Here is a 53585-nt window from a genome sequence, read left to right as displayed (position 1 = left end):
ACTGTTGGTAGCTGTAGCCGCCAAGATCGATCGGGCTGTCGGGCGCGATCAGCGAGAAATACGCGGCGAGCTTGAGGTCGACTTCCTCCTGCATCAGCGGATCGGCGGCCAGCATGTTCGCGGTCGCCACACCCTCCGGCTCATCCTCGAGCAGCCGCAAGATTTGATCGGAATGGTGGAAATCGCGGAAGTGGTGCTCCGACCCGAGCAGCTGATCATTGTGCACGGTGAAGAACTGGCGCGGGATCGAACGGTCCGCAAAGCGGATCTCGACCTTGCCGTCATCGAACGTCCAGTCCATCGATCCCGGCACATTGTAGGAATAATAGAGATACTCGCGGAGCATGTAGTAATGCTGCGTGAAGGCGAGATCGTCCATAATCTGTCGGACATCGGCTTCCTGCGAAATCTCGGCCTCATAGCCGTCCTTGCCCGCGACGAAATGGCTCGCCAGGATCGCATAACCGCGCTCGATCCACTCCGCGCCACCCGGGCCCTTTTTGAAAGCGCCGATCTCGTAAATCTCTGACGCTAGGCCGAGCGCGCTTGTGCTCGACCACCGCAGGCTCGGCAGCGCGCCTAGTGCCTTATCGAGCTGCTGCTCAAAATCCCGTAACTGTGACTTCTCGACCACCGCGACCGCCGTTCATTGTTCCCACTGCCGACGACCAATATCGGGGCGGCCTGACGTCGTCGATTATTCTCGCCCGATCGGCGCGCGGTTCAAGTTGATCTCACCGGAAACGGATGATTTATGCTGCCGCGATGACCAGCGCGCTCGAAGAACAATGGCGGCAACCACTGTTGCCCGGCTATGTCCGGAACGGGCCGGTCATGCAGAATTTGCTTGCTGCCCTCAGCAACGGCGATCGCATCATCGAGCTGGTTGGCGCCCATGGCTCGGGCAAAACGACCTTGCTGAAGTCGCTAGCGAACGAGCGACCGAACCTCTTCGACGGCACGATTGAGTATTTCGGCGGGAACGAATCTTTCCCGCTGATGGAAGCTATCGATGTCATCGCCGATAGATTTCGAGCCTCTCCCGGCCGCAACCTTCTTGTCATCGACGAAGGTGAGCGGATGGACCGTGGTGATCTCCTGGAGGGCATCAACAGGCTCGGCACCGGACCCTGGCGTTTCGCGACCATCGTAGCCACCACCAAGCCCCTCAATGTGGGCCACGCGGTCCACGTGCTGCCGCTGAATTTCACCGAGATGGGGGCCCTGCTTGAAGCGCAACTCGGGGAGCGCTTATCGTCCGATATACTCGGTAAGCTGTGGGCGGCATCGCAAGGTGTGCCGCGCTTGGCGAATATCTTGGCGCAACGCTGGCTGTCTGGCGGGGTGCGCGACTTCGATGCGCTCGCTAACCTGCTCAATCCGCTCGCCGTGCCCGGCTTGGTTGATCCTTATGGCCGTCCGCTTGCCCGCGGCGGCCACGAAGAGAAGACGATCATTTCCGACGTCCGCTTCGTCAGCGACGAACTGCTCAAAGCAGTGAAGGGCGATCCGACGCTAGCTCACGCCCTGACGCCGCGCGAATTTGAAGAGCTCTCGGCCGAGCTCTTCCATCGCCAAGGCTATAAGGTGACCATTACACCCCAGACGCGCGATGGCGGTAAGGACCTCTATCTAGCCAAAGCTGACGGCTTCGGATCTTTCCTCTACATCGTCGAATGCAAACGCTACGCGCCCGATAACCCGGTCGATGTCGGTGTCGTTCGTGCACTCTACGGGGTTGCCCAGCATGAGCGCGTGACCGCGGCGATGACCTTGACCACATCATATTTCAGCAAGGACGCGGCGGATTTTGCGGCGGAGGTGCAATATCAGCTCGCGCTTAAGGACTTCATTGACCTCAAGCTCATGCTCGAGACACCCGCCGACGGGTGACGATGCATGCCTGAGCTTAAGCGGCAATCTTCTTTGCCGGCACGCGGGGGGTCGAATCTTGCGACTTTAATATCAATGCGATGTGGTCATTCCAGACGCGCAGCGCCTCGCGCTTCTCTTCTCTCCAGTCGTGTCTCTGATAGATTCCAGCAACGCCCGATCGCGAAGCGCCGACGTGGTTGAGGACCGCCTCGGTAACTTCGAACCGAACGCCTAAACGCTGGAAACCGGTCGCAAGCGTTCGCCTCAGGTCGTGCAGTCGCCAAGGTGGGAGGGCGTCACCGCCATCCGCTGCTACCAGTTTATCTAGCTTCGTCTTGCCCTTCGAATAGGCCGTGAAGCCCGCACCACTGGAAGTCGGGAACACGCGACCCCGCCGCGGCCAACTCTCGCCTTTGGCGACCTTGTCCAGTTCGGCAATCGCCAGATCGTTCAGAGGCACGATATTCGGCTCGCCGTTCTTGGCGCGGACGCCAGGCAGGCGCCATTCGCGCTCTTCACGGTCGAGCTCTTCCCAGACCAGGCTTGTCACTTCTTCGCGGCGCTGCCCCGTCACGATCAACAGGCGCACGATCGGCCCAAAGCACCGATGCGTATGCGGGGCCTGTTTCCAAATTCGCCCGAGTTCTCCATCGCTGAGCCAACGCTCGCGCGCGGTGACCGCAGGGGGCGTTTCCATTCCCTCCATCGGACTGCGGTCAATGTCGCCACGACTTACCGCCCATTTGAACAGCCGGCGCAACACAGCAAACACGTTGCGGCGGTTTGCGACCTGATCCGCGGACATGCGATCAAGAACCGAGACGATGTCGCTGCGCACTATCTTGGGAAGCGGCTTGTCCTTCAGGACTGGCTTTGCGTGGAGACGAAGCGACCGAACAACCAGCGTGGTCCAACCCTTGCCGGTGCACGATTTCGAGAAATGGTCTGCATAGTTCGAAAAGGCGAGGTCGACCGCCTCCCGCCGCCGCTGCTGATCCGCCTCAACAGGATCGATCCCCTGGGCAACGAGGCGAAGCAACCGGCCAGCTTCCTCCCGGGCGGTCGCGGGCGTCCATGGGGAGCCATGTCCGCCGATCGTATAGCGCTTAGTTTTCGATTCCCGTCCGCCCATTCGGTACTGCAGGATGTACGAGGCGGCGCCGGTCGAGCTTGTCCGAAGCCCGAAGCCCTTCAGATCCTCATCCCACAGATAGCCGGTAACGCCGCTTCCAAGAAGCGAGTCCAGGGTTCGTTTGGTGATTTTTCCGGTCGCCATTGCAATACCTCAGGTACCACATTTGTAATCACCGTACAATCACCGCAACGGATATCACCGGATACCGCCTCGCAGAATTGGCGGTGTAACCATCAGAAAAATAATGACTTTGCTGATTCTCGCTTTGGCTTAAATCCGCCGGTATCTGAAGTACCAGACTTCGTGCCCCAGCCGGCGGGCTTTTGCCTCATAACGGGTTTCGGGCCAGCCCCCGGGGCGGTTCTGGAAGTCGCTGGGCTCGCTCGCCAGCCACTCGAAATCCGGGCGGCCGTTCATCACCATCAGCGCCCAGCGGAGATAGACCGGGTGGTCGGTGCCGAAGCGAAACTCGCCGCCGGGCTTCAGCTTGCGCGCGATCATAGCGACCGGGCCGGGGTTCATCATCCGCCGCTTGGCATGGCGCGCCTTGGGCCAGGGATCGGGGTGAAGCAAATAGACGAAACTCAGCGCCCCGTCTGGGATGCGAGAGAGCACCTGGAGCGCGTCGCCCATGTGGAGGCGGACATTGCCGAGATGCTGGTCGCGCACATGCCCCAGCGCCTGGACCACGCCGTTCAGGAACGGCTCCGCGCCGATGAAGCCATGATCGGGCAGCAGGTCGGCACGCCAGGCGAGATGCTCGCCGCCGCCGAAGCCGATCTCGAAATGGAGCGGGCGGTCATAGCCGAACAGGGCGGCGGCAGTGACCTCGCCCTCTTCCGGCACTGAAATGGCGGGCAGGAGCGTATCGACCAGTTCCTGCTGCCCCTTACGCAGCTTTGGCCCCGACTGGCGGCCGTAGAGGCGGTTCAAGGTGGTGGGATCGCCGGATTTATGCGCTGTCATGGGGCGGCGCGATAGCGGGCGGGGCGGGGGCGGGCAAGCAGGTGGAGGATGCGGCCCGCACAATCCATGGAAATGAAATGGAAAACATATAGTTGGATACGGCTTGCGCGACTGCGATCGCGGTAGGCGGACGCCGCCGATGGGGTGGATTGGAGAATGGATGATGACGGACTATGTCGGCGGGCCCGGGAATGACATTTTCAATCTCTTCGGTGCCGACGGGGATGCGAAGGTCGACGGTGGCGGCGGTTATGACATTCTCAACATCGATTTTGTCGGGATGCTGAAGCCGCCGTCGCCGGGCATATTCGGCGCGACGCTCGCCGGCAATCAATTGTTCATCACCGCCACACCGTCCGCTCGAGTCCAGTTCAACGATATCGAGCAACTCACCATCAACGCGAGGGGCGCGTATCTCCAGATATTGTCGGCTGATATAGCCGTCCGTGTCGAGGGTGGCGCAGGCAGCGCGCTCGCACTTTACCTGACCGACGAGACCGCCGGCCGTCGCTTTATCTACGACCGTGATGCGGTCAGTCATATCGGGAATGTCAGCTTCCAGGACATCGATCGCCTGACCTTGGCCACCGGGGGTGGCAATGATGTGCTGATCGGCGGGGCGGGCTATGAGATTTTCATCGGCGGCGGCGGCGACGACATATTGGACAGCGGCGTTGGCGGCGGCGGCGGGTTGGTCGGGGGCGAAGGAAACGACATCCTGTACGGCCGCAGCCCTGACGCGCTGCTGGAAGGTGGAGCGGGTGACGATGTGATCCGTTTCCTGGCCGACAAGCTCGGTTCCGCTGTGATACAAGGCGGGGAGGGGAATGACATCTTCTATCTCGAGCAGCCCATACCGATTCTTGAAGACGCGGCATCCAGCGGCGGCGTGGATGAGGTTCGCTCCGGGATGGCGGACTATGTGCTGCCGGCAGGGGTGGAGAATTTCCGGGGGTTATCAGCCCAGGGGCAACAGGCGCGCGGCAACGACCTGCCCAACCGAATGGTAGGCAATGCCGGCAACGACGTGATCGAAGGCGGGGCTGGCGACGACCGGCTGTTGGGCGGGGGTGGCGTTGACAGCGTCAGCTACGAACATGCGGCCGCCGCGGTCATCGTGTCGCTCGCGGCTGGGATGGCGCGGGGAGGCGCGGGGAATGACCGGCTCGCGGGGTTCGAGAATATCCGGGGGTCGGCATATGACGACCGGCTGGTTGGTGACGATGGCGGCAACATCCTTTCGGGGTTGGATGGCGCGGACAGGATGATCGGCCTGGGCGGCGACGATGATTATTGGGTGGACAATCCCGGCGACAGGGTGGTGGAAGCGGCCGGTGGCGGGCAAGACCGGGTGTTCGCCGCCATAGACTATCGGCTGCCTTACGAAGTCGAGACGCTGTTTCTGCTGGGACGGGCCAGTATTGACGGCCGTGGCAACGACCTCGCCAATTTTCTGGTCGGCAACAGCGGCTATAATCGGCTGGCGGGCGGCGGCGGCGGCGACGTGCTGACCGGCGGGGCAGGGCGTGACAGCTTCGTGTTCGACACACGGCTGGGACCGGACAATGTCGATCGGATTACCGACTTCGTGGTGGGCGAGGATCATATTCAGCTCGCCCGGACGGTGTTCGGCGGCGTGAAGGGCGCGCTGCCGGCCGACGCCTTCGTCATCGGCGGCGCGGCGGTCGATGCCAGCGACCGCATCCTCTATGACAGCGCGAGCGGGGCGCTGTTCTTCGACGCGGATGGGTCGGGCGGCGGGGCGGCGGTGCAGTTCGCCAGGTTGACGCCGGGGCTGGCGCTGAGCGCTGCCGACTTGCTGGTGGTGTGAAGTGCGGCGGTGAACTGATCGCTCGCCATGCGCCGAATTATCATGTAAAAGCCGCAGGATAGTAGCAGGTCGCGTTGTGTTTGATGTCCGATCGCCTCACCGGCGATGCGGGCGCCATGTGGAGAATGGATGATGACGGACTATGTCGGCGGGCCTGAGGATAATGTGTTCAATCTGACGGAAGCAGGCGGAACGTCGTCAGTCGACGGTGGCGACGGCTATGATGTTCTGAACCTGGATCTGCGGGCACGGCCGTTCCGGCGGACGGTCATCGATTCGGGTCAGATCGCGCATTTGCCCGATTCGGGTGATTCCTATGAAGCCAGAATAATCGATTTTCAAAATATCGAGCAGACGAACATCAACCTGCTGGGAGGATCGGTTCTGATCCGCTCAATTGAGCCGACCATATCGATTGCCGATGGCGCGACAATCATTTTCGACCTGTCGCAGGAGACGATCGGGCGCACGATCGCCTTCGATCGTAACGGCATCACCATCGGCAACATTTCCTATAGTGGCTTTGCTCGCGCGGAATATTATGGCGGATCGGGCAATGATGTTCTGACAGGCGATGGTAGCACCGAAATCCACGGCGGCGATGGCGACGACATACTGAATACGGGGTCGCAATTCCCAGGAGCTTATCTGTACGGTGATGCGGGGAACGACATTCTGATCGCCGATGGGGGCATTTCCAGAGGAGATTTGCGGGGAGGGACGGGCGACGACATCTACATAATTAATTCACCTTACCTGCAAGGCTACATCATCGAGAATGCCGGGGAAGGGGTGGATGAGGTTCGGACCGAGCAAAGTTCGTACACCCTGGACCGCAATGTCGAAAATCTGACCGCCCTCGATAGCGACTTCCATCAATTCGACGGTAATGAGTTGGACAACCGCATTACTGGAAATTCTGGTAATGACTATCTTTACGGGCTTGCTGGCAACGACGTGATCGAAGGCGGGCTGGGCAATGATGACCGGCTGTTTGGCGGCGACGGGATCGATAGCGTCAGTTACGAACATGCCGCTGCCGCCGTCGTGGTGTCATTGGCCGCCGGGACAGCGAGCGGCGGAGCGGGGAACGACCTGCTTTCGGAGTTCGAGAATATCCGGGGATCGGCCTTCGACGACAGGCTCACGGGCGATGATCGCGGCAACATCCTGTCCGGGCGCGACGGCGCGGATATCATGATTGGGTTGGGCGGCGACGACGATTATTGGGTCGACAATGCAGGCGACCAAGTGGTCGAGGCGGCAGGCGGTGGCAATTCCGACCGCGTTTTCAGCGCCATCGACTATAGCCTGCCCGATCATGTCGAAGCGATTTACCTGATCGGCCGGGCCAATATTGACGCCTATGGCAATGATCTCGACAATCTGCTGGTGGGAAACAGCGGGAATAACCGACTTGTCGGGCAAGGTGGCGAAGACCGGATGATAGGCGGCACCGGAGACGACATCTACCATGTTAACAGTGCGGGCGACACGGTGGTCGAGACGCCGGGCGACGGCACCGATCTGATCGTCGCCAGCATCGCGATCGATCTGACCGACTTGCTGGGGATCGAGAATGTACGGCTGGTGGGTGGCCGCGCTCTGTCGCTGACGGGCAATGACCTGGACAATGTCTTGACAGGGAATGCGGGCGACAATCTCATTTCCGGCCGGGACGGCAACGACTTGCTGACCGGAAAGGCGGGACGCGACAGCTTCCTGTTCGACACAGCTTTGGCGCCGGACAATGTGGACCGGATTACCGACTTTGTCGTCGGGGATGATCTCATCTTGCTTGCCCGCACTGTGTTTCGTGGGACAAAGGGCGCACTACCGGCCGACGCCTTCGTCGTCGGCGGCGCGGCGGCGGATACCAGCGACCGCATCATCTATGACAGCACGAGCGGCGCGCTGATCTTCGACGAGGATGGATCGGCCGGCGGGGCGGCGGTGCAGTTCGCCACGTTGACGCCGGGGCTGGCGCTGAGCGCTGCCGATTTTCTGATCGTTTGACACGAAAACGGGCGCCGGATGAAGCCGGCGCCCGTTTTGCTCCCTAAGGCTTGGCGCTGCTTACAGCGCGGCCTTGAGGTCGTCGATCAGGTCGAGGCGTTCCCACGGGAAATAGTCGCCTTCCGGCGTGCGGCCGAAATGGCCGTAGGCGGCGGTCTTGCGGTAGATCGGCTTGTTGAGGCCCAGATGCGTGCGGATACCGCGCGGGGTCATGCCGCCCAGCTTTTCGATCTTGCCGATCGCCTGTTCGATCTGGTCGTCACCGACCGTTCCGGTGCCGTGCGTGTCGACATAGAGCGAGAGCGGCTTGGCGACGCCGATGGCGTAGGCGAGCTGGATCGTGCAGCGCTGGGCGAGGCCGGCGGCGACGATGTTCTTGGCGAGGTAGCGGGTGATATAGGCGGCCGAGCGATCGACCTTGGTCGGGTCTTTGCCCGAGAAGGCGCCGCCGCCATGGGGCGACGCGCCGCCATAGGTGTCAACGATGATCTTGCGACCGGTAAGGCCGGCGTCGCCGTCCGGCCCGCCAATCTCGAAGCTGCCGGTCGGGTTGATGTGATAGACGGTCTCGTCGCTGAGCAGCGCGGCGGGGATGACCTTTGCCACCACCGACTTCACATAGGCGTGAAGCTCGGCTTCCTTGTCGCCCTGGTCATAGCCGGGCGCATGCTGGGTCGAGACCACGATGGCGGTGCAGGCGACCGGCTTGCTGCCTTCGTAGCGGAGCGTCACCTGGCTCTTGGCGTCGGGCTCCAGGAAGGGGGCAGCGCCCGAATGGCGGTCGGCCGCCATCGTTTCGAGGATCTTGTGGCTGTAATAGAGGGTGGCCGGCATCAGGTCGGGCGTGTCGTCGGCGGCGTAGCCGAACATGATGCCCTGGTCGCCAGCGCCTTCATCCTTGTTGCCGCTGGCGTCGACGCCCTGGGCGATATGGGCGGACTGGCCGTGGAGATTGTTTTCGAAGCGGAAAGTCTTCCAGTGGAAGCCGTCCTGCTCGTAACCGATTTCGCGGACGGTGTTGCGGACGGTCGCTTCGATCTCTTCCTTCGCGCCGGGCGCCCACTCGCCATTCTCATAGACGCCCTTGCAGCGGATCTCGCCGGCGAGGACGACGAGCTGGGTCGTGGTCAGCGTTTCGCAGGCGATGCGGGCTTCGGGGTCTTTGGAGAGGAACAGGTCGACGATGGCGTCGCTGATCTGGTCGGCGACCTTGTCGGGATGGCCTTCGGAAACGGACTCGGACGTGAAAAGGTAGGTCGAACGCATGGTTGCTCCAGTCTGATGCTGTGTCTGCGTATAAAGAAATCTTTATGTGCAGCGGACGCCTTAGCGGCTGCCGCGGCGGCTGGCAATGGCGGCGCCCAAGAGCAGAACAGCGAAGAGGAAGGGCAGGATGTTGCCGAAACGGGCGAAGAGGGTCGGCGGGAGCGCGGGCGGAAGGCCGGATTCGAGATAGCCGGCGCGGTTGAGGCCGAGCGAGCGGAGCACATGGCCGCGCGCGTCGATCACGGCGGAGACGCCGGTCGGGGTGGAGCGGAGGATGGGGATGCCCTCCTCCAGCGCGCGCAGGCGGGCCTGCGCGAGGTGCTGGACCGGACCCCAGCTGCCGAACCAGGCGTCGTTGGAGGGGTTGAAGAGGAAATCGGGGCGGTTGGCGCGGTCGATGACCTGGCCTGAAAAGATGATCTCGTAGCAGATCTGGACGCCCATTTTGAGTGGCGGGCGGCCGGTGGCGGGGGGGAGGGTGAGGCTCTGCGGGCCGGGGCCGGGCCAGAAGTCGGCGTCGCCGGGGACGAGGCGGGAGAGGCCGAGAGGGGTCAGTATCTCCCGCATCGGCAGATATTCGCCATAGGGCACCAGATGCGCCTTGGAATAGCGGCCGGCGATGGTCGCCTGCGGCGTCACGATCCAGAGGCTGTTATTTGCGCCGGCGAGCTTTTGCGTGGTGACGCCATGTTCGGTGACCGGTCGGAAATAGACCTTGTCCGCGCCGGTCATGAGCAGGTCGCCGGGGCCGAGCAAGGCGGCGAGGCGGGCGCGCCAGTCGGGCTCCAGGTCGAGATAGGCGGGGATCGCGGCTTCGGGCCAGAAGATGAGGCGCGGGGCGGGGCGAGGCTGGCCGGACAGGGCGGCGAGGGTTCGGAAATGGCGGACTTCGGCCTCGGCGGAGTATTTTTCGCCCTGGCCGATATTGGGCTGGACGATGCGGATGCGGGGGGCTCCGGGCGGGGCAGGCGGGGCGGGGGCGAGCAGGCCCCAGAGAGCGAGCAGGGCGAGGGGGGCTGCGATGACAGCGGCGGGGCGGAACTGGCGGCGAAGCGCGAGCAAGATGGCGCTGGCGGCAAGGATGGTGAGCGCGCCAAGGCCATAGGTGCCGATGAGGGTCGCGGCGATGGGAATCCCGGTGGGCAGCAGCGTAACGCCGAGCGGATTCCAGGCGAAGCCGGTGAAGAGGGTGGCGCGGAGATATTCGGTGATGAGCCAGGTGGCGGCGAGGAAGAGGGGGAGGGGCGACCATCCTCCCCTGTAAGGGGAGGTGGCAGGGCGAAGCCCTGACGGAGGGGTGTCGCCCTCTCGATAGGGGGACACCCCTCCACCACTTCGTGGTCCCCCTCCCCTTACAGGGGAGGATTGGTTGAGCCACCACGCGCCAAGCGTCGCCAGGCCCGGATAGACCGCCAGATAGAGCGACAGCACGATCACCGCGCCATAGCCGAACCAGTGGGGCATCGCGTCCTGGAAGGTGAAGGCGTGGGCGATCCAGTTGAGGCCGAGGGTGAAGTGGCCGACCCCGAACAGCCAGCCGCGCAGGAAAGCGGTGCGGCGGTCGGGGGCGCGATCGATCAGGACTATCAGCAGCGCGAGGCAGGCGAGGGTGACGGGCCAGAGCGTGAGCGGCTCGAACCCGGTCGCCGACAGGACGCCGGCCAGCAGCGCAGCGCGTTTCGGTCGGGACAGGATCGCCTGCATCGCGGCGGTCAGCGGCCGATCGTGGCCATGGTGGCGTAGCTGCACCGGTCGTTCCTGCCGCCGCCGCCGCTCAGCATCGAGGCGGCGACGAACCCGCCGACGATGAGGACGAGGAACAGGGCGGAGAGGAGCGCCAGATATTTCTCGATGAACGCCTTGATCGGGCGGCCAAATTTCCAAAAGAGGAAGCCGACCAGCATGAACTGGAAGGCGCGGCTGAGGATGCTGGCCCAGAGGAAGGTGAAGAGCGAGAGGCCGATGAAGCCCGCGGTGATGGTGATGAGCTTGAAGGGGATGGGCGTCGCGCCCTTGATCAGGATGATTTCCGCCCCGTAATCGCGCAGATAGCAGGCCGCGATCGGGAATTTGGCGGTGAGCCCCAGCGCGGCGATGATCTGCTGCCCCACCGCCTCATAAAGGAAATGGCCGATGGCGTAGCCCAGCAGGCCGCCCAGCACCGAGGCGAGGGTACAGATGACGCCGAAGCGCAGCGCCCGTTCCGGCCGCGCGAGGCACATGAGGCCGAGCAGCGGATGCGGCGGGATCGGGAAGAAACTCGATTCCAGGAAGCTGATGGCGAAGAGCCAGCGTTCGGCGTGGCGGTGCGCGGCCTTCGCCAGCGTCCATTGGTAGAGCTTCGTAAGCATCGCGGCCTGCCCGTAAAGCAACTGGCGCCGGGTCGCCAGCGCTTTTGCGGGGGCTGGATGGCGTTGACCTTCCTGTGCCGTCTGGGCATGACGCCATGCCAGAAGCTTAAGCCCGGTCGCCCATTTGAACAGCCTTTCCATCCCCTGGGACAAAGTGCGGCAGCGCGCGGGCGGGGTGGCGTTTGCGCTGGTGCTGAACCTGCTGATGCTGCTGGCGCTCTTCACCCTGTCGCCGCGCTTCGAGCCGGAGCGGCGGGAGGATCGGCTGCCGGTCACGTTCGACGTCGAGACCGGGCAGAAGACCGATGACAGCCAGGCCAAGGCCGAGCGGACGCGGCGGCGCGAGCAGGACGAGGCGCGCCCGGAAAAGGCCGCCGCGCCGGTGATCCGGCCGCCGGTGCCTGTCGAAAAGCCGGCCGAGCAGCCGCCATCGCCCTTCCCCTTCCTGACGCTGAGCCGCGAGCAGATGGCGGCGGCCGACATCGGCAACCTGCCCAAGGGGGCGGTGGGCGCCGGCGCGGGCAAGGGGGACAGCGCGGCGGTGGTGGGGCCGGGCGAGGGGCCGGGCGGGGTGCAGCTGTTCGAGGCGGAATGGTACAGGCGGCCGAGCCATGCCGAACTGTCGCCCTATATCCCGGGCAACGCGCCGCCCAATGGCTGGGGGCTGGTCGCATGCAAGACGGTCGACCATTATCATGTCGAAAATTGCCAGACGCTGGGGGAATCGCCGCTGGGGTCCGGTTTCGCCAAGGCGGTGCGGCTGGCCGCCTGGCAATTCCTGGTGCTGCCGCCGCGCGTCAACGGCAAGGTGATGGTGGGCAGCTGGGTGCGGATACGGATCGATTATACGCGGACCATGGTGCCCGACGGGGCGGGCGAATAGGGCCGGCGGGGGTTGATTTGGACAGCGAGTTGGACAGTTGTTTGCGCTATCCGCGCGGATATCATTACGGAGTCGAAATGATATCCGCGTGGCGGAAAATAGTTGCAATATGATACCGATATGCCATTCTGCCGGTCCGACCACGAAACAGGAGGATGCTGATGATTATCCATGGCGCGCGGCCATCGCCATTCGTTCGCAAGGTGATCGTGTTCGCAGCGGAAAAGGGCATCGCGGCGGAGGTGCAGCCGGCGGGGTTCGGCCGGGGCGGCGAGGGCTATCTGAAAGGGTCGCCCTTCGGCAAGATACCGGCGCTGGAGGATGGCGATTTCCTGCTGTGCGATTCGACGGCGATCATAACCTATATGGATGCCCTGAAGCCCGGCGAGGAGATGATCCCGGCAGCGCCCAAGGCGCGGGCGCGCACCATATGGTATGAGGAGTTCGGCGATACGATCGTGCAGGCGGCGGGCGCGAAGATCTTCTTCAACCGGGTGGTCGCGCGGTTCGTGAAGATGGAGCCTGATCTGGCGGCGGCGGACAAGGCTGAGGCGGAGGATATGCCGAAGCTGTACGATTATCTGGAGGGCGTCCTGCCCGAGAGCGGCTGGCTGATCGAGGATCGCTTTACCCTGGCCGACCTGGCGGTGGCTTGCCCGATGATAAATGTCGCCTATGCATCACAGGGGCTGGAGCAGGGCGGTTGGCCCAAGGTTTCGGCGTGGCTGGCGGCGGTGAAGGCGCGGCCGAGCGTGGCGGCGGCGCTGGAGGCGGAATGGCCGGCGGTTGAGGGGATGCTGACAAAATAACCCATTTGGCACATTTATCTTGACATCGTCACGCTGTTCTGGCAGAGATGTGGATATTGGGAAAATGTGAGTCGCCGACGCGGCGGGGTGAAGGGCTGGTCCTGGCGGGGCCGGCCCTTTTCGCGTCGGCGCGGCCGGGGTCGGGGAGAGGCGCATGGCGGAGACGGAGGAGCGGGTGAAGCGGCGGCAGGCGAGGGGCAAGGGCGCGGAGCCGAAGCCGCAGATGGGCGACCGGCGCAAGGATGGCTGGTCGGCGGCGGACGAAGCCGCTTTCCTGATCGCGCTCGCCGAAAGCTGCAACGTCAGCGAGGCGGCGCGGGACATCGGCCGTAGCCGCACCGGCGCCTATCATCGTAAGAAGACCGACCCCGGCTTTGCCCGCGCCTGGGAAGAGGCGCTGGAAATGGGCTATGCGGAAATCGAGCTGATGCTGATGCGCGCCGTGCTGTTCGGCAGCGAGACCGAAGAGGTCGTGACCGATGGCGAGGGCGCGGTGAAGACGCGCAAGGTGAAGCGCCAGGCCAATCCGGCGGTGGCGCTGCGGCTGCTGACCTTTCACCGCGACCGGATGGAGCGGCGGCGCGCCGAGCGGGCGGCGCAGGCCGGGCCGGGCGGGCCGGCGGCGATCGCGCAGGTCGATGCGCTGCTCGACCGGATCAGCCGCGAGCGCGCGGCGGAAGGGAGTTGATCGCGGCGGCGCGAGCGGGCAGTCAAGGGGCTGGAATGAATGCGGAAGGACGGGCGATGCGGTGGGTGATGCTGGGTTTGGCGATGACGCTGGCGGCGTGCGGCGAGGGCGAGCAGCCGGCGGCGAACGTGAATATGGCCGCGCCCGAGACCGGCGCGGCGGCGCAGGTGGCAAAGCTGGACGAGGCGACCCGCAACACCGTGTTCGAGAAGGCGATCCGCGCGAGCGGCGCGGCATGTCCGGTGGTGAGCGGATCGGAAAGGGCGACACTCACCCATGGCGTAAAGGGGTGGAAGGCGCAGTGCGACAACGGCACCGCGCATCTGATCGAGATTTTGCCCGACGGGACGGCGAAGGTGACGAGCCGGAGGGATTGAGGGGGGGCGGGTAGCGTGACGGAGATGGGGTGGGGAGCGGACGGGCTACTTTCCGTTTGCGCCATGGCTAAAGCTGACATCGCCGGCCATCATGGCTCAAATCCCGATATGCTCGGTGAAAGTGCCCGCTATCCCAGCGAAGCACGATGCAACTAAGGTGAACCCAGCCATCGAAGCTATCGACAGATCAGCGCCAAAAATCGCGTTGATGACTGCTGTGATTGGGAAAATGACAAACCCGGCAAGGAAGCAAAATGCGCCGCGTCGAGGGTTGAAATCAAAGGCTTTCGCCTTCGGATCAGGCGGATCACGGAGCACCCACAGCGATCCTAATCCAATCACCAGCAGCGGAAGCCAAACCCACATCGGCCAATGTTGCCCTTCATTAAAGACCCACGCTTGCACGAGGCCAGCGAGGCAGAGGGGGGCGATGCCAAGATATGCCAACGACTTCCTATTGAACATACGATCACGCGACCCCTTCGCCATAAATATGATCGTGCCATCAACCAAGCACGTCAGCAATGGCGACCAACGAACGCTACTCTGAACGGCGAAAACTGGTCGTTTGCAGTCGATCCTGACCACGGACGGGGCTGGTTAGGCGTGTGCACGGAGAGAAAGGGATCTTCAAGTTGCCTCGCTAGACAGCGCGCGAGCCTTGCGGCGGCGCACCTCATCCGACTTCGCCTGGCTGGTGCGCGGCAAGGCTTCGTATCCTTATCCCCAAATGGGAAGAAGGGCGTTGGATCAGGTGTCCGTGAGATGGTGAAATTTGTTCGTGCAGAGGCGCAGAGGGCGCTGAGGATTTTGGATCGCGCGGAGACGCGGGGGCGCGGAGACGATGGGGGCCGCCTTTCGCGGCGTGAACTCTGCGGACTTTGCGGGCTCTGCGCGAACTTTTTGGGCCTTGGGACCATCTCCGCGTCTCCGCGTCTCCGCGTGCACGATTTCGGCGAGTAGCGTTGCGAGGGTGTGCTTCCCCCTCATCCAACTTCGCGTGGCCGCTGCGCGGCAAGGCTTCGTATCCGTCTCCCTCAATGGGGAGAAGGAGGGGGAGGTTTACTTTGGTGGGGTGGGCGGTCAGGTTGAGGGGATGAAGACGCTCCCGATGTCCGCCGCCGCGCTTTGTGCGCTGTCTTTCCCGATGCCTGCCCTGGCGCAGGCGCGCGCGCCGGAGGCGGGGCGGCTCAAGGCAAATGTCGAGGCGCTGGTAGGGTTCGGGACGCGGCATACGCTGTCGTCGGCGACCGACCCCAAGCGCGGAATCGGGGCGGCGCGGCGGTGGGGTGCTGCCGAGTTCGAGAAGATTTCCAAGGGCTGCGGCGGATGCCTGACGGTCGAGACGGTGGCGCAGCGGTTCAGCGGGCCGCGCGCGCCCGACGGGGTCGAGGTAGTCGATGTGCTCGCGATCCAGAAGGGGACGGGCGATCCGAACCAAGTGGTGATCGTCGCGGGGCATATCGACAGCCGCGTGACCGATGTCATGAACGCGACCAGCGATGCGCCGGGGGCGAACGACAATGCGTCGGGCAGCGCGCTGGTGATGGAGGCGGCGCGGGTGCTGGCGGGCGAAAAGTTCGACGGGACGATCGTCTATGCGCTGCTGTCGGGCGAGGAGCAGGGGCTGTGGGGCGGCAAGCTGCTTGCCGATACCGCGAAGGCGCGCGGCTGGCAGGTGCGGGCGATGCTGAACAACGATATCGTCGGCAACACGATCGGCCAGAACGGCCATCGCGTGGCCGACCGCGTGCGGGTGTTTTCCGAAGGGATACGGTCGTCCGAGGATGCGAAGGCCGGGCTGACGCGGCGTGGGATCGGCGGAGAGGATGATGGACCGTCGCGGGCGCTTGCCAAGAAGATCGACGGGATCGCGAAGGCCGATCCTGGCATCGGGCTGGACGTGTTCGCGGTGCGGCGGCCGGATCGGTTCGGGCGCGGCGGGGATCATAGCCCGTCGCTGGAACTGGGATATCCGGCTGTGCGCTTTTCGGTGGGGATCGAGAATTACGACCGGCAGCATCAGGATCTGCGGACCGAGAATGGGCGCGTCTATGGCGACACGGTCGAGGGGATGGATTTTGCCTATCTGGCGAAAGTGACGGCGCTCAACGTCGCGACGCTGCGGGTGCTGGCGAGCGCGCCGGCCGCGCCGGCGATCGTGTCGCTGGACGGGGCGTTGTCGATGGATACGCGGGTCATTTGGGACGCTGTGCCGGGGGCCGTAGCGTACAAGGTCTATTGGCGGCGCGCGGACGCGCAGGACTGGACCGATGCGCGCACCGTGGCCGGGGCGACCGAGACGCTGCTGAAGGATGTGGTGGTGGACGACCATTTCATCGGCGTCGCTGCGGTGGCGAAGGATGGGGCGGAGAGCCTGGTGACCTTCGGCGGCATGGCGCCGCGGCAATAGGCGCGCGGAGGGCCGCGCGCCTGCTCCTGGTCAGCGCGTGGCGGGCTTGTCGGCGGCGAGCGCCATTGCCTGCGCCGTGCCGGTAGCGGGCTTCACGACCGCCGGGCGATCGGTGAGCAGGCCGGCGGCGAGCGCGCCGCCGCCGATCACCAGCGCCGCGCCGATGATGGTGAAGAGGTTGCGGGTACGGAAATGACGGTCGTCCTGCATGGCTGTCCTTCTGCATGGTTGGTGTGCGGTTGCGAAAATGGCGCGGAGCGGGCGGGCGTTCCACCAACGATCGGTTAAATAATGTTGCTGCGCGGATGACGGGCTTTGCGCCTGGACGCTCTGGACCCCCGCTTTCGCCGGGGAACAGGTGGCACGCGGCGTCATGAACCATATGGGTGCAATCGTCCTTGGATGGCATATTGGGGGAGGGCGATGCGGGTTTCGGATCGGGAGTGGCTTGCGCGGCTGGAGGCGGCCGAGCGGGCGGCGTTGCTGGGTCGGCTGGACGAGGATGGCGCGGCGCGGCTGGGCTGGGACTGGCGGTTCCAGGCGCGGCCCGCGCAGCTGCCGCCGCCGGGCGACTGGCGCGTGTGGCTGATGATGGCGGGGCGCGGTTTCGGCAAGACGCGCGCCGGGGCGGAATGGGTGCGCGGCATTGCCGAGCGCGATCCGGCCGCGCGGATCGCCTTGGTGGGCGCGACGCTGGGCGAGGCGCGCAGCGTGATGGTCGAGGGTGTGTCGGGCGTGCTGAGCGTTGCGCCCTGGTGGGCGCGGCCCGATTATGCGCCGGCGCTGCGGCGGCTGACCTGGCCCAATGGCGCGCAGGCGATGCTGTTTGGCGCGGCCGAGCCGGAAGCCTTGCGCGGGCCGCAGTTCAGCCATGGCTGGGCCGACGAGATCGCCAAATGGGCAAGCGGGCCGGCGGCGTGGGACAATCTGATGATGGGGTTGCGGATCGGGGATGATCCGCGCGTGCTGGCGACGACGACGCCGCGCCCCGTGCCGCTGGTGCGGCGGCTGGTGGCGGAGGATGGCGTGGTGGTGACGGGCGGGCGGACGGCGGAGAATAGGGCGAACCTCGCCCCCGGCTTCGTCGCGGCGATGCAGGCGGGCTATGGCGGGACAAGGCTGGGGCGGCAGGAGCTGAACGGCGAGCTGATCGAGGAGGTGGACGGGGCGCTCTGGACCCGCGACCTCATCGAGCGGTGCCGGGTCACGCATGTGCCGGGCATTTTGCGGCGCGTCGTGGTGGCGGTCGATCCGCCCGCTTCGGCCGAGGGCGACGCCTGCGGCATCGTGGTGGCGGGGCTGGGGGGCGACGGGCGCGCCTATGTGATCGCCGACGCCAGCGTCGAGCGGCAGCGACCCGAGGGCTGGGCGCGCGCTGTCGCGGCGGCGGCGATGGTGCATGGCGCGGACCGGGTGGTGGCCGAGGCGAACAATGGCGGCGCGATGGTCGCGAGCGTGCTGCGCGCGGCGGAGGAGACGATGCCGGTGGCCTTGGTCCATGCGAGCCGGGGGAAAGCGGCGCGGGCGGAGCCGGTGGCGGCTTTATATGAGGCCGGGCGGGTCGCGCATCGCGGGGCCTTCCCGGCGCTGGAGGACCAGATGTGCGGGCTGCTGGCAGGCGGCGGCTATGTGGGGCCGGGGCGGTCGCCGGATCGGGCCGATGCTTTGGTGTGGGCTATGAGCGATTTGATGCTGGGGAAGAAGGGCGAGGCGCGGGTGCGGGGGATGTGAGGGGGGAAGGGTTTCGGCTTTCGACTGTGGGTCATCCCCGCAATCCGAGGGGCTACCGAAGGTCAACGCGGGGATTCATCTCCTTGGGGCTGCGCTTGGGGCGACGTCAGGAGATGGGTTCCCGCCTTCGCGGGAATGACGAAAAGGGGGGGATAGCGGAATGGCGGCTTTCGGGGCATAAAGGGCGAACCGGAAAGAGGCACAGTCGCGGATGTTTTGGGGATCAAGTCCATGGGGGGCTGGTTTTTTGCGATGTCGTTCTATGAAGAACGGGTATCGCGAACGCGCAAGCTGGCCACTTACTTGGCGGCGTGCGGGCTTAACCGACTGGCCCGCGATATCCGCACTCGGATACGACCACGATTGGGCGCGAAAGACGGGAACGGGGTTCGTTGCCGAGTTTGGCAACGAAACCTTGTTTTTGATTGATCGGGATTGGTTTGGCTGGCCTGATCCACCGCAATGGGGACTGGCATCGTTTGATGCAGCTAAGGGTGAGTGGAACTTGTGGGGTGATTTTTCAGATTTGCCCTCTGCGCGGACTGTTCCCGACCCCCTGTATGGGCCGGAATGAAACCCAGTTAAGTCCGGTCATCGAGCAGATTTATTAATCATTGAGTGACTGACTTTGGTCGGCTTGAGCCATCTCCCCCAATGGCTCGTTGGCAAAGCGGACGGTGAGGGGCGGCTTCATGAGAGGGGGGAGCCCCCTCTGTCAGGGCTTCGCCCTGAAACCGCGCCGCCGGGGGAGGATGAGGGTTTTGCTAATTGCTTGCGGGATGATCAGACCTCGCGCCGGTTCCCCTCATCCAACTTCGCCTAGCCGCTGCGCGGCAAGGCTTCGTATCCTTCTCCCCGTGGGGAGAAGGGGTGTTTTGTCGAGAGTGGGGTTCTGCGCGGGGCGATCGGGATATGGGTTCGCGCGGAGGCGCAGAGGCGCGGAGGGGATGAGGAGAGGCCGTCTTCGGCGGTTGGCTCTCTGCGGTCTTTGCGGGCTCTGCGCGAATATTGTTGGAGAAGTGCGGACATCTCCGCGTCTTCGCGGCTCCGCGTGCACAATATTGGTGGGGCGGCTTTGCAGGGGCGGGTGAGGGTGCGCCCGTCCCCCTCATCCAGCTTCGCCTGGCTGCTGCGCGGCAGGGCTTCGCGTCTTGCTTCCCGCGGGGGGAAGGGGGCGGAACCGGGGTTTGGGGTTGTCGTTCTTGATCCAGGTGATGTTCGATGGAGCAAGTGCGATGCGGATGGTTTCCATGATGGCGGCGGTCGTCGGTCTTTCGGTGCTGGCGGGGCCGGCGATGGCGCAGAGTTTGAGCGGCAAGGAGCGGGCTCGGGTGGCGCGGGCGGCTCCGGGCGAGCGGGACGATGTGCGTTATTGCCTGATCAAGGGCAAGAAAGGGCGCGACAAGGGCACGGTGATCGGCGCGGCCGGTGGCGCTGGCGTCGGACTGCTGGCGGGCGGCAGCCTGGGCGAGACGTTGCTGGGCGCTGGCGCGGGTGCGCTCGCCGGGCGGGTCATCGGGAAGAGCGAGGGGACCAATTCGGTTTGCGATCGGGTGTTGGCGCGGAATCCGTGAGGGCGCGGCTAGCCCACCCCGCTTCGGCTTGGGCGCTGCGCGCCTGAGCCTCGCTGCCCCTCCCGCGTGCGGGAGGGGTTTTTGTTTGGATGGCGTTCGGGGGGATTTTCCATGAAATGGTTCACGAAGGCGGCCGCCAGCGATGCGCGGCCGGTGTTGGCGCGTGCCTGGGGGTCGGGGGCGGTAGCGCTCGGCGAGTGGCCGGCCTCCTATGAGGCGCAGTTGCGGGCCGGGGTGATGGGCAATGCGGTGGCGCAGCGGGCGATGCGGCTGGTGTCCGAAGGGGCGGGGGCCTGCGCGCTCAAGGTGCGGGGGACCGACGAGGATGCGCGGGTGCTGGCGCTGGTGCGGCGGGCTTCGGCGGGGCAGGGCCTCATTGAAACGCTGGCCTGTCACCTGCTGCTGCACGGCAATGGCTATGTCCAGGTGATCGCCGGGGCGGAGGGCAAGCCTGCCGAGCTGTTTGCGCTACGGCCTGAGCGGGTGTCGGTGGAAGCCGACGCGCGGGGGTGGCCGGCGGCCTATCTCTACCGCGTGGGGGAGAGCGTGACCCGGCTGCACCCCGAGGACGGCGCGGGGCGGACGAGCGTGCTGCATTTGAAATCGCTGCATCCGCTCGACGATCATTATGGCCTGGGCTGCGCCAGCGCGGCGGCGGGGGCGGTGGCGATCCACAATGCGGCGAGCGTCTGGAACAAGGCGCTGCTCGACAATGCGGCGCGGCCGTCGGGGGCGATGGTCTATGATCCGGGCGATGGGTCGGTGCTGTCGCCGGAGCAGTTCGAGCGGGTGAAGCGCGAGATGGAGGCGGCGTTTCAGGGCGCGGCCAATGCGGGACGGCCGATGCTGCTGGAAGGAGGGCTGAGCTGGAAGGCGATGAGCCTGACGCCGGCTGAGATGGATTTTGTGGGGTTGAAGAGCGCGGCGGCGCGGGAGATCGCGCTCGCTTTCGGGGTGCCGCCGATGCTGATGGGCCTGCCGGGCGACAATGCCTACGCCAATTATCGGGAGGCGAACAAGGCATTGTGGCGGCAGGCGATATTGCCGTTGGTGACAAAGATTTGCGCGGGGCTTTCGCAGGGATTGAGCGGGTGGTGGCCGGGGGTGGTCGTCGAGCCGGACCTGGACGCGGTGCCGGCGCTGTCGGACGAGCGGGCGGCGCTGTGGGACCGGGTGGCGGCGGCGGATTTCCTTTCGCCCGAGGAGAAGAAGGCGATGCTGGGGGTGTGAATTGTGTTCGCGCAGAGGCGCAGAGGGCGCGGAGATTTGGTTCACGCGGAGGCGCGGGGACGCGGAGAAGAAAAGGGGAAGGCGGCCGTTGGCCGCTTTTTTGATCTCTGCGGGCTCTGCGCGAAATTTCTGGTCTGCGAGGCGGCTTGCGGGGCGGGGGCGAGAGGAGGGGCGCATGAAAGACGAGATGCTGGCGCGGCTGGTCGCGCAGGCGCAGGGGCAGGTGGCCGACATGGTCACGGTCCGCGCGCTGATCGAGGAGGCGAGCGAGCTGGGCGCCGGGCGGGCGCTGGAGCGGCTGGGGCTGGCGGACCGGCGCGCCGAGGGCGATGTGCGGGAGTTGCGCGAACTGCTGTCCGCCTGGCGCGACGCGAAGAAGGCGGCGCGGGGCGCGGTGATCGGCTGGGCGGTGCGGATCGGGCTGGCGCTGGTGCTGCTGGGGGTGGCGGTGAAGGTTGGGCTGGTCGGATTGGTTCGCGCCTGAAGCCTAAGCGATCATGATGTTCACGCGGAGGCGCGAAGGCGCGGAGAAGAGAGAGGATTATGCCGCCTTTGGCGGTTTTCTCTCTCCGTGCCTCCGCGGCTCCGCGCGAACAATGTCTATTGGAGGGCATATGGACGGCGACCTGCGTTTTGCGGGCTATGCGGCGATCTTCGACCGGGTGGACCGGGGCGGGGACGTGGTGGGGGCCGGCGCTTTCGGCCCGGACACCGGCGGGAGACTGGACGTGGCCGGCATTCCGTTGCTGTGGCAGCATGGGCCGGGCAGCGTGATCGGCACGGTCGAAAGCGCGCGCGAGGACAAGCGCGGGTTGCGGGTGATCGCGCGGGTGTCGCGGCGGACAGCGGCCGGGCGCGCGGCGGCGCAGGCGCTTGAAGGCGGTGCGGTCGACGGGCTGAGCTTCGGATATCGGGTGAAGGCGGCGCGGGGCGCTGGGCCGCGCGAGCTGCTGGCGCTGGAGCTGGTGGAGGTGAGTCTGGTCACGCACCCGATGCAGGATGGGGCGCGGGTGGTGGGGGTGGAGGCGCCCCCCTCATCCAACTTCGCCTAAGCCCTTCGGGCTAAGGCTTCGTATCCTTCTCCCCCGTGGGGAGAAGGGGTTAGTGGACGCCCAGCCATTCTAGGACGGCCGGCAGAGTGTCGGCGCTGTAATCGAGTTGCAGGACGCGGCGGCGGCGCGGGTTGGTCGCGGCGTCCGAGGCGTGGAGGATCGGCGTGGCATAGAGCCAGATGTCGCCGCTTTCGGCGAGACAGGCACGGGTGCCGCATCGGGCAACCATTGCGGCGACGGCGCTTTCGGCGATGCGGCCGTGGCGGTGGGAGCCGGGCGCGATCAGCAAGGGCGCGTTGCCGGGATCGACCGGATCGAGATGGACGCGCAGGGTCAGCATCCTGTCGAGCAAAGATTGCGGCGGGGCGACATGGCAGATGCCGGATTTGATCGTCCACGGGCCGAAGCCGGGGGTTTCAATGCGGGCCCTGACCGCGATTGTGCGGTCCTGGTGCCAGCCGAGCGCCCAGTTGGTGGCAGCGTTTTTGTCGAAGAGGATGGCGCGGACGGCTTTTGCCTGCGGGCCGAGATGGGCGGCGGCGTGGCGGCCGATCGCGCCGCTAGCGCTCAGCATGGCGGCGAGCGCGGGGAGGCTGGCAAGGCGGAGGCCGGGCTGGTCGGCAGGGAGCGGGGCGAGGGCAGTTTCGATGACGGCGAGGTTGGGGCGGTCTAGAGCGGCAGGAATATGCTGTGCGCCATGAGGAACGAGTTTGAGGAGCATCTGGTCTGTATCCGGTGAGAGTGCATCTAGCGCAAGCACCCCCTCATCCAACTTCGCCTTCGGGCTAAGGCTTCGTATCCTTCTCCCCCGTGGGGAGAAGGGGTGTTTGGGCGGTCCCATGCTGGGCCGCCTTTTTTGGTTTTCAAGCGGGAGATGGGCATGACGGATATGTTGGAAGCGAGCCTGGACATGGTGGCGCAGGGGGAGCGGATCGAGGGGTTGGAGAGTGAGGTGGCGGCGCTGAAGGGCGCGTTGCTGAATGCGCAGCGGCCGGCGCTGGATGGCGTCAAGGGCGGGGCGCATGGGAACTTTGGCGATCCGGCGCGGGCGCACTTTGTCGAGCGCTATCTGCGGCAGGGGCTGGACGCGGGCGTGGAGCTGAAGAGCGTGTCGGGCGCAAGCGGCGGGGCGGGCGGCTGTGCGGTGCCGCGCGAGATCGACCAGCTCATTGGCACGACGCTGAAGGCGATTTCGCCCATCCGTGGCATCGCCAACGTCGTGCGGACCGGGACGGCGGGTTATCGCAAGCTGGTGACGGCAGGCGGGATCGTGTCCGGCTGGGCGAGCGAGACCGGCGCGCGGGCTGAGACGGGGACGCCGACCTTCAACGAGATCGTGCCGCCGGCGGGCGAGCTGTTCGCCAATCCGGCCGCTTCCCAGGCGATGCTGGACGATGCGCAGTTCGATGTCGAGGGCTGGCTGGCGAACGAGATCGCCCGCGAGTTCGCGGTGGCGGAGGGCGCGGCCTTCGTGAACGGCAATGGCACGAACAAGCCCAAAGGCTTTCTGACCTATACCACCACCAACGAGGCGGACAGCGTGCGCGCCTTCGGTTCGCTGCAATATGTGGCGTCGGGGGCGGCGGGCGCGTTCGTGGGGAGCAATCCGCAGGACAAGATCATCGACCTGATCCAGAGCCTGCGCGCGCCATACCGGCAGGGCGCGAGCTTCGTGATGAACAGCGCGACGCTGGCGGTCATACGCAAGATGAAGACGACCGACGGCGCCTTCATCTGGCAGCCTGGCCTGAGCGCCGCGCAGCCCGCCACGTTGCTGGGCTATCCGGTGGTCGAGGCGGAGGACATGCCCGACATCGCGGCGAACAGTCTGTCGATCGCCTTCGGCAATTTCCAGATGGGCTATGTCATCGCCGAACGCAGCGAAACGAGCATCCTGCGCGATCCGTTCAGCAACAAGCCGTTCGTTCATTTCTACGCGGTCAAGCGGATCGGCGGCGGCGTGGCGAACAGCGAGGCCATCAAGTTGATGAAGTTTGCGGCTTCGTGAGGTGAGCCATGGGGGAGGCTTTGCGCCTTCCCCCTCATCCAACTGCGCCTAGGCGGCTTCGCCGCCAAGGCTTCGTATCCTTCTCCCCCGTGGGGGAGAAGGTTTTTTTGTGGGGAGCGGGGCGTGGGGATTACGGGGCTGGAGATGGCGGACCTGGTGCGGGAGGTCTGTTATGATGGGGGGACCGGGCCGCTGACGCCTGGCGGGGCGATGGCGGGGTTTCGCGCCTTTGCCGATGCGGTCGGCGAAGGCGAGGCGTTTCCCTATGTCATCGTCGGGGTGACGCATCCCGAGCAATGGGAGACGGGCAGCGGGTCGCTGGACGGGCTGGGGCGGATCGTGCGGATGCCAGCCGCTTCGTCGGCCGGCGGCGCGGCGGTCGATTTCCTGAGCGGGGAGAAGAGGATCGCGCTGACGCTGCACGCCGGCTGGGCGCAGGCGGTCGAGGCGCATGGGCATGGCATCGGCGATGTCGCCGGTCTGGCGAGTGCGCTGGCGGGGGTCCAGCCGCGCGACGGGCGGCTCGATGCGCTGGCGGGGGTGAGCGCGGCGGCCGATAGCCTGGCCTACTGGACCGGGACGGCGAGCGCGGATGTGACGCCGATCACCGCATTCGGCCGCAGCCTGCTGGGGCAGGTGGATGCGGCGGCGGCGCGTGGCGTGATCGGGCTGGGCAGCATCGCCACACAGGGAGCGGGCAGCGTCGCGATCAGCGGCGGAACGATCAGCGGGCTTGCCTCGCTCGCATCCACCGGCACAGTGACGCGGCAGGGAAGCGGGGTCGTGTCCTTCATCGCCGACCGGACGAGCAGCAATCTCAATTCCGCGATGGAGTTCAAGACGACGGCGGGATCGGTCTTTGTTGGCAACAAGGATGGCGCGTCTTTCGGAATCAGCGGCAGTTCCAACCTTTCGACCGGCAACTGGCTGACGGTGACGTCGACCGGCGTCAGCGCGCCGGGGGTGACGACCGCGAACGCGCAGCTGACCGGCGGGAGCGCCACGGGGCTGAGCGCGCTGGGGGTGACGCAGGGCGCGGCTGCGGCGAGCGTGACGATCGACAGCAATGCCGGGCAATTTGCGGGCGTGAGCCTGCGGAGCGGCACGTCGCTGCGCTGGACCCTGCGGAAATCCAACGGCGCGGAGAGCGGATCGGCGGCCGGGTCCGACTTCGTGCTGCACCGGCATGACGACAGCGGGGTGGCGTTGGGCGCGGCGTTCCAGATCAGCCGGGCGAGCGGCATGAGCCAGTTCGACGGGGTGGTCGCGCCGCTGACCGACAATGCGCGCACGCTCGGCACGGCAGGGCAGCGATGGTCGGTGGTCTATGCCGCGACCGGCACGGTCAACACGTCCGACGCGCGGGCGAAGCGGGACGTCGGCGCGGTGGACGCGGCTTTGCTCGACGCCTGGGGCGATGTCGGGTGGCGGGTTTTTCGCTTCGTCGACGCGTGGGCGGCGAAGGGCGAGGCGGCGCGGTGGCATGTGGGCCTGATCGCGCAGGAGGTGCGCGACGCCATCGATGCGCGGCTGGGGACAGGCGCTGCGGTGCGGCTGGGGCTGCTGTGCCACGACGAATGGGACTCGCAGAACGATGAGGATGGGGCCGAGGTGCGGCCTGCCGCGGACCGATGGGGGCTGCGTTACGAGGAGATATTCGCGCTGGAGGCGGCATGGCAGCGGCGGCGGATCGATCGCATCGAAGCGCTGCTGGAGGCGGGCGATGCAGGGTGATCCGGTCGGCGCGGCGGCGCTGGGCGAGCAGCGTGTCGGCATGACGGGCTGGGAGGGGCCGTGGGGACCGGGGGTGCGGCCGGGCGCGGCGATGCGGCCGCGCGCCGAGGTGCGGACCGAGCGGCCGGCTGAAGACAGGGGGGACAGGGTGCGATGAGCCTGCATATCAAGGATCCGGGGGCGCGGATCGACCATGCGATCGACTGGTCCGCCTATCTGGCGGGGCAGAGCCTGATCGCCAGCCTGTGGGAGGTTGCGCCGGTCGAGGCGGGCGGGCTGGCGGTCGACGCCAGCGCCTATGAGGCGCAGCGCAGCAGCGCGCGGCTGTCGGGTGGGGTCGTGGGGCATGTCTATCGGCTGACCAACCGGGTGACGCTGTCCGATGGTCAGCTGGACGAACGATCGGTGACGATCCGGGTGGAGGAGCGCTGATGCTGGAGGAACAGGAGAGCGGGGCGCTGGCGGCGCCAATGGCGGAGCTGAAAGCCTATCTGCGGATCGAGAGCGGCGGGGAAGATGCGGTGCTTGCCGGCCTGCTGCGGAGCGCGGTGGCGCTGTGCGAGCAGTTTGTCGGGCAATGGCTGATCTCGCGGACGGCGCGGGAGACGGTGGCGGCTGACGGTGGCTGGCAAAGGCTGGCGGCGCGGCCGGTGCTGAGCATCGAGACGGTCGAGGCGGTGGATGATGCGGGGGGGCGCGAGACGTTGCCTGTCGGTGCCTATGCGATCGACATCGATGCGGCGGGTGACGGGTGGGTGCGATCGACCCGTGCGGGCGAGACGCGGCGGCTGGCGGTCACCTACCGCGCCGGGATGGCGGGCGAGCTGAACGGCGTGCCCGAAGCGTTGCGGCAGGGGATCGTGCGGCTGGCGGCGGAGCATTTCCTGGCGCGGGGCAGCGAGAGCGCAGCCCCGCCCGCCGTGGTGAGCGCGCTGTGGCGGCCGTTCCGGCGGATGCGGCTGGCATGAGGGCGGCGCTGGCGCGGATGGCGGAGGCGCGGGCGGCGCGGTGGCGCGACCGGATCGTCGCGGCGCTGGCGGATGCGGGCGTCGAGGCGGGAATCGAGGGTGAGGCGGTGCGGGCGTCGGGGCGCGGGCTGCTGGCGCGCCGGGCGCGCGACCTGGCGCTGCGCGAGGCAGGGAGAGGGCTATGAGCGCGGAAGTGGCGGTGCGGGCGGCGGTGATCGCGGCGTTGCGGGGCGACCCGACGCTGATGGACCAGATGAACGGCCTGTATGACGGCGAGCCGGCACGGGCGGCGGCGCCCTATGGTGCGGTGGGCGAATGCCTGGGCGCGGATTGGGGCGGCAAGGACATTGAGGGGCGCGAGCTGCGGCTGACTGTGGCGCTGGTGGTGACGGACGAGACGCCGGCGCGGCTGGGCGGGATGATCGCGCGGGTCGAGCCTGCGATCGGTGCGGCGGGACTGGTGGACGGCTGGCGGATCGTCAGCGCGCGGCTGCTGCGGTCGCGGGTGGCGCGCAGCGGTGCGGGGGGATGGCGCGCGAGCGTGGACTATCGGTTGCGGGTGGTGCGGGAGTAATTCGAGGCCCTCTATGCGCCGGGGAACCAAAACATGATCGGTCCAGAGAGGTGTGGGAGGGGAGGCGTGGCGTCGCCCTCACCTTCCCACTCGGCTGCGCCGAGCGGGCCCCTTCCTCTCCCGATGGGAGAGGAGATTGGTTGCGATCAGCTGGGGCGGCTGCTTTCTTCGTAGTTTTCGGTGATGTTGGTCACATAGTCGGCGATCTGTTCGTCGGCATCGGCACTGGCGGCCGCGTCCGACATTTTGTCCGCCTTGTCCTGTGCAATGATGGCGGTGCGGAAGGCCGCTTCCTTGTCGGCGCAGGCTTTCTTCATTGCGGCCTGGAAGTCGCCGAGGCTGAGCTTGGCATCGAGCGCGGGCTGGATCTGCGCGCCGAGGCACTTGGAAAATTCCTTGCGGCCATTGCCGACGGCGTCGGCGAGATTGGGCGTGGATGCCGCGCCGAACATCAGCGCGAGCGAAGCGGCAATGATCATCTGAACCTCTCCATATCCGGCATTTGGCACGGTTTATCTGAAGAAAGGATGCGCCATGGGCGTCGAAAAGGGAAGTGCATTTTTGCTGAAAGTCGGGGATGGCAACATTCCCGCAACATATTCCACCGTCGCCGGGATGCGGACGACGCAGCTGTCGGTGAATGGCGAGGCGGTCAACATCACCAGCAAGGATTCGGGCGGCTGGCGCGAATTGCTGTCGGGCGCGGGGGTGCGATCGGTCAGCGTGTCGGCGGCGGGGCTGTTCACGGGTTCGGCGGCCGAGGTTCGCATCCGCAACCATGCGCTGACGGGCACGATCGACCAGTATGAGCTGAGTTTTGAGAGCGGCGAGCGGATGCGCGGGCGCTTCCTGGTGACGCGGCTCGACTACGCCGGCGACTATAATGGCGAGCGCAATTATGCGTTGAGCCTGGAAAGCTCCGGCCCGGTGGTGAGCGAATGAGCGGCGTTGTGGCGAACCCGGTGCGGGGAGAGGCGGCGCTGGAGCTGGGGGGCGAGACGCTGCGGCTGCGGCCGAGCTTTGCCGCGCTGGTGGCGGCGGAACAGGAGCTGGGGCCGCTGTTCGACCTGGTCGAGCGGGCGACGGACGGGAAGCTGTCGCTGGGCGATCTGGTGGCGTTGTTCTGGCACTGCCTGGTCGACCGCGAGGCGATGACGCGCGAGGCGCTGGGCGAGGCGGTGGTCGCGGTGGGACTCGCCAAGGTAACGCCGGCGCTCAAGGCCATGTTGCAGCAGATATTGGCGGGGAAGTGACGGGCTTTGCAGAGGCGGCAAGCCGGCTGGCGGGGGTTGCCGGGTGGCTGCTCGGCTGGCGGCCGGAGGAGTTTTGGCGCGCGACGCCGGCGGAGCTGGCGGCGGTTTTGCGGGCGGCTGGTGGTGAGGACGAGGCCGGGGCTGGGGTCGACGGCGCGGAGTTGCGGCGGTTGATGGGGGTGATGCCGGACTGAGGGCTGAGGTCTGCTCTTGGGGCACGCCCCCACCCCAACCCCTCCCCTGAAGGGGAGGGGCTTTAGAAGGTCAGGAGGGCTTCATGGACGAAGAGATCGAGACGCTGGTGGTGCGGGTGCGGGCGGATACCGCCGGGCTGGGCCGTGATGTCGAGGCGATGCGCGCGGGGCTGGAGGGGACTCTGGGCGATGGCGCCGAGCGAGCCGGGCGGCGGATCGAGCAGGGGCTGTTGCGCGCGGTGCGGACCGGCAAGTTCGGGTTCGAGGATCTGAAGCGGATTGCGGTGAGCGTGCTGGACGAGATCGCCGCCGGTGCATTGCGGGGGGCGATGGGGAGCGGCGGTGGTGGCGGGGGTGGGCTGGCGAGCCTGGGGGCGTCGCTGCTGACATCGGTGCTGGGGCTGCCGGGGCGGGCCACAGGCGGGCCGGTGGCGCCGGGGCGTGGCTATATCGTCGGTGAGCGCGGGCCGGAATTGTTCGTGCCGACGAGCAGCGGGCAGGTGGTGACAGGCGGCGTGGGCGCACGCGACGTGCGGGTGAGCATCGCCGTGCGCGGGCAGGGCGGCGAGAGCGAGCCGCGACTGCTGGCGCGCAGCGCGCGGCAGGTGGCGCGGGCGGTCAGGGGAGCACTGATGTGAAAGGGACTTGGCGATGAGCAGGGGATATTGGCTGGCCGACGCGCGCGGCGGGCAGGAGGCGCGCTTCATCAAGCGCTTCGCAGCGAGCCACTGGACCGTGAACTTCCCCCGGCCGATGATGGCGAGCGTGGTGACGAGCGCACCGGATGCCGTGCGGGTCGATGCGGTCTTTTACGGGTCGGGCGATCTGGCGGGGCTGATCTGGGAGGCGGAGGATCGGTGGAGCCATCCTCTGCTCGCCTATGAGACGAGCCGGGACTTTCGCGCCTGTACCTTGTCCTTTCGCTGGCGGAGCGGCGGGCTGCGCCGGCTGGACGAGACGCATGGGCCGACGCTGACGATCGAGGGGCGGGACGCCGAGGGCAATCCGAAGGCGTGGTATGTGCGGCTGTGGAACTATGCCAGCGGCACGCCGGAAGATGCGGAGATCATGCTGGATTTTTCAGCGCTGGAAGGCGGCTTCCTGCTCCCCGACGAGGCCGATCCGGTGTGGGCGGGCGATGTCGACCGCATGTTCATATCGCTGGTGCCGCCCGATTATGACACGGGATCGACCGCCTTCGCCACGGCGCAGCAGGGGTGGGCGGAGCTGAGCGGCATCGCGTGCGACGGGTCGGGATCGGTGCTGGAGATGGGCGACGTGATGCTGCCCGAACATGGCTTTAGCATGGCGACGGGCTATGACGATTGCTTCAACCAGACGCCGGCGCGGGTGGTCGACGCGATCCTGGCGCTCGGCTATCGCGGGGCGATCAACCATTATGTGGGGATGAGCCATTATTTCCGGCTCGAACGGGTCGGGGAGGGGCTGTACGTCAGCCTGACGGGCGGGGTGCTGAATGCGCCGTGCGTGGCGTGGCACCGGGATTTCGCGGCGCGCGCCAAGGCGATGGGCTTCGATGTCATCTGGTCGCTGTCCTATGAATTGTTCGACGCGCATTGCTGGAACGACTGGAAGCAGCGGGCGGAAAATGGCGATCCGGCGCTGACCGGATGGGTGCCGCCCTCCACCTTGCTGTCGCCCGCGCATGAAGGCGCGATGGGCTATCTGCATCAGGTGGCGGGGGCATTTGTTTCCATCGGGTTGGACGCGGACATGCCGATCCTGTTTCAGGTCGGTGAGCCATGGTAGTGGGTGATGCCGGCAGACGGGCGGATATGCCTGTATGACGATGCGGCGCGGGCGGCGCTGGGTGGGAGCCCGGTGTCGATCCCGAGTGTGTGGGGGAGCCTGGACGCCGGGCAGAAGGCGCTGCTCGACGCGGCGGGGGCTTTGCTGGCGGCGTCGACGGCTTCGCTGTGCGCGCACGTGAAGGATGTCGCGCCCGGCGCGGTGACGCATCTGCTCGCCTATCTGCCGACGATCCTCGACCCGCGCGCGCCGGAGGCCAAGCGCGCCAACATGCCGATCGGCTGGGCATCGCCCGCCTTCGACGTGCTGCAACTGGAGGATTATGACTGGGTGACGGAGGGGCGGCCCAACCTGACCGCGCGCGGCATTGACCTTGCGACCGAGCGGTTGGGCTATCCGGTGGGGGAACAGCATTATTTTGCCGGTTTCGTGCTGCTGCCCGGATAGGCCGGGCAGTGGCGCGAGATCATGGCGGCGGCGGAGCAATCGGTCGCGCGGGGGACGGCGGCGACCTTCCTCTGGGCGCTGCCCCAGGTGTGCCGCGATGGCTTCACCTGTTTCTCAATCCAAGGGGAGGATGATGTGCAAGCCTTTGACGATGTGCTGTTTCCGCTTGCCATCGGGCGCGAGGCGAGCGTCAGCCCGGCCTTTTCGACGCAGATCATCGAGAGCGTGAGCGGGCATGAGCGGCGGAGCAGCGACTGGGCCGACGCGCGGTTGAGCTATGACGCCGGGCCGGGGGTGCGGTCCGAGGCGGATATGGCGCGGCTGGTGGCGTTTTTCCGGGCGCGCAGAGGAGCGGCGCGCGGGTTCCGCTTCACCGATCCCTATGACGATCGCAGCGGCGCGCCGGGCGTGGCGCCCTCGCCGATCGACCAGCTTCTGGGAACGGGCGATGGAGTGCGGGCGAATTTCCAGCTGATGCGCCATTATGGCGAGGGCGAGGAGGCGCAGGCGCGGATCATCACCCGGCCGGTGGCGGGGAGCATCCGGGTGGCGGCCGATGGCATCGAACTGACGAGCGGATGGAACCATGCGGGGCTGGGCGTGATCGCGTTCGATGTCGCGCCGGTGAGCGGCGTGATGCTGACCGCGGGCTATCGCTTCGACGTGCCGGTGCGCTTTGCCGAGGACCGGCTGGAAATCAACCGCGCGACCTTTGCCGCCGGGGAAGCGCCGTCGGTGCCGCTGGTGGAGATACGCGAATGAGCGACGCGGAGATATTGGGCAAGCCGCTCTGCACGCTCGCTTTCTGCTGGCGGCTGGCGCGGCGCGACGGGGTGACGATTGGCCTCACCAGCCATGATCGCGACCTGGAGATTGGCGGACTGCTCTATCGCGCGACGCCGGGGATGACGCCATCGGCGGTGCGGCGCGGAATCGGGCTGGAGGGCGAGGACAGCGATGTCGCGGGCGCGCTGTCGAGCGCGGCGATCAGCGAGGCTGACCTGATGGCGGGGCGCTGGGACGGGGCGGCGCTGGAGCTGCGGCTGACCGAATGGGAGGAGCCCGGCGCATTGTGGCTGCTGCTGGCGGCGGGTGAGATCGGCGCGGTGGCGCGCAAGGGGGCGGCTTTTACCGCCGAGCTGATCGGGGCGGCGGCGGTGCTGGGCGCGCCGGTTGCGCCGTCGACCTCGCCCGATTGCCGCGCGCGGCTGGGCGACCGGGATTGCAGGGTCGATATGGCGATGCGGCGGCGGGTGGTGGCTGTGGGTTCCGTGGCGGACAATGTGGTGGCGGCGAGCGGTCTGGCGGCCGGCGATTACGCGTTCGGGACTTTGCGCTGGCTGGGCGGGGCGAATGCCGGGCTGACGCAAGCCGTGGTGGATAATGGCGCGGGCAGCGTGGCGCTGGCCGATGCGCCGGCCTTTGCGGTGGCGGCAGGGACGCTGGCGCTGCTGACGCAAGGGTGCGACCGGCAGATCGGGACGTGCGCCGGGCGCTTCGGCAATGCGGTCAACTTTCGCGGCGAGCCTTATCTGCCGGGGATGGACCTGCTGACCCGATACCCCGGCGCATGAGCGCGGTGGTGGCGCGGGCGCGCGCTTTGCTTGGTGCGCCCTTCCGCTTGCATGGGCGCAGCGCGGCGGGGGTGGATTGCGTGGGCCTCGCGGTGTTGGCGTTCGGGCGGGATGCGCCCTGCCCCTGTGGCTTGCGGAGCGGGGACAAGGATTGGGCGGCGCGCTGGCTGGCGGCGGCGGGGATGCGACGGGTGCCGGATGGCGGTGCGGGCGATCTGGCGCTGGTGCGACCGGCGCCGTTGCAGTTGCATCTGATGATCGCGAGCGGAACGGGCTTCATCCACGCCCATGCGGGGCTGGGCCGGGTGGTGGAAATGCCGGGCGCGTCGCCCTGGCCGGTGATCGGCTGGTGGCGCGCCTGAAAACAGGGGGACGATGATGGCGACGGTGGTGCTGACGGCGGTGGGGAGCGTGCTGGGCGGGCCGATCGGCGCGGCGATCGGGGCGGTGATCGGCAATGTCATCGACCATGAGGTGCTGTTCAAGCCCAAGGGGCGGGAAGGGCCGCGCCTGTCCGACTTGCAGGTGCAGACATCGACCTATGGGGCGCAGGTGCCGAAGTTGTTCGGCACCATGCGGGTTGCAGGGACGGTGATCTGGGCGAGCGACCTTAAGGAAACCAAGAGCAGGAGCGGTGGCGGCAAGGGGCGGCCGAGCGTCACCAGCTACAGCTACTCGGCGAGTTTCGCCGTCGCGCTGTCGGCGCGGGCGATCGGGCAGGTGCGGCGCATCTGGGCGGACGGCAACCTGTTGCGCGGGGCGGCGGTGGATTTCAAGACGGAGGTCGGCGCATTTCGCGTGCACAGGGGCGGCGGCGACCAGCCGGTCGATCCGCTGATCGCGTCGGCGCAGGGGATAAGCGCGACGCCGGCGCATCGCGACATGGCCTATGTGGTGTTCGAAGATCTGGCGCTGGCGGACTATGGCAACCGCATTCCTTCGCTCACTTTCGAGGTGGAGGCGGACGCCGGGTCGGTGCCGATCGGGGCGATCGGGGCGGCGTTGAGCGGCGGGCGGCTGGGCGGCGAGGCGCTGGGCAGCGTGGACGGCTTCGCGGCGAGCGGGGCGGATGTGCGCGAGGCGATGACGCCGCTGGTCGATGCCTATGGACTGGCGCTCGACGGACTGCGGTTGGTCGCGGCGGGTGGCGAGGCGGCTGGGGCAGTCGGCGATCGGGTGGCGCGGGTCAACGGGCGGGCTGTCGATCCGGTCGAGCGGTCGGGCGGAGCGGCGGACACGGTGCCGGTCGCGCTCAGCCTGCGTCACCATGATGCCGCGCGCGACTATCAGGCGGGGGTGCAAAAGGTGATGCGGCCCGGTGCCGGACGGCAGGAGCGGGGCATCGAACTGCCCGCCGTGCTCGATCCCGATGCGGCGCGACGGCTGGCGGCGGAGCGGCTGGGCGCCGCCTGGACCGGGCGCGAAACGATGACGCTGCGCTGTGGCTGGGACATGCTGACGATCGCGCCGGGGATGATCGTGACGGTCGGCGGTGTGGGCGGGCTGTGGCGGGTGGAGGAGCGCGAGTGGGAGGCGATGGCGGTGCGACTGTCGCTGCGGCGGGTTCCGGGCGCGGGCGGCACCTTGCCGGCAGGCGCGTCCTCGGGCGTGATCGTGCGACAGCCGGATGCGCCGCACGGGGCGACCTACCTCATTCTGGCCGATTTGCCGCCGCTGCGCGAAGGGGTGGCGAACGCGCCGCTGCTGGTGGCTGCTGCGAGCGGCGGCGCTGGCTGGCGGAGCGCGGCGCTGTTCGTGATGCGCGAGGGCGGCGAGGCGGTGCCGGCGGGGCGCAGCGCCGGGCGGACGGTGATGGGGACGGTCGAGGGGGTGCTGCCGCCGGGAAGCTGGGCGCTGGAGGATCGGGACCATGCGCTGACGGTCACCTTGCTGGCGCCGGACATGGTGGTGGGCGGCGCGGACGAGGTGGCGCTGGGGCAGGGGGCGAATCTGTGCCTGGTCGGGCGGGAACTGATCCAGTTTGCCGTCGCCGAGCCGCTTGGGGGGGCGGCCTGGCGGCTTCGGGGATTGCGACGCGGGCTGCGCGGGACGGAGTGGGCGATGGCGGCGCATGAGGACGGCGAGCCTTTCTTGCTGATCGAGGAAGAGAGGCTGGTCGAGCCGCTCGCCGCGCTGGGGGTGGCGGGCGAGGTCGGCGGGACGCTGCGCGTGGCGGCGCTGGGGCTGGGCGATGCCGACGCGGTGGAGGCGACGACCCCGATCAGCGGCGAGGCGCTGATCCCGCCCGCGCCGGTGCACCTGACCGCGCGCGCGCAGGAAGGCGACGTCACGCTGCGCTGGGTACGGCGCAGCCGGGCTGGATGGCGATGGAGCAATGGCGCGGATGTGCCGCTGGCCGAGGAGAGCGAGCGCTATGCCGTGCGGTTGCTGAATGGCGAGACGGTGCTGCGGAGCGCCGAAACGGCAGTGCCCGAATGGACTTACACGGCGGGCATGATCGCGGCGGATGGCGCGTCGGGGCTGACGCTGACGGCCGAGGTGGCGCAGATCGGTACGCTGGCGACGGGACGGGCCGCGCGCCGGACGATCACGATCTGACGATCAGGGAAAGGACGAAATATGGATACGACCCCGCGCTGGGCGCTGCCGATGCTGTTTGCCGGTCAGGCGCAGAAGGAGATTTTTCACAATGAGGCATTGGTGCTGATCGATGCGCTGCTGCACGGGCGAGTGGAAAGCGCGGACGTGACGACGCCGCCCGGCGAGCCGGCCACCGGGCAATGCTGGATCGTTGCGGCAGGTGCGAGCGGGGCGTGGGCCGGGCAGGTGGACGCGATCGCCTGCTGGAGCGGCGGAGGATGGCGGTTTCTGCCGCCGAGAGCCGGGTTGCAGGTGGATGTGACGGACCGTGGCCACGCGCTTTTTCATGATGGCGCGCAATGGCGCGATGCAGCATTGCGCGAAGACGGTCTATATCTGGATGATGAACGGATCGTCACGATGCGCCAAGGCGCAATTGCCGAGGCTTCGGGGGGCGACGTGATTGACGTGGAAGCCCGCTCAACCATAGCCGCCATTCTGGACGCTTTGCGGCAACATGGCTTAATTGAGATATGATATTGCAGTATTTCGAATTTTTTACACTTGTTCGCTGACGCTATTTACCGAAGCCCCGAATTTAGCCTGGATGCCCCGATTTAGATGCTTGAGTGCGCTATTTTTGCAACGGTTTCACTAAATGTGGACTTGCCATGAAACCTTCTTCCCGATACAGGGTTTCAGCAGTCCTTCGTGACACTTTTGAAAGGGGAATCCAAATGCGGAAGCTTGCCCTCGCGGCTGCGCTTGCGACGAGTGCCCTGGCCGGTCCGGCCTTGGCGCGTGACAACAGCTGGTATATCGGCGCCGACGCCGGCGTGCTGTTGGTCGAAGACCAGGACCTCGACTTTTCCGGTCCGGGTCTGACCCGCGACTTCAACGACGTCGATTATCATAAGGGTTATGATTTCGACGGCAATATCGGTTATGATTTCGGTGGTTTCCGTCTGGAGGCCGAAGCGGCCTACAAGCGCGCTGAGGTCGATCTCGACAAGAGCGGCTTCGGCGGCGCTGCCTCGGCTCTTTCGTTCATGCTGAACGGCCTGCTCGACTTCGGTCCCGATGACGGCCTGCAGGGCTTCGTCGGCGGCGGCGTCGGCGTGTCGCGTGCCAAGATCGCCAACGATGCTGTCAACGACAGCGACACCGGCTTCGCCTGGCAGGCGATTGCGGGCGTCCGCTACCCGCTGACCAGCAATGTCGACGTTTCGCTGAAATATCGCTTCTTCAACCAGGACGATATCAAGCTCGTCTCGGCCTTCACCGGCGCTGGCGGCCCTGCCGGTTCGACCGTCGACACCAAGCTGCGTACGCACAGCCTGCTGCTCGGCCTGACCTACAACTTCGGCGCTCCGGCTGAAGCGGCTCCGCCGCCGCCGCCTCCCCCGCCGCCTCCGCCGCCTCCCCCGCCGCCGCCTCCGCCGCCTCCGGCTGAAGCGTGCAACCCCGGGCCGTACATCGTCTTCTTTGAATGGGACAAGTCGGACATCACGCCTGACGCGGCCACCATTCTCGACAACGCGGTTTCGGCCTACAGCAGCTGCGGCAGCGCCCAGGTCATGCTGGCGGGTCACGCGGACCGTTCGGGTTCGGCCTCGTACAACGTCGGTCTGTCGCAGCGTCGCGCCGACTCGGTCAAGGCATACCTCACCTCCAAGGGTATTCCTGACGGCGTCATCACGACCCAGGCCTTCGGTGAATCGAAGCCCCGCGTCGAGACCGCCGACGGCGTTCGCGAAGTGCAGAACCGTCGCGTGGAAATCAGCTACGGCCCCGGCGCGGGCATGTAAGCTGGCTTCCGACCTGCGGGACGGAAACAGAAGAGGGGCTGGTCGCAGGACCGGCCCCTTTTTCGTAGGCGCGGCAGGATGACAAATCGGTGCGAATGAGCAACAAAATGGCGGGCGCGGCGTTCGTTGCCTGATCCCTCGTTTCTGCAGGAGCATGCCATGAAAATACTGCCGCTCGCCGTCCTTCCACTAGCGATCGGCATGGCCGGATGCGCCACCGCTGGGTCTGCTCCCGCCGCCCCAACCGCTACGGCCGCTCTAGCGGCGGCGGACGGATCATCACGCGGCACTGCGACCGTGACGCAGGCGGTTGACGGCTTGCATGTCGTCGTGAAGGCGCAGGGGGTGAGCCCCGGCGTTCATGCGGTGCATATCCACACTACGGGGCAGTGCATCGGTCCTGACTTCACCAGCGCGGGCGGCCACTGGAACCCGATGAGCCGCAAGCATGGCAAGGACAACCCGGCCGGCATGCATATGGGCGACATGCCCAACATGACTGTCGGGTCTGACGGGATGGGCGCGATCGAATATCATCTGCCCGATGGCACGATCAGCGGCGGCGCGACGCCGCTGCTCGATGCGGACGGCGCGGCGATCGTGATCCACGCGCAGGCGGACGACAATGTCACCGACCCGACCGGCAATGCCGGCGGCCGGGTGGCGTGCGGTGTGCTGACGGCGGGGTAAGACTGTCGAACTGCGATCAGCGCGTCGCGCCGTCAGCTGGGTAGTCATCCACGGAATGATAGGTCGCGCCGGCGTGGCCGGTGCGGCTTTCAAACAGGATGAAGCGATCGACCAGGAAAGGCGTGCCGACCAGTCCGGCGTGGCGCGCGAGAAAGGGATCTACCGCGCCGCCGAGCCGGCCGAAACGGGCCAGGGTGACGTGCGGCAGATAGGCGCGGCCTTCCGGCGGCAGGCCGACCGTTACGCAGGCGCGGTCGATCTTTTTATGAAGCGCCTCCAGCGCCTCGCGCGGCCGGACGCCGGCCCAGAGCGTATCGACAACATGTCTTCGCTCGAAATGGCCGACACCGCACATGTGGATGGCGAAAGGCGCGAAGCGGATCGTCGCCAGCGCGTCGGCCAGATCCTCGGCGCGGCGGCGGTCGACCTCTCCCACGAAACGCAGCGTCAGATGCAATTGCGCGTCATCCTGCCAGCGGGCGTGTTCGACCCCGCCCATCAGCGCGAGGAGGAAGGCGCGCTGGTCGGCGGGCGGGCGGATGGCGACGAACAGGCGGTGCATGAGCGTCCATATAGGATGGGGACGCCGCCGCGCCATGCGGGTTTGGCTTGAACTTGATCGCGCGAGGGCCGATAATGGGAGCGCCGGCACGGATGGCCGGCGAAGGAGATGATTTCATGGCCAACTGGTCCGACCCCCGTTCCGACATTGCGGGCTTTGGCGGCGCCACCGCTGCGCGCGGCGAGGCGTTCGACGCCGGGCTGCGCCGTTATATGCTGTCGGTCTATAATTATATGGCGAGCGGCGTCCTGCTGACGGGCATCGTCGCGCTGCTGTTTGCCAACAGCGGTATGGCGGAGGCCGTATTCTACGGCCCGGGCATCCTGAAATATGTCGTGATGTTCGCGCCACTGATTTTCGTCATGGTATTGAGCTTTGGCATCAATCGCCTGTCCACCGTGGCGGCGCAGGGCTTGTTCTGGGCCTATGCGGCGGTTATGGGCGTGTCGCTGTCCTACATCTTCCTCGCCTATACCGGCACGTCGATCGCGCAGACCTTCTTTGCGACGGCAGCGGCCTTTGCGGGGCTGAGCCTCTGGGGCTATACGACCAAGAAGGATTTGTCGGGCTTCGGCACCTTCCTGATCATGGGTGTGGTGGGCCTGCTGGTGGCGAGCCTCATCAACCTGTTCCTGCGGTCGAACGCGATGAGCTTGGTCATCAGCGGCGTTGGCGTCCTGCTGTTCGCGGGTCTGACGGCCTATGACACGCAGAAGATCAAGAGCATCTACGCGCACGTCGCGGGCACCGATATGATGGGGAAATCGGTGGTGATGGGGGCGCTGAACCTCTATCTCGACTTCATCAACATGTTCCTGTTCCTGCTGCGGCTGTTCGGCGATCGTCGCTGAGGCGCGGAAAAGGATGAAAATGGGAAGGCCCGGCGGAGCGATCCGCCGGGCCTTTATCGTGCGCTTGCCCGTCAGTCCTGCTTTTGCATCTTGGCGATCAACGCGGTGTCTATCTCCTTCTGCCGTTGATAGGCCGGGCGCTCGCGCAGGCGGGCGGCATAATCCTCGAAGGCGGGGCGGCTGGGGATGGAGTTGAAGCTGAGACCCCAGTCGATCTGCGCGCCGACATAGACGTCGGCAGCAGTAAATTGGTCGCCGCAAATCCAGGCGCAGCCGGTCACCGCGCGTTCGAGCGCGTCGATCGCTTCGTCAAAGCTGCCATAGCCGGCCATGCGCTCGCGCCCTTCCGGCACGACGAAGCCGAGTGCGCGGTTGGTGACGGCGGCCTCGACCGGGCCGGCGGCGAAGAAGAGCCAGCGATAATAGTCGTGGCGCTCGGTCAGCGGCGGCGCGAGGCCGGCATCGGGAAATGCGTCGGCCAGGTAGGCGCATATGGCGGCGCATTCGGTCACGACTTTGCCGTTGTGCACGATGCTCGGCACCTTGCCCATCGGGTTGATGGCGCGATAGGCGGCATCCTTCATCGTCGTGCCATAATCGAGGATGACGGCCTCATAGGGCGCGCCGACCTCCTCCAGCATCCAGCGGGCGATCTGCCCGCGCGACATGGGATTGGTGTAGAGGGTGAGTTCATGGGTCATGGCGCTCTCCTGAAACATTGGGCCTGACAGTGGCGCAACGGCTGGCGCGGCGCCACCTCCTTGTGATCTCAGCAACCCACGCCCATTGCGCCGCCCAACATCCCGCCAAGACCGCCGCAGCGCTTCTTCCTGGGCCTGGGCTGTTCGGCCGGTTCGTCGGCCTCGTCCACTGCGCCGGCATCGCTCATCATGGCGCTCATGTCCGGTCCGTTGAGCATCCACATGCTGTTGGAACGATAACGGACGCGGGCGATCCATTCGGGCTTCCAGGCGATCTTGGGATCGGCGGGGCGGGGCGGATAGGCGAAACTGGCTTCCGGGCCATAGGCGTACAGGCTGCCCATCAGCATCTCGCCGGCCGCCTGGCCGACGGCGGCCGGGAGGGTGCAACTGGTCTGGCTGGGCGGCAGGACGATCTTCTGCGCGATCAGCTTCTGCACGGACGCGGGGGAGATCCATTCCCAGACCGGGCCGCCAAAAGCCTGGCTGGCTGAGGAGGCCCACCAGACCATGTCGCCATTCTCTTTTGCGCCGAACGCCCAGGCATAATAGCCGGTCGCCTGGGGCAGCGCGTTCCAGCTGATCTCGGTCGCACCGCCGGGCAACGGCTTCGACCGGCCGGCGATGGCGGGCATGAAATCCTGCTTCAGGTTGAAGGCGATGTCGGGGCTGTAATTGCCGGCGATGCGATGGTCGCCGATCAGCGAGGCGTTGGCGGGCACCATCTTGCGCGTCTGGCCGTTAGGCCATTCGCCATAGGTGCGGCTGTTTGACGCGCGGACCTGCCATTCCTGGGGGATGGCGGAGCCGGTCATGTAGAGGCCGGGCGGGATCTGGCCCTTGGCGATCTTGGCGAAATCGACGATGACGGGCTGGCCAGCACCGGGCGTCGCGCCGCAGCCCCAATAGATGAGGAGGCGGCCCTTGGGACGCTCGCCGGGAATGGCCTGATCCTCGCTGGGGGCGACGCGCGGGGTCACGAGCGGGACCGACGCGCCGAGGCCCACGCCGGCAGGGAGGAAATGGTCGGCGGCGGGCGCGCCGCTCGCGGGCGCGCGGATGGAACCGAGGCGCAGCACCAGTTCGTGCATCGCCTGGGGACGGCCGCCCATCATCATGCCCATGGCCGCGCCCATGCCGCCTCCACCCCCGGCCATGGCGGCCATGCCGGACATGGTGCCGGCGTCGATCGTGTAACGGGCCACGGGGCCGGATGCCTGCTGGCTGGAGCCGGGGGCCGTGAGGAGCGCCAGGGCGGAAAGGGAGAGAGCGGCGCGGGTGACGCGCGAGGGAAATCTGTGCTGCACGACATCTGTTCCTTGATCGTTGCGGAAGAGATGCGACCTTTTTTATGCGAAGACGGCGTATAGCAGAGAATGCCGTCGCGGGGGAGGGGGAAGGTCAGATGCGGCGGACGCCGCTGCCGAGCCGTCCCACGCTCTCCAAGGCTGTCGTCCGTGAACGGCTACTTTGCGATCACGACCGATCCGGCGAAGTCGGGCAGGGGAACAAAGCAGGCCCCGGACGCCTGCACGAATTCATCCACCGCCTTGCGGACGCCCATATAGCGGCGATTGTTGTAGTCGTGCACGAAAATATAGCCGCCGGGGCTGAGACGCTCATAAAACCAGTCCAAGCCGGCACGGGTCGGGTCGTAGAGATCGACGTCGAGGCTGACGAAGGCGAAGGTTTCCTCGATCCCCTCAGCGGTTTCGGGGAAAAAGCCGGGAAAGAACCTGGCTTGATCGCGATACGGCAGCTTGCTTTCCACCAATTCGATGCTGGTATCGACAAAATCCCCGACGATCGCGGAAGAGAAATTGCCCTCGCTTTCCGCACCGAGATCCCGATCGGAAAAGCCGGAAAATGTATCGAATAGATAGAGCGGGCGGTCGGCGAAAAGCCGGTTGATGAGCCGCGCCTGGTCTCCCTTATACACGCCGAGTTCGGCGACAGCGCCGGGAACGCCGCGATCCCGGATTTGGCGCGCCGCGAGGTGGAACGCGATGTTGCGCACCTGATCGCCCGGACCGTCGTCGACCTGCTCCTCCGGCTGCGTCTTGTCCAGATACATGGTTGCCAGGCCAAGCGGTGGCAGACCTATACCGAGCGCATCGTTCAGAATGCGGATGTCGTGATTTGCCTGTTCATGAAGCTGCTGGCTGTAGCTGGGATAATAAGCGACAATCTTTTCCGGGGCGACGCCTTTTTCGATCAGTCCGGCGCGGATCGGGTCGACAGCGCGGGCGGTGATGACGATGTAGTCAAATTCGATGTTGCTCAGACTGGCAGGATCGATGACCCTGAAGCCATCGACCAGCATGTCATGCTTCGAGGCGTCGTTGTCGCTCAACGCCAGCACGGTTGTCTCTTTGGGCACCATGCTCAGGAAATCCTTCGCTGCGCTGCCCGACCCAAAGACGATAATGTTCATGATACACTCCCCAGACTCGCCATGGGTGTAGTCAGCGGAATGTGGAGAAACAAGGCGTTAGATAAGGCGGCCAGGCGACCAGGCATCTGAACTTTCGTGAGCGATATTGGGCGGGAAGACAGGATGCCTGCGAAAAGGGCGGCCCTTGCGAGCCGCCCTTTTGCGTTTTGCCACCCGAACGGCGCCTTATTTCGTGCTTTCGCTCGCCTTGGCCTTGCCGCCCTTCTTGCCCTTTTTGGGCGCGGCGGGGGTGATCTCGAAGGCCAGGGCATCGTCCTTCATATGGACATGGACCTCGCCGCCATGGACCAGCTTGCCGAAGAGCAGTTCCTCGGCCAGCGGCTGCTTGATCTTCTCCTGCATCAGACGGCCCATCGGGCGGGCGCCGTAGAGCTTGTCATAGCCCTTGGCGGTCAGCCATTCCTTGGCCGCCTCGTCCAGCGTGATGTGGACGTCGCGGTCGGCCAGTTGCAGCTCCAGTTGTAGCACGAACTTGTCGATCACGCGCGCGACGATTTCCGGCGGCAGGTATCCGAACGGCACGATCGCATCGAGACGGTTGCGGAATTCCGGGGTGAAGAGCTTCTTCACCGCATCTTCCTGCACATCCTCGCGCGACAATTCGCCAAAACCGATGCTTTCCTTCGCCATGTCCGACGCGCCGGCGTTGGTGGTCATGATAAGGATGGTGTTGCGGAAATCCACCGTCTTGCCGTGGTGATCGGTCAGGCGGCCATTGTCCATCACCTGCAACAGGATGTTAAATAGGTCCGGATGCGCTTTCTCTATCTCGTCCAGCAGCAGGACGCTGTGCGGATTCTGATCGACCGCGTCGGTCAACAGGCCGCCCTGGTCGTAGCCGACATAGCCCGGGGGCGCGCCGATCAGGCGGCTGACCGAGTGGCGCTCCATATATTCCGACATGTCGAACCGCTGGAGCGGGATGCCGAGCAGGCTGGCGAGTTGGCGCGCGACCTCCGTCTTGCCGACGCCGGTGGGGCCGGAGAAAAGATAGTTGCCGATCGGCTTGTCGGGATCGCGCAGGCCCGCGCGCGACAGCTTGATCGCGGACGACAGCACCTCGATCGCCTTGTCCTGGCCGAAGACGACGCGCTTCAAGTCGGTGGTCAGCGATTCCAGCACCGTCTTGTCGTCCGACGACACGGTCTTGGGCGGGATGCGCGCCATGGTCGCGATGACCGCCTCGATCTCCTTTGGGGTAATCGTCTTCTTGCGCTTCGACGGGATCACCAGCATCTGCATCGCGCCGACCTCATCGATCACGTCGATGGCCTTGTCGGGCAGCTTTCGGTCGTTAATGTAGCGCGCGCTGAGTTCCACCGCCGCCTTGATCGCGTCGGGCGTATATTTGACGTGATGATGCTCCTCGAAAGCGCTCCGCAGCCCGGCGAGAATCTTGATCGTGTCCTCAATCGTCGGTTCGTTCACGTCGATCTTCTGGAAGCGGCGCAGCAGCGCCCGGTCCTTCTCGAAATGGTTGCGGAATTCCTTGTAGGTGGTCGAGCCAATGCACCGGATCGTGCCGCCTGACAGGGCCGGCTTCAACAGGTTCGAGGCATCCATCGCCCCGCCGCTGGTCGCGCCGGCGCCGATGACCGTGTGGATCTCGTCAATGAAGAGCACCGCGTGCGGCATCTTTTCCAGTTCGGTGACGACCGCCTTCAGCCGCTCCTCAAAATCGCCGCGATAGCGGGTGCCGGCCAGCAGCGCGCCCATGTCGAGCGAATAGATGACCGCCTCCTTGAGCACGTCGGGCACCTCGCCCTCGACGATCTTGCGCGCAAGGCCCTCCGCGATCGCGGTCTTGCCCACGCCCGGATCACCGACATAGAGGGGGTTGTTCTTGGACCGGCGGCAGAGAATCTGGATGGTGCGATCCACCTCCGCGCTGCGGCCGATCAGCGGATCGACCTTCCCGCGCCCCGCCTTTTCATTGAGGTTGACGGTGAACTGCTCCAGCGCGCTGTCCTTCTTGCCCTTGCCGTCCTGCACCTTCTTTTCCTCCTCGGCGGCGCCCTTGGTCTCCTGACGCTCGGGCTGGGGCGTGCCCTTGCCGACGCCGTGGCTGATGTAGCTGACGGCGTCGAGACGGCTCATATCCTGCTGTTGCAGGAAATAGACGGCGTAGGATTCGCGTTCGGAGAACAGCGCGACGAGCACGTTGGCGCCGGTTACCTCATCCTTGCCGGAGGATTGGACATGCAGGATCGCACGCTGCACCACGCGCTGAAAGCCGCTGGTGGGGGAGGGGTCGGACGCACCCTCGACCTTCAGGCTGTCCAGCTCGGTGTCGAGATAATGGGTGACGGCGTCGCCCAGCTCGCCCAGTTCCACACCGCACGCCTGCATCACCTTCGACGCATGATCGTCATCGATCAGCGCGAGTAGCAGATGCTCCAGCGTCGCATATTCGTGGCGGCGCTCCGACGCGTGGGTCAGCGCATTGTGCAGCGTGGTTTCGAGAGCGGATGCGAAAGAAGGCATTGTCGTTCTACTCCTGGCCCCAAAGAGGGGCGGTACAGAACCTCATGTCGGCATTGCTCGACGCCGGATCAAGGCCGATGCCCTGACCGCCGGAATTGCCAGACTGCCCTAGCCCGAAGCAGCCCTGATGGGCGACGAGGGCGGGGCCTTGGTTCATCGCTTGAATAGCGCCTCGGCACTTGCCTTATGGTTAACGGCGCTTTGCATCTTATGTCGGGTCCGCGCGATTTCCGCCTCCAGGGCAGCGACGCGGGCTTCCAGTTCACCAACGGACAATGGCCCCAGATCCTGTTTGAGCAGGCGGGCCAGCGGATCATCTCCCTTGCGCGGCAGATCGTCATCCAAGTCCATGACAGCCAATGTTGACCCTGCGTCGCACTGTGTCAATAAGGGCGCGCGACCTGCCGCGGATTTCCGGGCAGAACGCGGGGGCAGCGAGGGGGCGGCTGGATCATGGCGGACGGATTTGCGGTGCCTGCGGAGATGATGGCGATCGGCATTGCCACGCCGGGCGGGCCGGAGGCGCTGGTTCCGCAGCGGCGGCCCGTGCCGGTTCCGGGCGAGGGCGAGGTTCTCATCAAGGTCGCAGCAGCCGGGGTCAACAGGCCCGACGTGCTGCAACGGCAGGGCAAATATCCCCCTCCGCCGGGTGCGTCCGACATTCCGGGGCTGGAGGTGGCGGGCACCATCGTCGCCGTCGGCGGCGGCGCGGACAGGCTGGTGGGGCAGAGCGTGTGCGCTCTGATTGCAGGCGGGGGTTATGCCGAATATGCGGTTGCGCCCGCCGGCCAGTGTCTGCCCGTGCCCGAAGGCTATGATCTGGCGGAGGCGGCGGCATTGCCGGAGACGTTGTTTACCGTGTGGACCAACCTGTTCGAACGCGCCTATGTAGTGGCGGGCGACACGGTGCTCGTGCATGGCGGGACCAGCGGCATCGGGACGATGGCGATCCGCCTTTGCAACCTATTTGGCGTCACCGTGATCGTGACTTGCGGATCGGACGAAAAATGCGCGCAGGCGCTGGAGTGGGGGGCGAACCATGCCATCAACTACCGTGCCCAGGATTATGTCGAGGACGTAAAGCGCATCACCGGCGGGCAGGGATGCCAGGCGGTGCTGGATATGGTCGGTGGCGACTATCTGCCGCGCAACATCGCCTGTCTGGCGGAAGATGGCCGCCATGTCTCCATCGCCACGCTCGGTGGGCCAAAAGCGGAGGTCTTCATCCCCGCCATCATGCAGCGGCGGTTGACGCTTACCGGATCAACGCTGCGAGCGCGGTCGGTGGGCTTCAAGAGCCTGGTCGCCGACGAGTTGATGCGGACCGTCTGGAGCTTCGTGGGAGAGGGCAAGCTGCGGCCGGCCATGGACCAGCGGTTTGCGCTGGCGGACGCAGCCAAGGCCCATGCGCGAATGGACGCGGGCGAACATTTCGGAAAGATCGTGCTGACGGTCTGAAGCCGTCCTATTGAGGCCAGCTTTCCAGCAGCGGCACGAGTTCATCGAAATGGTGGATCACAGCATCCGCCTCCAGATTGTCCACCGGGCCATCGAGGAAGCCGAAGCCGACCGCAACATTGGCAATGCCGGCGTTCTTTGCGCCGGCAATGTCGTTGATCGTGTCGCCGATGAATATGGTGCGGCCGCCGCCGGCACGCTCCATCATGGCGCGGATCGGCGCGGGATCGGGCTTGGCGACGCCGACGGTGTCGCCGCCGACGATCGCGGCGAAGCGGTCCGACAGACCAAGCTGGTGCATCAACGGCATGGTGAAGCGCTCCGCCTTATTGGTGCAGATGGCGAGGCGGACGCCGCGCGCGGTGAGTGCGTCCATCGCAGCGATCAGGCCGGGATAGGGGGTGGAGTGGATCGCGAGATTCTGCTCATAATAGTCGAGCAGGATCGGCAGCAGCGTTGCCAGTAGTTCCTCGTCATAGCCGCCCGACGCGTCGAGCGCGCGCTGGAGCATGACCTTCGCCCCTTTGCCGACGAAGGGGTGAATCGCGGCGACCGGGAAGGGCGGGCGATCGATGGTGCCGATCGCGTAATTCACGGCGGCGGCAAGATCGCCGCTGGTGTCGATCAGCGTGCCGTCCAGGTCGAATCCGACGATGTCGAAAGGAATGTCCGTCATGCCGCGCGCCATGCCGCGAGCGCGGTGGCAAAGGCAAGGCAAACATGGCAGAGAGCCACGCGAACGTCGATCTGACCGGGATATGCTATCGTGACCCTTGCCCGCCCCCTTGCCGTCGTCATCCTAGCCGCGGGGCAGGGAACCCGCATGAAATCGTCGCTGCACAAGGTGCTGCACCCGGTCGCTGGGCGGCCGATGCTGCTGCACCTGCTGGCCAGCGTGGCGCAACTGGCGCCCGAGCGGCAGGTCGTGGTGGTAGGCGCCGGGCGCGAGCAGGTCGAGAAGGCGGTGGCCGGCACCGGCGCGGTGATCGCGGTGCAGGAGACGCAGCTTGGCACCGGCCACGCAGTCGCGCAGGCGCATGACGCGCTGGCGGGCTTTGCGGGCGATGTGCTGATCCTTTATGGCGACGTGCCGCTGGTGCGGGCGGAGACGATGCGGGCGATGCTCGATCGCCTCAATCGCGGCGACGAGCCGCGCGCGGTGGTGCTGGGCTTCCGCCCGGAGGACGCCGCCGCCTATGGCCGGATCATCGCCGACGGGCAGGGCATCATCGAGAAGATGGTCGAGTATAAGGATGCGAGCGAGGCCGAGCGCGCCGTGACGCTCTGCAACAGCGGACTGATGGCGGTGCGATCGACCGACCTGTTCGTGCTGCTGGACCAGGTCGGCAACGACAATGCAGCCGGCGAATATTATCTGCCCGACATCGTCATGCTGCCTGGCGCGCAGAGCGCGGTGATCGAGACCGAGGCGTGGGAAGTCGCCGGCGTCAACAGCCGGATCGAACTGGCTGGGGTGGAGGCGATGTGGCAGACGCGTCGCCGGGCCGAGGCGATGCGCGAGGGCGTGACGCTGGTTGCGCCGGAGACGGTTTTCTTTGCCCATGACACTCTGCTGGGCCGCGACGTAGTCGTAGGGCCGCATGTCGTGTTCGGGCCGGGCGTCACCGTGGCCGAGAGGGTGAATATCCACAGTTTCTCCCATCTGGAGGGCGCGAATATCGAGAGCGGGGCGGAGATCGGCCCCTATGCGCGGCTGCGGCCGGGCGCGCAGATCGGGCGAAAGGCCAAGGTCGGCAATTTCGTCGAAATCAAGAAATCGACGCTGGGCGAGGGGGCCAAAGCCAATCACCTGTCCTATATCGGCGACGCGAACGTTGGGGCTGGCGCGAACATCGGCGCGGGCACCATCACCTGCAACTATGATGGCTACCTCAAATATCGGACGGAGATCGGCGCGGGGGCGTTCATCGGCTCCAACAGCGCGCTGGTCGCGCCTGTGACGATCGGCGCGGGCGCGATCGTCGGGGCGGGCAGTGTGGTGACCAAGCCGGTTGAGGCGGATTCGCTCTGTTTGGTGCGGCCGGAGCAGGTGAGCAAGCCGGGCAGGGCTACGCGGTTCCGGGAGCGGATGCTGGCGAAGAAGAATGCCAAAGCTTAAGCTTTCGCGCGCTTTCGCCCTCACCCTTGTCGGCGCATTCGCGCCTCTTTCCCTCTCCCGTCGGGAGAGGGAAGGGGCCCACCGCCGCAGGCGGTGGGAAGGGTGAGGGCTTTGCGATCGCAGCGCTGGCTCGTCGCGCTGGTCTCGATTGGCATTATTCTGCTGATAGCTCTCGGCTTCACGATCTGGCTCATCCGCAATGCCAGCGCCATGCCGGTGGTGCGGCGGACGGAGGTGGTGTTGCCATTCCCCGCCGACACGCCGCGCAGGCCCGTGACGGTCGCGCTGTTGACCGACACGCACCTGTCCGGGCCGGACAACAGCCCATCGCGGATGGCGCGGATCGTGGCGCAGATCAATGCGCTGAAACCCGACCTCATCCTGTTGGGCGGCGACTATATCGGCGATAACAAGGGGCTGGGCACCTATGACGGTCGGGCGAGCATCGCCGCCTTCGCGGGCTTGCGCGCGCCGCTGGGCGTGGTCGCGGTGCTGGGCAATCATGACAGCCGCAGCCGCCACAACCAGGTGGCGCTGAGCGCGCGGGACTGGCAGATCGCCTTCGCGCGCATGGGCATAACCCTGCTCCAGAATGGCGCGGTGAGGCGCGGGCCGATTGCGGTGGGCGGGATCAAGGATATCTACACGCGCCCCGTCGATTTGCCCGGCACGCTCGCGGCCATGCGCTGGGTCGGCGGCGCGCCGGTCTTGCTGTCGCACGGGCCGGACGTGTTCCCGCTCCTGCCCGATGCGCCGACTTTGGTGCTGGTCGGCCACACCCATTGCGGGCAGATGGCGCTGCCCTTTGTCGGCGTGACCTATGTCCCGTCGAAATATGGCACGCGCTATGCCTGCGGTCTCTATCGCGACGGCGCCAAGACGATGATCGTCGCTGGCGGAGTAGGCACGAGCGGGATGCCGTTCCGCATGCTGGCGCCGCCCGACATCTGGCTGATCACGATCCGGCCGGAGTGAAATTTCTGTTTGCGCCCATGGCGCTCCCGCCGCCGCTTCATTAAGGGCATGGCTACGAACGCAGCCTATATGGCGCGTCATCGCGTTCAAGTTCGACGGGGCTTCCTGCATGTGCGGCATCATCGGTATCATCGGCAAGGACGACGTGGCGGAGCGGCTGGTCGACGGCCTCAAGCGCCTCGAATATCGTGGCTATGATAGCGCGGGCGTGGCGACCATCCATGACGGAACGATCGACCGGCGGCGGGCAGAGGGGAAGCTGAGCAATCTGGTCCGCGAACTGGCGGAAGCGCCCCTGCCCGGCGCGACCGGCATCGCGCATACGCGCTGGGCGACGCATGGCGCGCCGACCACTAGCAACGCGCACCCGCATGCGACCAGCGAAGTGGCGCTGGTCCACAATGGCATCATCGAGAATTTCAAGACTCTTCGGTCCGAACTTCAAAGCCGGGGCCGCGTGTTCGACAGCCAGACCGACACGGAAGTGGTCGCGCATCTGGTGAGCGAGCGGGTCGAGCAGGGTGCGTCGCCGTTGGAAGCGGTGCGCGACGTGCTGCCGCGCCTGCATGGCGCCTTCGCGCTCGCCATCGCCTTCCGCAGCCATCCCGACCTGTTGATCGGCGCGCGGCTGGGGTCGCCCTTGGTGGTGGGCTATGGCGACGGGGAAACCTTCCTCGGCTCCGACGCGCTGGCGCTCGCCCCGCTGACCCAGCGCATCGCCTATCTGGAAGAGGGCGACTGGGTGGTCATCACCCGCGAGGGTGCCGAGATTTTCGACAAGGATAATGTCCCCGTCGAACGGCCGGTGACGATTTCCGGCGTGTCGGGCGCGATGATCGACAAGGGCAATCATCGCCACTTCATGCAGAAGGAGATTTACGAGCAGCCGGTGGTCGTCGCCCAGACGCTCCGCTCCTATCTGCGTCGCATGGACAATGAGATCGCCATGCCGAACATGGATTTCGATCTCGGGACAGTGAAGCGCATCACCATCGTCGCCTGCGGCACGAGCTATTATGCCGGGCTGGTGGCGAAATATTGGTTCGAGAAATTCGCGCGCGTGCCCGTCGACATCGATGTGGCGAGCGAGTTTCGATACCGTGAGCCGGTGCTTGAAGCCGGTGGGCTTGCCCTCTTCATCAGCCAGTCGGGCGAGACCGCCGACACGCTCGCCGCGCTGCGCCATGCCAAGGCGGAGGGGCAGATCATCGCGGTGGTGGTGAATGTGCCGACCAGTTCGATGGCGCGCGAGGCGGACCTGCTGCTCCCCACCCATGCGGGACCGGAGATCGGCGTCGCATCGACCAAGGCGTTTACCTGCCAGTTGGCGGTGCTGGCGGCGCTCGCGGCGAACCTCGCGCGGGCCAAGGGTAAGCTGACCGCGCAGGAAGAGTCGGAGATCGTCTGGCACCTGTCCGAAGCGCCCGCTGCGCTCAATGAAGCACTGAATCGCGACGCGCAGATCGAGGCGATGGCGCATCTGATCGCGCCGGCGCGCGACGTGCTGTATCTCGGGCGAGGGCCGGACTATCCAATGGCGCTGGAAGGGGCGCTCAAGCTCAAGGAAATCAGCTATATCCATGCCGAGGGCTATGCGGCGGGCGAGATGAAGCATGGCCCCATCGCGCTGATCGACGACGCCGTGCCGGTGATCGTGATCGCGCCGAGCGGGCCGCTGTTCGAAAAGACCGTCAGCAACATGCAGGAAGTGCAGGCGCGCGGCGGCAGGGTGGTGCTGATTTCCGACGCGGAAGGGATCGCGCTAGCCGGCGAAGGCTGCATGGCGACGATCGAGATGCCGGAAGTGCATCCGCTGATCGCGCCGCTGGTTTACGCCGTGCCGGTGCAGCTGCTCGCCTACCATGTCGCGGTGGCGAAGGGGACCGATGTGGACCAGCCGCGCAACCTGGCGAAGTCGGTAACGGTGGAGTGAACGCGCGCCAAGAGAAGCAGGGATTTTCAGGAAAATCGAAAAGACCGCGTTCTACAGCGTCGCCTCTATCTCCCGCGCCGCAAGGTCAGGGTTATCCGCCAGGCTGATTGGCCGCCCGACCACCAGGATCGACGCGCCCCGGTCCAGCGCCTCGCGCGGCGTGACGGCGCGCTTCTGATCGCCCATTGCGCCGCCCGCTGGCCGCACGCCCGGCACGACGAAGAAACCGTCGCTCCACCCCTTCTTCGCCATCGCCACTTCCTCGCCGGAACAGACGATGCCGTCCAGGCCCGCGCTCTGCGCCAGATCGGCGAGGCGGCGCACCTGATCCTCCGCCTTGCCGCCGACGCCGATGTCGAGCAAGTCTGCGTCGTCCAGGCTGGTGAGCACGGTCACGGCGACGACCTTGGTATTCACGCCCGCTGCCGCCTTTGCATCCTCCAGCATGGCGCGCCCGCCGGCGGCATGGACGGTCAGGATCGCCGGCTCCAGCAGGTGCAGCGCCTGGATCGCCTTGGCCACGGTGTTGGGAATGTCGTGGAGCTTGAGGTCCAGGAAGATCGGCAGGCCGAACTTCATCATTTCATGCACGCCATGATGGCCGTTGGCGCAGAAGAATTCGAGGCCGAGCTTCAGGCCCCCGACGTGCCGCCGCACCTGTTCCGCCAGGCGCTGTGCCTTGGCGAGGTCGGGCGTGTCGATGGCGACGTAGAGCGGACTGGTCATGGCGATCCTGTCGGGGTGGTCAGGGTGGGGGTGGCCGGAACGGGGCCGGGGTCTATGACGGGCAGGGCCGGCGGATCGGCGGGCGAGGGCGGCGGCGCGGCGGCGGCGGTCGCGGCGGCCAGTGCCCGTTCCGCGCTGGTCAGGCGGCGGCGCATCCGCCAGCGCGTCGCCCGCGCCATGATCCAGAAGGGCAGAGCGCCCAGCAGAAACGCGCCGATCAGCAGCACCGGCAGCTTGGTTTCCATGACCAGATCGCCCCAGAGGGTGACCTCCACATCCTTGTAGTTCGCCATGCAGAAGAAGGCGAGCGCCACGGCGATCACGACCCAGAAGGCGGTCCGCAAAAATTGCATAGGCTGGTCCCTCGCTGCTTTCTGGAAGCGAGCTTAGGCGATCGGAGCGGATTTCGGAAGCGCCGGATCGATTTTGCCGATTGAGAGGGTCATGGCGAGAGTCGCGATCCCTCCGGGCGGTAACATGTCCATCCCGTTCCGGTTGATCGCGTCGGGGCTGTGGCTCACCGGCTCCAGGCAGAAAAAGGCTTCGCCGGGAGGTCGATAGAGGTGGAGCCAGGGCGCGCCCGCCGCCCGCATCGTGATCGCTAAGCCGTCCCCGCGCAGGATTGTGGCGACCCCGCTCCAGCCGCCATAGGCATTGTCGATCAGGCTGTCGCCCGCGACCGTGCCGGGCTGTGACCAGTCGCCCAGCGTGTCGGCCGCGACTTCCTGTTCGGGCAGCATGTCGGGAGTGGAGAGCAGGAGGCTCTGCGCGTCGAACTGGAGCCGGGTGGCGGCGTCCGCGACGAAATAGGGGTGGAAGCCAAGCCCTGCGGGCATCGCGCCATCGCCCTTGTTGCTCACGAACAGCGTAAGCGAGAGCTGCGACGGCGTCAGCGCGACATGCTGTTCCGCCTCGTAGGGCCAGGGCCAGCCGGCATCGCCCGCATGGGCGTGGACCAGCCGGGCCTCCGTCTCGGTCGCCTCGCTGACCGCCCACGCCGCCTGCCAGCCAAAGCCATGGATGCTGTGCGGATGGTCGCCGAAATTGAGCGGCAGCTGGTGGCTCTGCCCCGCCACCGCATAGCGCCCATGCGCGATGCGGTTGGCATAGGGCACCAACGGGAAGCTCGCCATGGCGAGCGGGTCGGTCGCTCCTGCCGGAGTCGGCCGCAGCAGGTCCGCCCCATCCAGCGAGAGGCGCAGCAGCGACCCTCCGGTGGCGGGTGAGAGCGCCGCTTCCAGCGCCCCCGCCCGCAGGTTGATCGTTCCCTCGCTCAGCCGACCATGTCCTCAAGCTCGCGCCCCTTGGTCTCGTTCACCATGGCGCGCACGAAGAAGAAGGAAATCAGCGCGAAGATCGCATAGCCGACATAGGCGGTGGCAAGCCCCGGCGACACGACCAGCGACGGGAAGCTGACCGACACGATCGCGTTGGCGATCCACTGGGCGAAGCCCGCGACGGCGAGGCCCGATCCGCGAATCTGGTTCGGGAACATCTCGCCCAGCATGACCCACATGATCGGACCCCAGCTGAGGTTGAAGAAGATCACATAGAGGTTCGCCG

The 53585-nt window shown here is 66.3% G+C and carries 57 protein-coding genes and 1 pseudogene (2 of these 58 only partly in view); 37 read left to right on the top strand and 21 right to left on the bottom strand.

The annotated features are described in order from the left end of the window. Positions 1-634, bottom strand: the beginning of a protein-coding gene (locus ACETPF_RS03185; protein WP_373932811.1) for a hypothetical protein. 1127 nt of this gene lie to the left of the window's left edge; the window shows 634 of its 1761 coding nt (coding positions 1-634); it begins with the start codon at positions 632-634; its stop codon lies beyond the left edge, outside the window. Positions 635-765: 131 nt separating this feature from the next. Here ACETPF_RS03185 and ACETPF_RS03180 point away from each other — a divergent pair, with 131 nt between their 5' ends. Next, positions 766-1893, top strand: coding sequence for a restriction endonuclease (locus tag ACETPF_RS03180; RefSeq protein ID WP_373932810.1), 1128 nt, complete (start codon positions 766-768; stop codon positions 1891-1893). A gap of 16 nt (positions 1894-1909) precedes the next feature. Here ACETPF_RS03180 and ACETPF_RS03175 read toward each other — a convergent pair whose 3' ends face one another. Further along, positions 1910-3151, bottom strand: a complete 1242-nt coding sequence (locus tag ACETPF_RS03175; protein WP_373932809.1) for a tyrosine-type recombinase/integrase — start codon at positions 3149-3151, stop codon at positions 1910-1912. 129 nt (positions 3152-3280) lie between these two features. Continuing rightward, complete coding sequence (gene trmB, locus ACETPF_RS03170; RefSeq protein ID WP_373932808.1) at positions 3281-3976, bottom strand: tRNA (guanine(46)-N(7))-methyltransferase TrmB; 696 nt, start codon at positions 3974-3976, stop codon at positions 3281-3283. Between the two features lie 160 nt (positions 3977-4136). Here trmB and ACETPF_RS03165 point away from each other — a divergent pair, with 160 nt between their 5' ends. Further along, complete coding sequence (locus ACETPF_RS03165) at positions 4137-5807, top strand: calcium-binding protein (RefSeq protein WP_373932807.1); 1671 nt, start codon at positions 4137-4139, stop codon at positions 5805-5807. 129 nt (positions 5808-5936) lie between these two features. Then, positions 5937-7823 carry a calcium-binding protein gene (locus ACETPF_RS03160; protein WP_373932806.1) on the top strand — a complete coding sequence of 629 codons (1887 nt, stop codon included), beginning with the start codon at positions 5937-5939 and terminating at the stop codon, positions 7821-7823. Positions 7824-7883: 60 nt separating this feature from the next. Here the strand turns inward: ACETPF_RS03160 and metK are convergent, their stop codons facing one another. The 3 genes from metK to ACETPF_RS03145 are packed head-to-tail and all read right to left on the bottom strand — an operon-like array spanning position 7884 to position 11440. Beyond that, positions 7884-9089, bottom strand: a complete 1206-nt coding sequence (gene metK / locus ACETPF_RS03155) for a methionine adenosyltransferase (RefSeq protein WP_373932805.1) — start codon at positions 9087-9089, stop codon at positions 7884-7886. Between the two features lie 60 nt (positions 9090-9149). Further along, on the bottom strand, positions 9150-10793 hold the full coding sequence (gene lnt, locus ACETPF_RS03150; RefSeq protein WP_373933059.1) for an apolipoprotein N-acyltransferase: 1644 nt from the start codon (positions 10791-10793) through the stop codon (positions 9150-9152). An 8-nt stretch (positions 10794-10801) separates the two neighbouring features. Further along, on the bottom strand, positions 10802-11440 hold the full coding sequence (locus tag ACETPF_RS03145; RefSeq protein WP_373933058.1) for a YqaA family protein: 639 nt from the start codon (positions 11438-11440) through the stop codon (positions 10802-10804). 175 nt (positions 11441-11615) lie between these two features. Between ACETPF_RS03145 and ACETPF_RS03140 the strand changes: the two genes are divergently transcribed. From ACETPF_RS03140 to ACETPF_RS03125, 4 genes are all read left to right on the top strand, one after another. Beyond that, positions 11616-12323, top strand: coding sequence for a hypothetical protein (locus ACETPF_RS03140; RefSeq protein WP_373933057.1), 708 nt, complete (start codon positions 11616-11618; stop codon positions 12321-12323). Positions 12324-12484: 161 nt separating this feature from the next. Beyond that, positions 12485-13132, top strand: coding sequence for a glutathione S-transferase family protein (locus ACETPF_RS03135; protein WP_373933056.1), 648 nt, complete (start codon positions 12485-12487; stop codon positions 13130-13132). A gap of 154 nt (positions 13133-13286) precedes the next feature. Continuing rightward, positions 13287-13820 carry a hypothetical protein gene (locus ACETPF_RS03130; protein ID WP_373932804.1) on the top strand — a complete coding sequence of 178 codons (534 nt, stop codon included), beginning with the start codon at positions 13287-13289 and terminating at the stop codon, positions 13818-13820. A 35-nt stretch (positions 13821-13855) separates the two neighbouring features. After that, entirely contained in the window at positions 13856-14197 is a 342-nt protein-coding gene (locus ACETPF_RS03125; RefSeq protein ID WP_373932802.1) for a hypothetical protein, read from the top strand. Positions 14198-14293: 96 nt separating this feature from the next. Here the strand turns inward: ACETPF_RS03125 and ACETPF_RS03120 are convergent, their stop codons facing one another. Further along, positions 14294-14785, bottom strand: coding sequence for a hypothetical protein (locus ACETPF_RS03120; protein ID WP_373932801.1), 492 nt, complete (start codon positions 14783-14785; stop codon positions 14294-14296). A 508-nt stretch (positions 14786-15293) separates the two neighbouring features. Between ACETPF_RS03120 and ACETPF_RS03115 the strand changes: the two genes are divergently transcribed. Further along, positions 15294-16610 (top strand): M28 family peptidase, encoded by a 1317-nt coding sequence (locus ACETPF_RS03115; protein WP_373932800.1) that lies wholly within the window; start codon positions 15294-15296, stop codon positions 16608-16610. Positions 16611-16640: 30 nt separating this feature from the next. On the opposite strand, the gene ACETPF_RS03110 is transcribed toward ACETPF_RS03115, so the two are convergent. Next, on the bottom strand, positions 16641-16820 hold the full coding sequence (locus ACETPF_RS03110) for a hypothetical protein (protein ID WP_373932799.1): 180 nt from the start codon (positions 16818-16820) through the stop codon (positions 16641-16643). Positions 16821-17033: 213 nt separating this feature from the next. On the opposite strand from ACETPF_RS03110, the gene ACETPF_RS03105 reads away from it, so the two are divergent. The 6 genes from ACETPF_RS03105 (at position 17034) to ACETPF_RS03080 (ending at position 22197) form a co-directional block, all read left to right on the top strand. Next, complete coding sequence (locus ACETPF_RS03105) at positions 17034-18341, top strand: DNA-packaging protein (protein WP_373932798.1); 1308 nt, start codon at positions 17034-17036, stop codon at positions 18339-18341. Positions 18342-18603: 262 nt separating this feature from the next. Further along, positions 18604-18915 carry a hypothetical protein gene (locus ACETPF_RS03100; protein WP_373932797.1) on the top strand — a complete coding sequence of 104 codons (312 nt, stop codon included), beginning with the start codon at positions 18604-18606 and terminating at the stop codon, positions 18913-18915. 661 nt (positions 18916-19576) lie between these two features. Then, a complete protein-coding gene (locus ACETPF_RS03095) occupies positions 19577-19915 on the top strand; it encodes a hypothetical protein (RefSeq protein WP_373932796.1) in 339 nt (112 codons plus the stop codon). Positions 19916-20026: 111 nt separating this feature from the next. Then, positions 20027-21145, top strand: a complete 1119-nt coding sequence (locus tag ACETPF_RS03090; RefSeq protein ID WP_373932795.1) for a phage portal protein — start codon at positions 20027-20029, stop codon at positions 21143-21145. A gap of 175 nt (positions 21146-21320) precedes the next feature. Next, positions 21321-21629 carry a DUF6127 family protein gene (locus ACETPF_RS03085; protein WP_373932794.1) on the top strand — a complete coding sequence of 103 codons (309 nt, stop codon included), beginning with the start codon at positions 21321-21323 and terminating at the stop codon, positions 21627-21629. Positions 21630-21759: 130 nt separating this feature from the next. After that, positions 21760-22197 carry an HK97 family phage prohead protease gene (locus ACETPF_RS03080; protein WP_373932793.1) on the top strand — a complete coding sequence of 146 codons (438 nt, stop codon included), beginning with the start codon at positions 21760-21762 and terminating at the stop codon, positions 22195-22197. 49 nt (positions 22198-22246) lie between these two features. On the opposite strand, the gene ACETPF_RS03075 is transcribed toward ACETPF_RS03080, so the two are convergent. Further along, positions 22247-22918: a phytanoyl-CoA dioxygenase family protein gene (locus ACETPF_RS03075; RefSeq protein WP_373932792.1), complete on the bottom strand. Its 672-nt coding sequence runs from the start codon at positions 22916-22918 to the stop codon at positions 22247-22249. Between the two features lie 159 nt (positions 22919-23077). Between ACETPF_RS03075 and ACETPF_RS03070 the strand changes: the two genes are divergently transcribed. The 7 genes from ACETPF_RS03070 to gp17 all read left to right on the top strand — a co-directional run bounded on the left by ACETPF_RS03070 (position 23078) and on the right by gp17 (position 27481). Next, entirely contained in the window at positions 23078-24205 is a 1128-nt protein-coding gene (locus ACETPF_RS03070) for a phage major capsid protein (protein ID WP_373932791.1), read from the top strand. Positions 24206-24328: 123 nt separating this feature from the next. Further along, the gene (locus ACETPF_RS03065) at positions 24329-25939 is read left to right on the top strand and encodes a tail fiber domain-containing protein (protein ID WP_373932790.1); all 1611 of its coding nucleotides are present in this window, start codon (positions 24329-24331) and stop codon (positions 25937-25939) included. Then, positions 25929-26096, top strand: coding sequence for a hypothetical protein (locus tag ACETPF_RS03060; protein WP_373932789.1), 168 nt, complete (start codon positions 25929-25931; stop codon positions 26094-26096). Before ACETPF_RS03065 ends, ACETPF_RS03060 begins: the two co-directional genes overlap by 11 nt. Further along, on the top strand, positions 26093-26371 hold the full coding sequence (locus ACETPF_RS03055) for a phage fiber-tail adaptor protein (protein WP_373932788.1): 279 nt from the start codon (positions 26093-26095) through the stop codon (positions 26369-26371). Before ACETPF_RS03060 ends, ACETPF_RS03055 begins: the two co-directional genes overlap by 4 nt. Next, the gene (locus ACETPF_RS03050) at positions 26371-26907 is read left to right on the top strand and encodes a head-tail connector protein (RefSeq protein WP_373932787.1); all 537 of its coding nucleotides are present in this window, start codon (positions 26371-26373) and stop codon (positions 26905-26907) included. The genes ACETPF_RS03055 and ACETPF_RS03050 overlap by 1 nt, the downstream gene beginning before the upstream one ends. Beyond that, positions 26904-27092, top strand: coding sequence for a hypothetical protein (locus tag ACETPF_RS03045; protein ID WP_373932786.1), 189 nt, complete (start codon positions 26904-26906; stop codon positions 27090-27092). The genes ACETPF_RS03050 and ACETPF_RS03045 overlap by 4 nt, the downstream gene beginning before the upstream one ends. After that, a complete protein-coding gene (gp17, locus tag ACETPF_RS03040) occupies positions 27089-27481 on the top strand; it encodes a tail completion protein gp17 (RefSeq protein ID WP_373932785.1) in 393 nt (130 codons plus the stop codon). Before ACETPF_RS03045 ends, gp17 begins: the two co-directional genes overlap by 4 nt. 146 nt (positions 27482-27627) lie before the next feature. Here gp17 and ACETPF_RS03035 read toward each other — a convergent pair whose 3' ends face one another. Continuing rightward, positions 27628-27960, bottom strand: coding sequence for a hypothetical protein (locus ACETPF_RS03035; protein ID WP_373932784.1), 333 nt, complete (start codon positions 27958-27960; stop codon positions 27628-27630). 55 nt (positions 27961-28015) lie between these two features. Between ACETPF_RS03035 and ACETPF_RS03030 the strand changes: the two genes are divergently transcribed. The 11 genes and pseudogenes from ACETPF_RS03030 (at position 28016) to ACETPF_RS02980 (ending at position 37758) form a co-directional block, all read left to right on the top strand. Beyond that, a complete protein-coding gene (locus ACETPF_RS03030) occupies positions 28016-28423 on the top strand; it encodes a phage tail tube protein (protein ID WP_373932783.1) in 408 nt (135 codons plus the stop codon). Next, positions 28420-28734: a gene transfer agent family protein gene (locus ACETPF_RS03025; protein WP_373932781.1), complete on the top strand. Its 315-nt coding sequence runs from the start codon at positions 28420-28422 to the stop codon at positions 28732-28734. The genes ACETPF_RS03030 and ACETPF_RS03025 overlap by 4 nt, the downstream gene beginning before the upstream one ends. Continuing rightward, complete coding sequence (locus ACETPF_RS03020) at positions 28731-28928, top strand: phage tail assembly chaperone (RefSeq protein WP_373932780.1); 198 nt, start codon at positions 28731-28733, stop codon at positions 28926-28928. The genes ACETPF_RS03025 and ACETPF_RS03020 overlap by 4 nt, the downstream gene beginning before the upstream one ends. A gap of 83 nt (positions 28929-29011) precedes the next feature. Further along, complete coding sequence (locus ACETPF_RS03015) at positions 29012-29566, top strand: tail tape measure protein (RefSeq protein WP_373932779.1); 555 nt, start codon at positions 29012-29014, stop codon at positions 29564-29566. A 13-nt stretch (positions 29567-29579) separates the two neighbouring features. Next, positions 29580-31907, top strand: a pseudogene (locus tag ACETPF_RS03010) (DUF2460 domain-containing protein). After that, complete coding sequence (locus tag ACETPF_RS03005) at positions 31904-32719, top strand: phage/gene transfer agent baseplate hub protein (RefSeq protein WP_373932778.1); 816 nt, start codon at positions 31904-31906, stop codon at positions 32717-32719. Before ACETPF_RS03010 ends, ACETPF_RS03005 begins: the two are co-directional and overlap by 4 nt. Next, a complete protein-coding gene (locus ACETPF_RS03000) occupies positions 32716-33081 on the top strand; it encodes a C40 family peptidase (protein ID WP_373932777.1) in 366 nt (121 codons plus the stop codon). The genes ACETPF_RS03005 and ACETPF_RS03000 overlap by 4 nt, the downstream gene beginning before the upstream one ends. Before the next feature lie 16 nt (positions 33082-33097). Next, complete coding sequence (locus ACETPF_RS02995) at positions 33098-35278, top strand: phage tail protein (RefSeq protein WP_373933055.1); 2181 nt, start codon at positions 33098-33100, stop codon at positions 35276-35278. Between the two features lie 21 nt (positions 35279-35299). After that, positions 35300-35797 carry a DUF2793 domain-containing protein gene (locus ACETPF_RS02990; RefSeq protein WP_373932776.1) on the top strand — a complete coding sequence of 166 codons (498 nt, stop codon included), beginning with the start codon at positions 35300-35302 and terminating at the stop codon, positions 35795-35797. 200 nt (positions 35798-35997) lie between these two features. Continuing rightward, positions 35998-37068, top strand: coding sequence for an OmpA family protein (locus ACETPF_RS02985; protein WP_373933054.1), 1071 nt, complete (start codon positions 35998-36000; stop codon positions 37066-37068). Between the two features lie 159 nt (positions 37069-37227). Next, positions 37228-37758, top strand: a complete 531-nt coding sequence (locus ACETPF_RS02980; RefSeq protein ID WP_373932775.1) for a superoxide dismutase family protein — start codon at positions 37228-37230, stop codon at positions 37756-37758. Between the two features lie 16 nt (positions 37759-37774). Here the strand turns inward: ACETPF_RS02980 and thpR are convergent, their stop codons facing one another. Continuing rightward, positions 37775-38320, bottom strand: a complete 546-nt coding sequence (thpR, locus tag ACETPF_RS02975) for an RNA 2',3'-cyclic phosphodiesterase (protein ID WP_373932774.1) — start codon at positions 38318-38320, stop codon at positions 37775-37777. A 116-nt stretch (positions 38321-38436) separates the two neighbouring features. On the opposite strand from thpR, the gene ACETPF_RS02970 reads away from it, so the two are divergent. After that, positions 38437-39171: a Bax inhibitor-1/YccA family protein gene (locus ACETPF_RS02970; protein ID WP_373932773.1), complete on the top strand. Its 735-nt coding sequence runs from the start codon at positions 38437-38439 to the stop codon at positions 39169-39171. Positions 39172-39242: 71 nt separating this feature from the next. Here the strand turns inward: ACETPF_RS02970 and ACETPF_RS02965 are convergent, their stop codons facing one another. The 5 genes from ACETPF_RS02965 to ACETPF_RS02945 all read right to left on the bottom strand — a co-directional run bounded on the left by ACETPF_RS02965 (position 39243) and on the right by ACETPF_RS02945 (position 45162). Beyond that, a complete protein-coding gene (locus ACETPF_RS02965) occupies positions 39243-39872 on the bottom strand; it encodes a glutathione S-transferase family protein (RefSeq protein WP_373932772.1) in 630 nt (209 codons plus the stop codon). A gap of 68 nt (positions 39873-39940) precedes the next feature. Further along, positions 39941-41179: a hypothetical protein gene (locus tag ACETPF_RS02960; RefSeq protein ID WP_373932771.1), complete on the bottom strand. Its 1239-nt coding sequence runs from the start codon at positions 41177-41179 to the stop codon at positions 39941-39943. Between the two features lie 158 nt (positions 41180-41337). Next, entirely contained in the window at positions 41338-42306 is a 969-nt protein-coding gene (locus ACETPF_RS02955; protein WP_373932770.1) for a TylF/MycF/NovP-related O-methyltransferase, read from the bottom strand. Between the two features lie 186 nt (positions 42307-42492). After that, positions 42493-44811 (bottom strand): ATP-dependent Clp protease ATP-binding subunit ClpA, encoded by a 2319-nt coding sequence (gene clpA / locus ACETPF_RS02950; protein ID WP_373932769.1) that lies wholly within the window; start codon positions 44809-44811, stop codon positions 42493-42495. A gap of 153 nt (positions 44812-44964) precedes the next feature. Further along, complete coding sequence (locus tag ACETPF_RS02945) at positions 44965-45162, bottom strand: DUF1192 domain-containing protein (RefSeq protein WP_373932768.1); 198 nt, start codon at positions 45160-45162, stop codon at positions 44965-44967. A 102-nt stretch (positions 45163-45264) separates the two neighbouring features. On the opposite strand from ACETPF_RS02945, the gene ACETPF_RS02940 reads away from it, so the two are divergent. Further along, positions 45265-46269, top strand: a complete 1005-nt coding sequence (locus ACETPF_RS02940; protein ID WP_373932767.1) for an NAD(P)H-quinone oxidoreductase — start codon at positions 45265-45267, stop codon at positions 46267-46269. A gap of 7 nt (positions 46270-46276) precedes the next feature. Here ACETPF_RS02940 and ACETPF_RS02935 read toward each other — a convergent pair whose 3' ends face one another. After that, complete coding sequence (locus ACETPF_RS02935; RefSeq protein ID WP_373932766.1) at positions 46277-46945, bottom strand: HAD family hydrolase; 669 nt, start codon at positions 46943-46945, stop codon at positions 46277-46279. Positions 46946-47092: 147 nt separating this feature from the next. On the opposite strand from ACETPF_RS02935, the gene glmU reads away from it, so the two are divergent. From glmU to glmS, 3 genes are all read left to right on the top strand, one after another. After that, positions 47093-48388: a bifunctional UDP-N-acetylglucosamine diphosphorylase/glucosamine-1-phosphate N-acetyltransferase GlmU gene (gene glmU / locus ACETPF_RS02930; RefSeq protein ID WP_373932765.1), complete on the top strand. Its 1296-nt coding sequence runs from the start codon at positions 47093-47095 to the stop codon at positions 48386-48388. A gap of 102 nt (positions 48389-48490) precedes the next feature. Then, a complete protein-coding gene (locus ACETPF_RS02925) occupies positions 48491-49363 on the top strand; it encodes a metallophosphoesterase (protein WP_373932764.1) in 873 nt (290 codons plus the stop codon). A gap of 109 nt (positions 49364-49472) precedes the next feature. Beyond that, positions 49473-51296 carry a glutamine--fructose-6-phosphate transaminase (isomerizing) gene (glmS, locus tag ACETPF_RS02920; RefSeq protein ID WP_373932763.1) on the top strand — a complete coding sequence of 608 codons (1824 nt, stop codon included), beginning with the start codon at positions 49473-49475 and terminating at the stop codon, positions 51294-51296. A gap of 51 nt (positions 51297-51347) precedes the next feature. Here glmS and pyrF read toward each other — a convergent pair whose 3' ends face one another. The 4 genes in view from pyrF to ACETPF_RS02900 are tightly spaced (at most 33 nt apart) and all read right to left on the bottom strand, a layout consistent with a single transcriptional unit that may run on beyond the window. Then, a complete protein-coding gene (gene pyrF / locus ACETPF_RS02915) occupies positions 51348-52022 on the bottom strand; it encodes an orotidine-5'-phosphate decarboxylase (RefSeq protein ID WP_373932762.1) in 675 nt (224 codons plus the stop codon). After that, a complete protein-coding gene (locus tag ACETPF_RS02910) occupies positions 52019-52375 on the bottom strand; it encodes a lipopolysaccharide assembly protein LapA domain-containing protein (RefSeq protein WP_373932761.1) in 357 nt (118 codons plus the stop codon). The genes pyrF and ACETPF_RS02910 overlap by 4 nt, the downstream gene beginning before the upstream one ends. Positions 52376-52408: 33 nt before the next feature. Then, positions 52409-53278 (bottom strand): aldose 1-epimerase, encoded by an 870-nt coding sequence (locus ACETPF_RS02905; RefSeq protein WP_373933053.1) that lies wholly within the window; start codon positions 53276-53278, stop codon positions 52409-52411. Between the two features lie 17 nt (positions 53279-53295). Continuing rightward, positions 53296-53585 carry the end of a sugar porter family MFS transporter gene (locus ACETPF_RS02900; protein ID WP_373932760.1) on the bottom strand. It continues 1123 nt past the right edge of the window, so 290 of the gene's 1413 nt are visible here — the last part of the coding sequence; the start codon falls outside the window, past its right edge; the stop codon is at positions 53296-53298.

Source organism: Sphingobium agrisoli, assembly GCF_041877245.1.
Classification (GTDB): Bacteria; Pseudomonadota; Alphaproteobacteria; order Sphingomonadales; family Sphingomonadaceae; genus Sphingobium.
This window is presented reverse-complemented; position numbering and strand designations above follow the sequence as displayed.

What these genes read in the sequence shown, in the direction of transcription:
- ACETPF_RS03180 (WP_373932810.1), top strand. Translation starts at nt 766, where the DNA reads ATGACCAGCGCGCTCGAAGAACAATGGCGGCAACCACTGTTGCCCGGC.
- ACETPF_RS03175 (WP_373932809.1), bottom strand. Translation starts at nt 3,151, where the DNA reads ATGGCGACCGGAAAAATCACCAAACGAACCCTGGACTCGCTTCTTGGA.
- trmB (WP_373932808.1), bottom strand. Translation starts at nt 3,976, where the DNA reads ATGACAGCGCATAAATCCGGCGATCCCACCACCTTGAACCGCCTCTAC.
- ACETPF_RS03165 (WP_373932807.1), top strand. Translation starts at nt 4,137, where the DNA reads ATGATGACGGACTATGTCGGCGGGCCCGGGAATGACATTTTCAATCTC.
- ACETPF_RS03160 (WP_373932806.1), top strand. Translation starts at nt 5,937, where the DNA reads ATGATGACGGACTATGTCGGCGGGCCTGAGGATAATGTGTTCAATCTG.
- metK (WP_373932805.1), bottom strand. Translation starts at nt 9,089, where the DNA reads ATGCGTTCGACCTACCTTTTCACGTCCGAGTCCGTTTCCGAAGGCCAT.
- lnt (WP_373933059.1), bottom strand. Translation starts at nt 10,793, where the DNA reads ATGCAGGCGATCCTGTCCCGACCGAAACGCGCTGCGCTGCTGGCCGGC.
- ACETPF_RS03145 (WP_373933058.1), bottom strand. Translation starts at nt 11,440, where the DNA reads ATGCTTACGAAGCTCTACCAATGGACGCTGGCGAAGGCCGCGCACCGC.
- ACETPF_RS03135 (WP_373933056.1), top strand. Translation starts at nt 12,485, where the DNA reads ATGATTATCCATGGCGCGCGGCCATCGCCATTCGTTCGCAAGGTGATC.
- ACETPF_RS03130 (WP_373932804.1), top strand. Translation starts at nt 13,287, where the DNA reads ATGGCGGAGACGGAGGAGCGGGTGAAGCGGCGGCAGGCGAGGGGCAAG.
- ACETPF_RS03125 (WP_373932802.1), top strand. Translation starts at nt 13,856, where the DNA reads ATGAATGCGGAAGGACGGGCGATGCGGTGGGTGATGCTGGGTTTGGCG.
- ACETPF_RS03115 (WP_373932800.1), top strand. Translation starts at nt 15,294, where the DNA reads ATGAAGACGCTCCCGATGTCCGCCGCCGCGCTTTGTGCGCTGTCTTTC.
- ACETPF_RS03110 (WP_373932799.1), bottom strand. Translation starts at nt 16,820, where the DNA reads ATGCAGGACGACCGTCATTTCCGTACCCGCAACCTCTTCACCATCATC.
- ACETPF_RS03105 (WP_373932798.1), top strand. Translation starts at nt 17,034, where the DNA reads ATGCGGGTTTCGGATCGGGAGTGGCTTGCGCGGCTGGAGGCGGCCGAG.
- ACETPF_RS03100 (WP_373932797.1), top strand. Translation starts at nt 18,604, where the DNA reads ATGAAGAACGGGTATCGCGAACGCGCAAGCTGGCCACTTACTTGGCGG.
- ACETPF_RS03095 (WP_373932796.1), top strand. Translation starts at nt 19,577, where the DNA reads ATGCGGATGGTTTCCATGATGGCGGCGGTCGTCGGTCTTTCGGTGCTG.
- ACETPF_RS03090 (WP_373932795.1), top strand. Translation starts at nt 20,027, where the DNA reads ATGAAATGGTTCACGAAGGCGGCCGCCAGCGATGCGCGGCCGGTGTTG.
- ACETPF_RS03085 (WP_373932794.1), top strand. Translation starts at nt 21,321, where the DNA reads ATGAAAGACGAGATGCTGGCGCGGCTGGTCGCGCAGGCGCAGGGGCAG.
- ACETPF_RS03080 (WP_373932793.1), top strand. Translation starts at nt 21,760, where the DNA reads ATGGACGGCGACCTGCGTTTTGCGGGCTATGCGGCGATCTTCGACCGG.
- ACETPF_RS03075 (WP_373932792.1), bottom strand. Translation starts at nt 22,918, where the DNA reads ATGCTCCTCAAACTCGTTCCTCATGGCGCACAGCATATTCCTGCCGCT.
- ACETPF_RS03070 (WP_373932791.1), top strand. Translation starts at nt 23,078, where the DNA reads ATGACGGATATGTTGGAAGCGAGCCTGGACATGGTGGCGCAGGGGGAG.
- ACETPF_RS03060 (WP_373932789.1), top strand. Translation starts at nt 25,929, where the DNA reads ATGCAGGGTGATCCGGTCGGCGCGGCGGCGCTGGGCGAGCAGCGTGTC.
- ACETPF_RS03055 (WP_373932788.1), top strand. Translation starts at nt 26,093, where the DNA reads ATGAGCCTGCATATCAAGGATCCGGGGGCGCGGATCGACCATGCGATC.
- ACETPF_RS03050 (WP_373932787.1), top strand. Translation starts at nt 26,371, where the DNA reads ATGCTGGAGGAACAGGAGAGCGGGGCGCTGGCGGCGCCAATGGCGGAG.
- ACETPF_RS03045 (WP_373932786.1), top strand. Translation starts at nt 26,904, where the DNA reads ATGAGGGCGGCGCTGGCGCGGATGGCGGAGGCGCGGGCGGCGCGGTGG.
- gp17 (WP_373932785.1), top strand. Translation starts at nt 27,089, where the DNA reads ATGAGCGCGGAAGTGGCGGTGCGGGCGGCGGTGATCGCGGCGTTGCGG.
- ACETPF_RS03035 (WP_373932784.1), bottom strand. Translation starts at nt 27,960, where the DNA reads ATGATCATTGCCGCTTCGCTCGCGCTGATGTTCGGCGCGGCATCCACG.
- ACETPF_RS03030 (WP_373932783.1), top strand. Translation starts at nt 28,016, where the DNA reads ATGGGCGTCGAAAAGGGAAGTGCATTTTTGCTGAAAGTCGGGGATGGC.
- ACETPF_RS03025 (WP_373932781.1), top strand. Translation starts at nt 28,420, where the DNA reads ATGAGCGGCGTTGTGGCGAACCCGGTGCGGGGAGAGGCGGCGCTGGAG.
- ACETPF_RS03015 (WP_373932779.1), top strand. Translation starts at nt 29,012, where the DNA reads ATGGACGAAGAGATCGAGACGCTGGTGGTGCGGGTGCGGGCGGATACC.
- ACETPF_RS03005 (WP_373932778.1), top strand. Translation starts at nt 31,904, where the DNA reads ATGAGCGACGCGGAGATATTGGGCAAGCCGCTCTGCACGCTCGCTTTC.
- ACETPF_RS03000 (WP_373932777.1), top strand. Translation starts at nt 32,716, where the DNA reads ATGAGCGCGGTGGTGGCGCGGGCGCGCGCTTTGCTTGGTGCGCCCTTC.
- ACETPF_RS02995 (WP_373933055.1), top strand. Translation starts at nt 33,098, where the DNA reads ATGGCGACGGTGGTGCTGACGGCGGTGGGGAGCGTGCTGGGCGGGCCG.
- ACETPF_RS02990 (WP_373932776.1), top strand. Translation starts at nt 35,300, where the DNA reads ATGGATACGACCCCGCGCTGGGCGCTGCCGATGCTGTTTGCCGGTCAG.
- ACETPF_RS02985 (WP_373933054.1), top strand. Translation starts at nt 35,998, where the DNA reads ATGCGGAAGCTTGCCCTCGCGGCTGCGCTTGCGACGAGTGCCCTGGCC.
- ACETPF_RS02980 (WP_373932775.1), top strand. Translation starts at nt 37,228, where the DNA reads ATGAAAATACTGCCGCTCGCCGTCCTTCCACTAGCGATCGGCATGGCC.
- thpR (WP_373932774.1), bottom strand. Translation starts at nt 38,320, where the DNA reads ATGCACCGCCTGTTCGTCGCCATCCGCCCGCCCGCCGACCAGCGCGCC.
- ACETPF_RS02970 (WP_373932773.1), top strand. Translation starts at nt 38,437, where the DNA reads ATGGCCAACTGGTCCGACCCCCGTTCCGACATTGCGGGCTTTGGCGGC.
- ACETPF_RS02965 (WP_373932772.1), bottom strand. Translation starts at nt 39,872, where the DNA reads ATGACCCATGAACTCACCCTCTACACCAATCCCATGTCGCGCGGGCAG.
- ACETPF_RS02955 (WP_373932770.1), bottom strand. Translation starts at nt 42,306, where the DNA reads ATGAACATTATCGTCTTTGGGTCGGGCAGCGCAGCGAAGGATTTCCTG.
- clpA (WP_373932769.1), bottom strand. Translation starts at nt 44,811, where the DNA reads ATGCCTTCTTTCGCATCCGCTCTCGAAACCACGCTGCACAATGCGCTG.
- ACETPF_RS02945 (WP_373932768.1), bottom strand. Translation starts at nt 45,162, where the DNA reads ATGGACTTGGATGACGATCTGCCGCGCAAGGGAGATGATCCGCTGGCC.
- ACETPF_RS02940 (WP_373932767.1), top strand. Translation starts at nt 45,265, where the DNA reads ATGGCGGACGGATTTGCGGTGCCTGCGGAGATGATGGCGATCGGCATT.
- ACETPF_RS02935 (WP_373932766.1), bottom strand. Translation starts at nt 46,945, where the DNA reads ATGACGGACATTCCTTTCGACATCGTCGGATTCGACCTGGACGGCACG.
- glmU (WP_373932765.1), top strand. Translation starts at nt 47,093, where the DNA reads ATGAAATCGTCGCTGCACAAGGTGCTGCACCCGGTCGCTGGGCGGCCG.
- glmS (WP_373932763.1), top strand. Translation starts at nt 49,473, where the DNA reads ATGTGCGGCATCATCGGTATCATCGGCAAGGACGACGTGGCGGAGCGG.
- pyrF (WP_373932762.1), bottom strand. Translation starts at nt 52,022, where the DNA reads ATGACCAGTCCGCTCTACGTCGCCATCGACACGCCCGACCTCGCCAAG.
- ACETPF_RS02910 (WP_373932761.1), bottom strand. Translation starts at nt 52,375, where the DNA reads ATGCAATTTTTGCGGACCGCCTTCTGGGTCGTGATCGCCGTGGCGCTC.